Source organism: Stutzerimonas stutzeri (assembly GCF_009789555.1).
GTDB lineage: Bacteria > Pseudomonadota > Gammaproteobacteria > Pseudomonadales > Pseudomonadaceae > Stutzerimonas > Stutzerimonas stutzeri_R.
In genome coordinates, this window is sequence record NZ_CP046902.1 from 4,567,616 (window position 1) to 4,624,364 (window position 56,749).

Below are 56,749 nucleotides of genomic sequence, written 5' to 3' on the forward strand. Positions count from 1 at the left end.
TGCCACAATCCCACCGGCTACGACCTGAGCCAGGACGACTGGCGCGAGGTGCTGGAAATCGTCCGCCAGCGTGAGCTGCTGCCCTTGTTCGACTTTGCGTATCAGGGCTTTGGCGACGGTCTGGAGGAAGACGCCTGGGCCGTACGCCTGTTTGTCGAGGCATTACCCGAGGTGCTGATTACCAGTTCCTGCTCGAAGAACTTCGGCCTTTATCGTGAACGCACCGGCGCGCTGATCGCGGTGACCGCCACTGCTGATTCGCTGGTCGACGTGCGCAGCCAGTTCGCCTCGGTCGCGCGCAATCTCTGGTCGACGCCGCCGTCTCACGGTGCCGCCGTGGTGGCGACGATCCTGGCCAATCCCGAACTGAGCCAGCTCTGGCAACAGGAGGTCGCCGCCAAGCGCGAACGCATCGCCGGGCTGCGTCAGGGGCTGGTCGAGGCCCTTGCGCCCTACGGGCTCGCCGAGCGTTTCGCGCACATCGCGCGGCAGCGCGGGATGTTCTCCTACACAGGTCTCACCGCCGAGCAAGTGCTGCGCCTGCGCGCCGAGGACGCGGTGTACCTGGTAGAAAGCGGGCGGGCCAATATTGCAGGCCTCGATGCCGAGCGCCTGGATCAACTGGCTCAAGCGATCGCACGGGTCACCCAATAACCCGAGCCGCCGCTTGCACGCGGAAGGGCCAACAGGCCGGCCCGCTGCAGCGAGGCTCGGGCCGGGCCTACCGAAGGCTCCGGTGACGGCCGGCCTTCAGCTTCCCCTGGCGAAGCCGTTACCCTTCGGCCATCGGAATCCCAGCGAGCGCGCCCATGACCCCTAGCAATACGGCTGCCAACCCTGCCCCTCATTCATATGCCTGCCATTCGGCCAGCGAACACGGGGCCTGCCCCAGCTGCGCGAGCGGTGAACGGCTGGACTTTGCGTTCAGCTACGCCTACCAGCCCATCGTCGACCTGAGCACACGGGATATCTTTGCCCATGAAGCGCTGGTGCGCGGCGTCAATGGCGAGCCGGCGCCCAGCGTGCTGGCGCAGGTAACCCCGGACAATCGCTTCCGCTTCGACCAGGCCTGCCGGGTCAAGGCGATCAAGAATGCGGCCAGGCTCGGCATGCAAAGCCGGCTGTCGATCAACTTCATGCCCAACGCCATCTACCGGCCGGAACTGTGCATTCGCTCGACGTTGGAAGCGGCCCGTGCGCATGGGTTTCCGGTGGAACGGATCGTATTCGAAACCGTCGAGGGCGAGCGAGTCAGCGATGCCAAGTGGCTGGCAGAAGTGCTGCGCGAGTACCAGCGCATCGGATTTCTCACCGCGATCGATGACTTTGGAGCCGGTTTCGCCGGGCTCAACCTGCTCGCCGATTTCCAGCCGGACATCATCAAGCTGGACATGGACCTGATCCGCGGCATAGACCAGAGCCGTGCCCGCCAGGCCATCGTCAGGGCGACCGTCGCGATGTGCGATGAACTGGACATCCAGGTCATCGGTGAAGGCGTCGAAACCCGTGACGAGTGCAGCGCGCTGCATGACCTGGGCATTACCCTGATGCAGGGTTATCTGTTCAGCAAGCCCTTGTTCGACGCCTGCGCCCAGGCCGACGCCTTGACCTGGGCAGACGGTTTGCCGAGCTGAAACGCCTTACCCGGCTTCAAGCAGCCCGAGCAGTTGACGGGCCGCCTGTTCCGAAGACGCCGGGTTCTGCCCGGTGACCAACAACCCATCGGTCAACACATAGGGAGCCCAGTCGGGCCCCTTGCTGTAGTGGGCCCCCAGCGCCTTGAGCCTGTCTTCCAGCAGAAACGGCACCACCTCGGTGAGCTGCACCGCTTCTTCCTCCGTATTGGTAAACCCGGTCACGCGCTTGCCCTTGACCAGCGGCTCGCCGTCCTCGCCGCGCACCTCGACCAGCGCGGCGGGCGCGTGACAGACCGCCGCCACCGGCTTGCCGGCCTTGATGAACGATTCGATCAGCGCGATCGAGGCCGGGTCACCCGCCAGGTCCCAGAGCGGGCCGTGGCCTCCGGGATAAAACACCGCATCGAAGTCGTCCGCGACCAGCTCGGCGAGCGTGTGGGTATTGGCCAGCAGCGCCTGGGCCTCTTCATCGCCGCCGAAGCGCCGGGTCATCTCCGTCTGAGCATCCGGCGCATCGCTTTTCGGATCGAGCGGCGGCTGCCCGCCCTTGGGCGACGCCAGGACGATGTCGGCACCGGCGTCCTTGAAGACGTAATAAGGCGCCGCGAATTCCTCGAGCCAAAAACCGGTCTGCTTGCCGGTGTCGCCGAGCTGGGCGTGGGACGTGAGCACGATGAGTATCTTCATGGAGCCTCCTGATTTCGCGGCCGATTCGCCAACCAACCCGACGATTCGGGATCAGCCAGCATGAAAAGCTTCGACCACGACCTGCTCGCTCTGCTCACTCAAGTGCCGAACTCGCCGTCGCCGAGTACGCCCTCGCCCGCCTCTGAAGCGCTTTGCGGTTTGACGGCGCATCCGGCTCGCCAGCATCACTTCGACAGGTAAATCCGCATGCGGCGACGAAGGCATCACGCCCTTGCGTCAGATGCGGAAACTGCCCACCAGCTGTTTGAGACGAGTGGCTTGCTGCTCCAGATCGGAGCAGGCACGCAAGGTCGATTGCAGGTTTTCGACACCTTCCTGGTTGAGGGTATTGATCTCGGTGATGTCCATGTTCAGCGACTCGATCACCGAGGTCTGCTCTTCCGTGGCAGTGGCCACCGACTGATTCATCGCGTCGATCTCACCGATGCTGCGGGTTACGCTGCCCAGCCGCTCGCCGGCACGGTTGGCAATGCCGACGCTGGCCTCGCTCTGACGCTGGCTCTCGGTCATGGTGGTGACCGAATCGCGGGCGCCGACCTGCAACTTCTCGATCATGCCGTGGATTTCCTGCGCGGACGTCTGGGTGCGATGGGCCAGGCTGCGGACCTCATCAGCCACGACCGCAAAGCCACGCCCGGCCTCCCCGGCGCGTGCGGCTTCAATCGCGGCGTTGAGTGCAAGCAGGTTGGTCTGTTCAGAGATGCCCTTGATCACGTCGAGAATCTGCCCGATGCCGACCGTCTGACTGTTGAGCGCTTCGATCTGCTCACAGGACGCACTGATGTTGCTCGACAGTTGCTTCATTGCGTCGATGTTCTGCTCGACGACCTTGCGCCCGTCTTCGGCCTGATGGCTGGCGCCGCTGGCCTGCTGCGAAGCGTCGGCGGCGTTGCGGGCGATTTCCTGCGCGGCGGCGCCGAGCTGATTGATCGCGGCTGCGACGCTGTTGGTGCGACTGGCCTGCTCGTCGGAGTTGAGCATCGACGCGTTGGAGGCGGTCAGCACACGCCGGGCCACTTCGTTGACCTGCTCGGTCGCCGATGACACGTCGCGGATCGAGCCGTGAATACGCTCGACGAACCGATTGAATGCGGTGGCCAACGTACCGAACTCATCGTTCGATTCAACGTTCAGGCGCCGCGTGAGATCGCCCTCGCCCGCCGCGATGTTTTCCATGGCCTGCCCCATTTCGGTCAGCGGCCGCATCAGTACGCGAATCAGCATGCCCAACAGCATCAGGATGAACGCCACGGCCAGCACGGTCGCCAGCAACGCGGTGGTACGGAAGCTGGACAGCGCGGCGAAGGCCTTGTCCTTCTCCACGGCAATCCCGACGTACCAGCGCACCGACGGCAGCCCGGCCACCGGGCTGAAGCTGAGAATGCGAGCCTGCCCGTCCAGCTCCGCCTCGCTGTAGCCGCTGGTCAGTGCAGGTGTGTTCCGTGGGTACAGCTCGCGCAGCGACTTCATCACCTTGGTCGTGTCCGGGTGCACCAGCACCGTGCCGTCCTCGCTGACCAGAAAGGCGTAGCCCATGCCGTCGAAGTCCAGCGCGTTGATGATATCGACCAGGACCTTCAGGCTGAGGTCACCGCCCACCACGCCGAGGTGCTGGCCACCGTCACGCGCAGGCGTTGCCGCCGTAATGACGAGTTCCTGGGTCGCGGCGTCCAGATAGGGTTCGGTCAGGGTGGTCCGCCCGGCGGCCTGGGCGTCCTTGTACCAGGGGCGCTGACGGGGATCGTAACCATCCGGCAGCTCGAATCGAGGGTGCACGAGGAACTCGCCATCGGCTCTACCCAGGTAGGTGAAGGCAAAGGTCGAGCTGAGCGAAGGCTGCCTGAGCAGGGCCTCGACGGCGCGACCGGAGCTGTCGCGCGCGATGGTTTGAGCGGTGCCTTCAAGCAGCACCAGACGGCCCGATAGCCAGTTCTGGATGTTGTGCGCGGTGATTTCGCCCATCTCGTCAAGGTAATTTTCGAGGTTGTCACGGATGGCGTTGCGCTGCAGGTAATCGTTGTAAAGCGTGAACAGCGCAAAGGTCGTGATCACGACCAGTGAGGCGGCCAGGAGAATCTTGTGGCTGAACTTAAGACGGCTAGGCATGCATGCAAGTCCGGATCGGGGCTGGGTCGAATCGGCTGTCCCTGGCCTTGATGAGCATCCGCTGCGTTAGGCGATCTTTCGGCCAGGCCGAGCGGTTCTTTAACCCGCTCGTCGCATCGAATTCGCCGCAAGCGCCCGCCCGCTGGGGGCTCGGCCAGGACCGGGCGAACCCGGCAGCGGCCCACGCCTGGCACCAGGCCCTGCGCCACAAATAACAACGGCACGCCGTTTCCGGCGTGCCGTTGTGTCAGTTGAGACCAAGCCTGCGCAGCTCAGCGCCCCGCCAGCGCGGGCATGACCCTCGGACGCAGACCTTCGCCCAGGATGGTCAGCGCGCCGATGGCGCCGGCGATCCAGTACCAGCGCACCAGCGGGTCGAAGCCCAGCCAGCCGAGGGCATGCAGGAACACCATGGTGATCAGCACCGGGCAGACGTAGCGCACCATGAACAGCCACAGCGCATAGCCCAGCGGCGGCAGGTCCAGTTCATCGCGCATGATGTCGCTGCGCAGCACATAGCCGGCGAAGATGACGATGAAGATTCCGCCCAGCGGCATCATCCAGCGCGAGGTCAGGTAGTCCAGCCAGTCGAAGAAGTTCTTGCCCAGCGGCGTCCAGCCAGCCATCAGGTTGAACGAGAGCATCGCCAGCAGGCTGATCACCAGCAGCACCGCACCGGCTCCAACGGCCGCCTTGAGTCGGCTGACACCGTGCTTTTCATTGAGATAGGCGACGGTGGCCTCGATCATCGAGATCGCCGAAGTCAGCGCAGCGATCGATACCATCGCGAAAAACAAAGTGCCGAACAACGTGCCGAACGGCATCTGCTGGAACGCCAGCGGCAGGCTCATGAAGATCAGGCCGGGGCCGGCGGTCGGGTCCATGCCGTTGGCGAAGATGATCGGGAAGATCGCCAGGCCCGCCAGCAGCGCCACGCAGGTATCGGCGATGGCGACCATGAAGGTGGTGCGGGTGATGGACTGGCCATCGGGGATATAGGAGCCATAGGTGAGGATCGCCCCGGAGGCCAGGCTGAGTGTGAAGAACGCATGCCCGAGCGCGGCCAGCAACGCTTCACCGGTGAGCTTGGAAGTGTCGAAGCTGAACAGGAAGGCGAAGCCTTCGTCGAAACCGCCGCTGGTGAAGGCGTAGCCGACCAGTATCAGCAGCATCACCGCCAGCCCCGGCATCATCCAGCGCACCGCGCTTTCGATGCCCTGTTGCACGCCCTTGGCGACGATCCAGAGTGTCAGCAGCGCCACCAGCACGCTCCAGCCGCCCAGTTGCCACGGGTTGGCGTTGTGCGCTTCGAATACCTGGGCCAGGCCTTCGACTGAGCTGGCCGCGAGCGAGCCGTCGAGCATCTTGACGGTGTAGGCGAACGCCCAGCCGGCCACCACCACGTAGAAGCAGAGGATCAGGAAGCCAGCCACCATGGCCATGCCGCCGACGCCTTTCCACAAGGTGCTGCTGCCGTTCTCACGCACGGCCCGGCCGATCGCGTCGATGGGGCTGCCGCGCCCACGGCGTCCGATGGCGATTTCGGTCATCATCACCGGGATGCCAATGGCCAGGATGCACGCCAGGTACATCAGCACGAAAGCGCCACCGCCGTATTCGCCGGTGATATACGGGAATTTCCAGATGTTGCCGAGGCCGACTGCGGAACCGGTCGCGGCGAGGATGAAGCCCCAGCGGGAGAGCCAGAGGTTCTTGGGTTTTTCACGGGTCATGCGTCACCTGTTTGTTGTTATCTGTGACGGAATCGAACCCGCCGCGCTCGTGACGCGACGGAGTGGCAAGGCGGACAAACAGGCCGTTGCAAACACAGGCGAGGCAGACGTGCCAAACAGTCGGAAGGCGCTTCAAGGCAGTAAACGAGCATCCTGGGACTGTCCTGGCGGCGGATTGCCAACGCATGGATTTTCAACGGCCCGATAACTTACTGAGCGTCTGGCTGCACCTCCGGAGCGGCATTGGCGAATGCTTCGAGGGTTTCGCAGTGCTCGGTCAGCCGCAAAATGCGCGGGTAGGCGCTGAGGTCACAGTTAAAACGGCGCGCATTGTATACCTGTGGCACCAGGCATGCCTCCAGATAACCGGGCCGTCTGCCCAGTGACAGGCTGCCTTCGTACGCGGCGAGCCCCTGTTCCACGCCGGCCAGCCCGGTGGCGATCCAGTGCCGGACCCACGCCTGTCTGGCCTCGTCCTCGACGCCCAGCGTGCCGCTGAGGTACTGCAGCACCCGAAGATTGTTCAGCGGATGAAGGTCGCAGGCGATGTGCAACGCCAGCGACCGCACCCGCGCCCGCTCAGCCGGATCATCGGGCAGCAACGCGGGGATCGGGAATATTTCCTCCAGGTACTCGAGGATCGCCAGCGACTGGCTGATGCGCGCGTCGCCATCTACCAGCAAGGGCACCAGGCCCTGCGGATTGAGCGCCCGGTAGTCGGGCGAATGCTGCTGGCCGCCTTCCTTGACCAGATGCACCGGCAGGGTCTCGAAGGCCACGCCCTTGAGGTTGAGCGCAATGCGCACCCGGTAGGCGGCGCTGGAACGCCAGTAGGAATAAAGCTTGAGCATAAGGGTGTCTCTCGTCGGGGTGGAGATCAGGGTGTGCTTCGCGACGGCAGGGCCCGCGAGGCGGTACCACCCGGCGCGCCATCGACCGACGCCGGGTGAAAACCGCGAAGCGCCTTCCCGCGCGGGTTACCCTTCGTCCCTGATCACGCCACGGCGGACCTGATCTTCCTCGATCGACTCGAACAATGCCTTGAAGTTGCCCTCGCCAAAGCCCTGGTTCCCCTTGCGCTGAATGATTTCGAAGAAGATCGGGCCGATCACCGTATGGGTGAAAATCTGCAGCAGGATGCCGTCGTCGCCGGGCGCGCCGTCGATCAACAGACTCAGCTCGCGCAACTGCTCCAGCGGCTCACCGTGGCCTGGCACGCGGCTGTCGACCTTCTCGTAGTAGGTGTCCGGGGTGGCCATGAAGTCCACGCCATTGGCGCGCAACTGACGCACGGTGGCGTAGATGTCGTCGGTTGACAGAGCGATGTGCTGGATGCCCTCGCCGTGGTACTCGCGGATGAATTCCTCGATCTGCGACTTGTCGTCCGCCGACTCGTTGATCGGAATGCGAATCTTGCCGCAGGGCGCGGTCATCGCCCGGGAAAACAGGCCAGTGAGCTTGCCTTCGATGTCGAAGTAGCGAATCTCGCGAAAGTTGGCAATGCGTTCGTAGAACCCGGACCAGACGTCCATCTGCCCGCGCATGACGTTGTGGGTCAGGTGGTCGATGGACACCAGCCCGACCGCATTGTCGTTGGGCGTACGGCCCTCGATGAACTCGAAGTCGACATCATAGATCGACCGGTCACCGTAGCGGTCGACCAGGTACAGCAACGACCCGCCGATGCCTTCGACGCAGGGGATGTTCAGCTCGCCGAAGTTGGCATGGCTGCCCACCAGCGTGGCGCCCTGTGCCTCGACATAGGCAGCGGCCTGGGCGGCATTTCGGACCCGAAACGCCATGGCGCAGGCACTCGGCCCGTGCTGCTCGGCAAACGCATGGACATGGCCGGTGGGGCTGCCGTTGAGGACGATGTTGATGTCGTTCTGCTGGAACAACCAGACATCCTTGGAGCGGTGCCGGGCCGTTTCGGTGAAGCCCATCTGGTTGAACAGCTGACGCAGCTGCTCGATGCCCTCGTCGTTCGGCGCGGTGAACTCGACGAATTCGAAGCCGTCGGTACCGATGGGGTTGTGCTGTTCGATCTTGGTCACGGCGTTCATTTGGCCTCCATTCTTGTTTTAGATGCCACTGCACGGGCTTGGCTGCGCCCATCACAAACCAGCGTGCCGCGCCGCACAAGCCCGCCAGACGCGCCGCCGACGGCGCCATGCCCAGCGAGGTGGCAGCTTTTCTTTACAACGCGCCGAAAGGCCCAGCGCTCGACCCTGGTGAAAGAAAACCGTAACGAAAATCTGACAGCCACCTTCTGTACGACCTTTTGCGTGCCTGTCTGGCCGGGCAACACCGCTGGCGGACAGACGACAGCGGCACAGTGCGACCATTGACGGTCACTAGGCCTGCAGCCGCTGCCCACGCGATTGCGCGGCCGGCTCCGCGCCCAGTCGCTCGAGCGCCAGCCGATCGGCGATGATCGACGTGGGCTCGCCGCTCGCGGCGGCACGGTCGAAGATTTCCCGCAAGGTGTCGGCGATGCCTTTGACGTGCGCGTCGATCTGCGCCGCGCTGCCCCCGATACGCTGGTAGTAGACGTCGATGATGCCGCCGGCATTGATGGCGTAGTCCGGCGCGTAGAGATGGTTGCGGCGCTGCAACTCGACCCCGATTTCCGGGCTCGCCAGCTGATTGTTCGCAGCCCCGGCAATCACCGGCGCGCGCAAGGTCTCAAGCGTATCGGCGTTGAGAATGCCGCCCAGGGCGCAAGGAGCGAACACGTCCACGTCGAGACCGTAGATGTCCTGGGGGCGGACGGCGTTGGCGCTCAGCTCGTCCATCGCCTGTCGCACATTGGCATCGAAAATGTCGCACACCCACAGTTCGGCACCGGCGGCTTTCAGGTGCCGGGCCAGACCGAGGCCGACATGGCCGACGCCCTGGATCGCGACCTTCAGCCCTTTCAGATCGTCCCGACCGAGACGTTGACGCACCGCTTCGCGCAGGCCGACGAACACACCGAGCGCGGTGGACGGCGACGGGTCGCCGCTGGCAATGCTGCCGTCGAGCGTGGCGCGAGGCATGGCACCGATGACGTGGCGGGTCCGCTGTGCGAACGCCTGCATCTCCGGCTCGCCGGTACCCGAATCGGCAGCGGTGATGTAACGCCCGCCGAGGCTATCGACGAAATCGCCCATGGCATGCAGCAACGCCGGGCTCTTGCCGGTGTGTGGATTCCCGATGATGACCGCCTTGCCGCCACCGAGCCTGAGGCCGGCCAGGGAGGATTTGAGCGTCATGCCGCGTGACAGTCGCAACACGTCGCACAAGGCTTCGTCATCGCTGGCATAGGGAAACATCCGGCAACCGCCCAGGGCCGGGCCAAGGGTCGTGTCATGTATCGCGATGATGGCCTTGAGACCCGAGGCCTTGTCATGGCAGAACACCACCTGCTCGTGGTGATCGAAGTCGGGGTGAGTGAAAACGGACATTGCGGGTTCCTCGTTGATTGGGCCGTTTGCGAGGCGCGCCTCGCGGCGAATGGCGGTGGCGCGTGCCTCAAAAAGCTTCGCCCCGGGGCGGGCCTCCTACAAAAAGCAACAGGTGCACCGCCAACCTGCGGTGGGCGCCGTACCTGTGGGAGGCGCGCCCCCGCGGCGAATAGCGGTGTCGCGTGCCTCCAAAAGCTTCGCCCCGGGGCGGGCCTCCTACAAAAGCAACAGGCGCATCGCCAACCTGCGGTGCGCGTCGTATCTGTGGGAGGCGCGCCCCCGCGGCGAATGGCGGTGGCGCGTGCCTCCAAAAGCTTCGCCCCGGGGGCGGGCCTCCTGCAAAGCAACGGGTTTCCGGCCTCACGCGGCGGGTTCGAACAGGCGCACACTTTGCACCTCGTCGCCCCGGTTCATTTGCGCCTTGAGCAGCTTCTCCTGCTGACGTGCCTTGGCAATGGCGCGCTCTTTCACCGGGCCGTAGCCGCGGATCAGCTCCGGCAGCGCGGCGATGGCCACGGCGGTGCGGTAGTTGGTCGGTTTGAGTTGCGTCAACAGGTCCTCGAGGTTGCGTTCGTACTCGCCGATCAACGCGCGCTCGACGCGCCGGTCATGGCCATAGCCAAACACGTCCAGCGGCGTGCCGCGCAGGAAACGCAGCCTGGCCAGCACACCGAAGACATTCAGCACCCAAGGTCCAAGCTCACGCTTGCGCGGCTCGCCGCTGGCCTTGTCGCGCTTGGCGAGCCAGGCCGGCGCCAGATGGAATCGAAGCCTGTAATCCCCTTCGAACTGGGCTTCAAGCTGCCGACGGAACTCAGGCTCGCTGTACAGCCGCGCCACTTCGTACTCATCCTTGTAGGCGAGCAATTTGAAGTAGTACCGGGCCACGGCCTTGGACAGCGCCAGATCGTCGGCGGTATCGACGTCGCGCACACGCTCGACCATCGACCGATAACGCCTGGCGTACGCGGCGTTCTGGTATTGCGTGAGGAAGTCCACACGCCAGTCGACGATTTCTTCCAGGGTCTGGCAGATCGGTTCGGTCCGCTCGGCCGGACGCGCGAGTTGTTCCACTGCCTCGGGCTCGATCACCGCACGACGCCCCCAGCGAAACGCCTGCAGGTTCAGCTCGGTGGATACGCCATTGAGGGTGATGGCCTTCTCGATGGCTTCGGCCGACAGCGGCAACAAGCCCTGCTGATAAGCAAAGCCGAGCAGAAACAGGTTGGTGGCGATGCTATCGCCCATCAGCCGGGTCGCAAGGCGGGTGGCATCGATAAAGTAGGTTTTATCCGCACCCACCGCGTCCATCAGCGCTTCGCGCATGGCCTTGCCGGGCACCTGCGCATCGGGGTTGCGGGTGAATTCGGCGGTTGCCGATTCGTGGCTGTTGATCACCGCATGGCTGATCTGGTCGTTGAGGCGAGTCAGCGAATCGTCGCCAGCGGCGACCACCAGATCGCAGCCCAGCAGCAGATCGGTTTCGCCCGCGGCGATGCGTACGGCGTAGATGTCGTCCTGCCTGGCAGCGATGCGAACATGGGTGACCACGGGCCCGAACTTCTGTGCCAGACCGGCTTGATCGAGGACGGTGCAGCCCTTGCCTTCCAGATGCGCGGCCATGCCCAGCAGCGCACCGAGGGTGGTCACGCCGCTGCCGCCAACGCCGGGTATCAACACGTTCCAGGGGCGTTCGAGGGTCGGATGTCGTGGCTCAGGCAGCTGCGCCGGATCGAGGCTGGCACCCACGGCCTCCGGCTTGCGCAGCCCGCCGCCGTGCACGGTGACGAAGCTCGGGCAGAAGCCTTCGACGCAGGAGAAATCCTTGTTGCAGGCATTCTGGTCGATCTCGCGCTTGCGCCCCAGCTCGGTTTCCATCGGCATGACCGCCAGACAGTTGGATTTCTCACCACAGTCACCGCAGCCTTCGCACACGGCGGGGTTGATGAAGGCTCGCTTGGCCGGGTCTTCCAGCTTGCCGCGCTTGCGCCGGCGGCGCTTCTCGGTGGCGCAGGTCTGATCGTAGATGATCACCGAGACGCCTTTGAACTCACGCAGCTCGCGCTGCACGGCATCCAGGTCTCGGCGGTGATGAAAACTGGTGATGGGTGCGAAGGTGTCGCGCGTCGGATATTTGTCTGGCTCGTCGCTGACCAGGGCAATGCGCTTGACGCCTTCGTCGGCGACCTGGCGGCTGAGCTGGTCGACGCGCAATTCACCGTCGATAGGCTGGCCACCGGTCATGGCGACCGCATCGTTGTAGAGAATCTTGAAGGTGATATTGACGCCTGCGGCCACCGCGGCGCGCACGGCCAGGCTGCCGGAATGAAAGTAGGTGCCGTCGCCGAGGTTCTGGAACATGTGTGGCGTTTCGGTAAACGGCGCCTGGCCGATCCAGTTGACGCCCTCGCCGCCCATCTGGGTGAAGGTCTCGGTGCGCCTGTCCATCCACTGCACCATGTAGTGACAGCCGATCCCGGCGGCGGCACGGCTGCCTTCGGGCACCTTCGTCGAGGTGTTGTGCGGGCAGCCGGAGCAGTAATGCGGGGTGCGCACGGTATCGTAATGGCGGGCGGCCAGGGCCTTTTCCTTGGCGGACAGGAACGCCAGCCGCGCCTGGATGCTGTCGCTGGTATAGATGGGCGCGAGCCGCTTGGCGATCACCCGGGCAATCATCGCGGGCGTCAGCTCGCTGAGGTTCGGCAACAGCGAGGTGCCGTGCTCGTCGAACTCACCCACCACGCGCGGCCGCTTGCTGACTGGCCAGTTGTACAGTTGCCCGGTGAGCTGGTCTTCGAGAACACTGCGTTTCTCCTCGACCACCAGGATCTCGTCCAGCCCTTGGGCGAACTCATGCACTGAAACCGGTTCCAGCGGCCAGCTCATACCGACCTTGAGCACCCGCAGGCCGACCTGCGCGCACAGCGCTTCGTCGAGCCCGAGATCGTCCAGGGCCTGACGCACATCGAGGTAGGACTTGCCGGTGGTGAGGATGCCCAGGCGCGGGTTAGGCGAATCGAGCATCACCCGGTTGAGGTTGTTGGCCCGTGCGAAGGCGCGTGCGGCGTAGATCTTGTAGAGGTTCAGCCGCTTTTCCTGCGCCAGTGGCGGGTCTGGCCAGCGGATATGAACGCCGTCCTCGGGCAGCTCGAAGTCATCGGGAATGCGTGTCTGTATCCGCAGCGGGTCGACCTGCACCACTGCGGACGAATCGACATTTTCGGCGATGGTCTTGAGCGCCACCCAGCAGCCGGAATAGCGCGACAGCTCCCAACCGATGATGCCGTAGTCGAGGATTTCCTGGACGTTGGCCGGATTCAGCACCGGAATCGAAGCGGCGATGAAAGCGTGCTCGCTCTGGTGCGGCAAGGTCGAGGATTTGCAGCCGTGGTCGTCACCGGCCAGCAGCAGTACGCCGCCGTGAGGCGAGACGCCGGCGGCGTTGCCATGCTTGAAGACGTCCCCGGAGCGGTCGACGCCCGGCCCTTTGCCGTACCACATGGCGAACACACCGTCGTATTTGGCGCCGGGGAACAGGTTGGTCTGCTGACTCCCCCATACCGCCGTCGCCGCCAGTTCCTCGTTGAGGCCCGGCTGGAAATGGATGGCGTTCTGCTTGAGGAACTCGCGCGCTTCCCACAGGCTTTTGTCGAGGCCACCCAGCGGCGAGCCGCGATAACCTGAAATGAAGCAGCCCGTGTTGAGTCCCTGCGCCAGGTCGCGCTGATGCTGCAGCATGGGCAGGCGGGTCAGCGCCTGGGTGCCGGTGAGGTACAGATGTCCGGTTGCGAGCCGGTACTTGTCATCCAGGCGGATCTCGGCCAGTGACATGGGGCGCTCCTGTTTGTTCTTATCGGAGTCAGGGCGGCGCGTTACGCCACCCGCCTGACAGGGTCATGGAGGCTGCACGGTTAGCCTTCCCACACCCGGGACCGGCAGGGGATCACCCCGCCGATACGCGTCGAATAGAGTCTGGCCGTGACGAAGAGAGATTTTCTTTCTACTTTTGCGGTGTAAGCGCCCTCGCGTGCATGATCCATTCACTAACAACAACAAAACAGGTACAACCATGCAGACTCCACTGAGCAGCATCGACCGCAAGATCCTGATGCTGCTGCAACACAACGCCGACCTGTCCGCGGCCGAGGTCGCGGAAAAGGTGGAACTGTCGCAATCGCCCTGTTGGCGCCGCATCCACCGCATGCAGGAAGAGGGGTTGATCGAGCGCAAGGTTGCCCTGCTGAACCCCCGGAAGCTCGGGCTGAACATGACCGTGTTCGTCAATATCAAACTGTCCGCCCACGGTCGCAGCAACCTCGACGAATTCGAACGGGCGGTGGTCGGGTATCCCGAAGTACTGGAGTGCCACACCATGGCCGGCGAATCGGACTATCTGCTCAAGGTGGTGGCCAGAGACATCGACAGCTACGAACGCTTCCTGCGCGACCAGTTGCTGCAGCGCCCACATGTGCAGGAAGCGCACTCGCATATCGCCATGAGCGAGGTGAAACGCACCACGGAGCTGCCACTGGACTAGCGCTCGCAGACGGCCTGGCCGTCCATGGCCAGGCCGACGCCGGCCGGTAGCGCGCCAGGGTTTTCCATCAGCCAGGCGTCCAGCTCGTGGCCGATGTGCGTCAGCCATGCGTGGCGCGGTTGCAGATCGGCAATGGTCGCCAATGCATGAGGCAGGTCGTTGTGGTTGTTCGGCACGGCCTGGGGCGGGCTCGAGCAGTCCAGCACCAGCGCATCGAGCGGAGCTTGCCGCAGCACGTCCAGGCTGACTGCGGGTACGCCCAGGGTATCGGTGAGGTAGGCGATGCGCCGCCCATTCCCTTCGAACAGATAGCCCAGGGTCGGCTTCGAATGATTGAGCGGCAGCGCGATAACGCTCAGTTCGCCCAGCATGCGGCGCTCCAGCGCCGCGAACGGCTCGGAGAAATCCAGAATGCCAGGATGCTTGTAGAGGTCGGCCAGGCCTTCGGGGTCCTGTGGGCCATGCACCGGGATGCGCAATCCGGTCCCCCAGCGCAGGTGCAGCAGGCCTTGGGCATGGTCCGCATGATAATGGGTCTGCAGAATCCCACTGAGGCTGCCGGGCGCGAAGCGCTCGGTAAGGTCGGTAAGTCCGCTGTCGATCAGCCAGCGCTGCGCACCGCACTCGACCAGTGCGCAGCAAGGCCCACGACGCCAGGCAGCCTCCACACGCGCTCGCTGGCAGGCCGCGCAGCTGCAGTTGTAAACCGGAACCTGGCGAGCGTTGCCGCTGCCGAGGATGGTCAGGCGCATGCGCGGGACTGGTCGATCAGTTGCAACAGCCGATGCACGGTCTGCTCCAGCGGCCCGGAGTTGTCGAGCGACTGCACCTCGCCCTGCTGATCCGCGAAAAACTGCTGGTTGCGGGCCAGCCGGGCCTCTATGTCCTCTCGCGACTCGCGGCCTCGGGCCAGCAAGCGCTGGCGCAACACCGGCAGCGCCACCGTGAGCAGCACCGCTTGCAGGTGCGGGTATCGCTGACGCGCTTCGGACAGATGGCCTCGTGAGCCGTTGACCAGCACGTCCTGGCCCATCGCCAGCCAATCGTCGATCTCCCGAGGGATGCCGTAGCTCAGGCCATTGGCTCGCCAATGCAGCGCGAAAGCGCCGTCCTGTCGCAACTGCTCGAACGCTGCCGGCGTGACCGCCACGGCATCCTCCCCCGCCGCTTCGGCGGACCGGGTGATGACGCGCCGGGCAATCCGGCACCCGCGCGCGCGCAGCGGTGCACGGGCGGCCATTAGCACGCTGTCCTTGCCTGAGCCCGAAGGGCCCATCAGGTAGATCAATCGTCCCGTCATCAGAAAACCCTTCTGCCTTGGCGCCACACCTGTCGGACCACAGGCTGGCCATGTCGGTCGCTCGCCTGCAACAGATCCGCGCGCAGACCGATGCGGATTTCGCCACGGTCATGCAGTCCCGCCGCCTGAGCCGGTGCGAGGCTGACCGCCGCGATGGCCTTGGGCAAATCGTAGACGTTGCCCAGCGCCGATAGCAGGAACGCCGCCTGCAACAGGCTGGCCGGATAATAATCGCTGGAGAGGATGTCCAGCACGCCTCGGCGCGCCAGATCAGCAGCCGCGATATTGCCCGAATGCGACCCGCCCCGAACGATGTTCGGCGCCCCCATCAGCACTTTCAGCCCCCGCGCGTGGCTGGCCTGCGCCGCCTCGAAGGTGGTGGGAAACTCGGCGATGGCCATGCCGAAACCGGCCGACTCCTCGACGTGTGCAAAGGTCGCGTCGTCGTGACTGGCCAGCGCCAGGCCGCGCGCGTGGCAGAGCTCGACGATGGCGCGTCGCTGGCGGTCGCTGTACTGGCGGGAATTGGCGAGCTGTTGATCGCTGAACGCGTCCATTTCCGTCTCGTTGAGGCTGTACTTGCCCATGTAGTACTCACGGTACTTCTCGATCTGGGCGAACTGTCGCTGGCCCGGCGAATGATCCATCACCGAGACCAGCCGAACCAGCGGATGCTCCACCAGATCACGGAACACCGCCAACGCATCCGGATGGCAGACCTCGCAGCGCAGGTGCAGCCGATGGTCGGCGCGGGTGTCGCCAGCGGCCTCGGCATGGGCAATGGCGTCGAGCATCGCTGGCAACTGCTGCATGCGCTTGCCGCGCGGATTGATGTCGCCAATGGACAACGCATCGAACACCGTGGTGATGCCGGCCGCCACGATCTGCGCGTCATGGGTCAGCACCGCCGACGCCGAGGGCCAGTCGACGCCCGGGCGCGGCGTCATGTGCTTTTCCAGATTGTCGGTGTGCAGTTCGACCAGCCCCGGTATTAGGTAGTCGCCGCCCAGATCGAGGGCCTGCGGCAATTGACTGCGGCCCTCGTCCAGCGCGGCGATCAACCCGTCACGGATGACCAGCGTGCCGTCGATCACCCGATCAGCGGTGACCACACGGGCATTGCTCAGTATCAGTTCAGCAGGCATGGCGATGCTCCTCGGCGGTCATGTCCAGGTAGCGGTCGGCGACCGCCTCGCGTATCGCACGGTCGTGGAAAATGCCGATCACTGCCGCCCCGGCAGCCTTGGCTTCACCGATCAGCGCCAACACGACCTGGCAGTTGGCCTCGTCGAGCGAGGCGGTCGGCTCGTCCAGCAGCAGCACCGGCCACTGCACCATGAAGCCACGGGCCAGATTCACCCGCTGTTGCTCGCCACCGGAGAACGTGCCCGGTGCCAGGTGCCAGAGGCGTTCAGGGATGTTCAAGCGGGCCAGCAGGGCTTGCGCGCGCGCCTGGGCCTGCTCGCGGCTCCAGCCCCTCGCCAGCGCCGGCGCCATCACCACCTCCAGACAGCTCACGCGTGGAATGACCCTGAGAAACTGGCTCACGTAGCCGAGGCTTTCGCGGCGGACCGCCAGCATCTGCCGAGGCTCGGCACCGACCAGTTCCAGTGCGTGGCCGCGATGACGCAGGCGAATGCTGCCGGTGGCCAGGTAATTGCCATACAGGCAGCGCAGCAACGTCGACTTGCCCGCACCGGAGCGCCCGTGCAGCACCAGGCACTCGCCGGGTGCCACGGTAAAGCTGACCTCTCGCAGCACGTCGAGCGTGACGCCGTGCTGCTGGTGAAGGGTGAAGGATTTGCGGAGGTCACGGACCTCGATCGGGCGGTTCATGGGCGATCCCCGAAGATGAATGGAATGATCGGCGGTACGCTGGCGTACGACCGTGTGCGCGGCGTGGACGCCCTCATGGCTGCAACACCGACGACACCAGCAATTGCGAATAAGGATGTTGCGGATCATCCAGAATCTGATCGGTCAGGCCGGTCTCCACTACCCTCGAGCGGCGCATGACCATCAGCCGGTCGGCCAGCAGGCGCGCCACGGCGAGGTCGTGGGTGACGATCACCACGGCCAGGTCCAGTTCGTGCACCAGCCCGCGCAGCAGGTCGAGCAAACGTGCCTGCACCGAGACGTCCAGGCCGCCGGTGGGCTCGTCCATGAACACCAGACGCGGCCCGGAAACGAGGTTGCGGGCGATCTGCAGGCGTTGCTGCATACCGCCAGAAAACGTCCGCGGCAGGTCGTCGATGCGGGCCGGGTCGATCTCCACCTGGCTCAGCCAGTCCAGCCCGGCCTGGCGCAACTGGCCGTAGTGGCGCTGCCCCTGGGCCATCAACCGCTCGCCAATGTTGGCACCGGCCGAAACACCCATGCGCAGACCGTCGCGCGGATTCTGCTCGACGAAGCCCCACTCGGTGCGCAGCAGACTGCGACGCTCGGCCTCGCTGGCCGCATACAGATCGAGCCAGGCGCCATCCCGGCCACGGTAGCTCACCGTTCCCCGGTCGGGCGGGCAGCGTCCGCAGAGCAGGCTGAGCAAGGTCGATTTGCCGGAGCCGGATTCCCCGACGATGCCCAGCACTTCACCGGGGTAGAGGTCGAAATCGACGCCCTGGCAGCCGGTGTCCGGTCCGTACAGGCGGGTCAGCCCGCGCACCGACAACAAGGGTTGATCGAGACGGCTGGCGGGGTCTTGCAGATCGAGCGCGGCGTTCATTCGGCGGCCTCCTGGGCGTCTCGGCGTTGCATGCAGTAGTCGGTGTCGGAGCAGACGAATCGCTTGCTGCCGGCGTCGTCGACGATGAGCTCGTCGAGGTAGGAGCTGTCGCTGCCGCAGAAGGCGCAGCACTGCTCCCATGCCTGAATGGCGAAGGGGTGATCCTCGAAATCCAGGCTGCGCACGCGGGTGTAGGGCGGCAGCGCGTAGAGCCGTTTCTCGCGCCCGGCACCGAACAGCATCAGCGCCGGGCTCATGTCCAGCTTGGGATTGTCGAATTTGGGAATCGGCGAGGGGTCCATCACGTAGCGGCCATCCACCGTCACCGGATAGGCGTAGCTGGTAGCGATATGGCCGAAGGTGGCGATGTCCTCGTAGAGTTTGACGTGCATGACGCCGTAATCGGCCAGCGCGTGCATGGTCCGCGTCTCGCTCTCCGACGGTTCGATGAAGCGCAGCGGCTCGGGGATCGGCACCTGGAAGACCAGGATCTGGTCGTTGCGCAGCGGTGTTTCCGGAATCCGGTGGCGGGTCTGGATCAGCGTCGCGTCAGGCGTCCGGGTGGTGGTGGCGACCCCCGCAGTACGTGCGAAGAAGCGACGGATCGACACCGCGTTGGTGGTGTCGTCGGCGCCTTGGTCGATGACCTTGAGCACATCCTCGGCACCGAGAATGGCGGCGGTGAGCTGCATGCCGCCGGTGCCCCAGCCATAGGGCAGCGGCATTTCCCGACCGCCGAAGGGCACCTGGTAGCCAGGGATCGCGACCGCCTTGAGCAGGCCGCGGCGGATCATGCGCTTGGTCTGTTCGTCGAGGTAGGCGAAGTTGTAGCCCTGCTCCGTCTCAGCGGTCATCGTGTGGTCGCGGGTGGTGGCGGTCATGCGCGGCGCTCCTTGACGCTGGACTCGGCCGCGGCGGTCTCATCGACCGGCGCGCGACGCAGCTTGCGGATCAGTTCCAGTTCGGACTGGAAGTCCACGTAATGGGGCAGCTTGAGGTGCGAGACGAAGCCACCGGCCTCGACGTTGTCGCAATGCATCAGGACGAATTCTTCCTGCTGCGCCGGACCCTGCACCGTCTCGCCGTACTCGGCGCCGCGCAGCGCACGGTCGACCAGCGCCATGCCCATGGCCTTGCGCTCGGCGTAGCCGAAGGCCAGTCCGTAGCCACGGGTGAATTGCGGATCGACGCCCTGGCCGCCAACGAACTGGTTGACCATCTCGCACTCGGTCACTTCGATGTCTCCCAGTGGGACGGCGAAGCCCAGCTCCGGAGGTTCCATCCAGACCTCGACCTGGCCAATGCGGATTTCCCCGGCGAAGGGGTGGTTGCGGCCATAGCCACGCTGGGTCGAATAGCCCAGCGCCAGCAAAAAACCTTCATCGCCCCGGGCCAGGGCTTGCAGGCGTTGAGCGCGGTCGCTGGGAAACTCCAGAGGCTCGCGGGTGATGTCCGGCACCGCCCGGTCATCACCGCGTTCGGGTTTCATCAAGCCTTCTGCGGCCAGCAGATCGAGCACCCGCGGACAGCTGGCCAGCGTGGCGTCCGGGTCGCTATCAGGGCCTGGGTGCTCGCCCTCGGCGAGCAGGCTGAAATCCAGCAGGCGATGGCTGTAGTCGAACGTCGGACCGAGCAGTTGGCCGCCCGGCAGGTCCTTGAAGGTCGCCGAGACCCGCCGGATCGGGCGCATCTGGGCGGTATCCAACGGCACGCTCGCGCCGAAACGCGGCAAGGTGGTGCGGTAGGCCCGCAACAGGAAGATCGCTTCGAGCAGGTCGCCGGCCGCCTGTTTGATTGCCAGCGCAGCCAGTTCCTCGTCGAACAGCGAGCCTTCGGCCATGACCCGCGCCACGGCCAGCGGTAATTGCTGGCGGATCTGGTTGACGCTCAGCTCGGGCAAGGCGGTATCGCCACGGCGCTTCTTCGCCAGCAGCCGATGGGCATTGTCGATGGCGTGCTCGCCACCTTTGACGGCTACGTACATCAGGCGACCTCCTCTATCGACGGCGCGATGCGGGTGCTGCGGGGCAAACCGACCAAGGCCTGGCCAGCAGCGAAAAAAGCGTCCAGACCGCGCGGAAAATCACTGCGCGCGGCTCGCTCTCGCCAGAACGCGGGCGGCACCGGCAGGGCGACCTCGCGCTGACCGAGAATACCGGGGCCGCTCCAGCTCAATGGCGCGCCGCCGTCGAGCTCCTCGAGCTGGACCAGCAACGTGCAGGACTGATCGGGAAACCGTTCGCTGCCGCTATAGAAGCCCGTCATATCGTCCAGCGCGCGGACATCGAGCAGCGCAAAGTCCGCCATTTCTCGCTCGTCGACGATCGGGCAACCACAGTGAAACGCCAGGTTCGCGCGCACCGCCTTGGTATCGAAGGCCGGAGCCAGCCACAACCGCGTATCGCCGTCGAGCAGGCTCAGACACAAGCCATAGGTCGCCGGTGCCAGCGAACCGAGGGCCGGCACCGGTATCAGCGGCTGCGCCAGGCCGGGCTCGGCGAGGGCCTTGAGCGCGCTGCGGAAGACACGCTGGCTGTCCAGCACTTGATCGTCGAATGCGGCTTGCAACAGGTCTGTGCTCATCAGTCCTCTCCTCTGACCAGGGTGAAGAATTCCACTTTGCTGCTGGCCGTCTCGGCATCCTGAGCAGCCCGGCGAGCCGCCTGGGCCGTCGCCAGCGGTTCAATCAATCGCTGCTGCCAGTGCGCCTGATCGCCGCCCTGCAGATGCGCGTCGGCCAACGCGGCCAGTTCGGCGTGATGCTTGTCGCGCCCGGCCACGTAGCTGAAGCCGGTCCGACCGTCGCCAAGGCGCACGACGCATCGGGTCACGGTCATTTCGCCCAGATTGAACGCGGCGCCGGTGCCGCCCATGCGGCCACGCACCAGCGTCATGCCGATCTCAGGCGCACGCACCAGTCGATAGTCGATGTCCTTGAGCTCGGCCTCGTAGCGCGCCAGTTCATCGCCGGCTCGGGCGAGCACGCCCATCCAGCGCTGGCGGGTGGCAGTTTCAGGGGTCATGCGCGTCTCCATCAGGTGGCAACCTGGTACTGGAAGCGGTCGGCACGGCTGGTCGATAACGACAGCTCCACCGGCCGCCCGGCCAGGTCATGGGAAAGGGTCAGTACGGTCAGCAGCGGCGCGTGTCGCGGCATCAGCAACTGGTCGGCCTCATCGGGCGTCGGCAGCCGAGCGCCAATCAGGCTGAAGGCGCGGCGCAGCGGTAACTCGCGCGAGGCGAGATGCTGGCGCAGCGAGCCGCCGTTGTAGTCGGCCAGCAAGGGCTGGCGGCTGGCGCAGAACCGATGACGGATCAGGCTCACCGGCTGTTCGTCGAGCAGGCGCAGGGTGTGCAGTTCGAGCAAGGGCGCCGCCTCGCCCAGCATCAGGTAATTCGCTTCCTCGGCGGTGGCCGAACGCAGCTGGCGTTGCAGCAGACGTGCCTGCACCCCGTGGCCCTGAGCCGACAGCGACTCGCTGTAAGCGCTGCCCGCCGCCAGCGGATAAATCAGCGGCCGCTCCAGCACACGCGTGCTTCTGCCCTGCTGGCGCAGCACCCGCCCTTCGCTGACCAGCTCGTCGATGGCGCGACGCAGCGTGTGGCGATTGACTTCGAATCGGGCCGCCAGTTGGGTCTCACCCGGGAGTTGGTCGCCGGGTTGCAGGTGGCGCAGCTCCTCGCGCAGTTGTGCGGCGAGTTGCAGGTAGCGCGGCTGCGGTTGTCTAGACATGTGCATGGCTAAAAAAAGACGCGCGCGGCGTCCGCTCCGGTCAGATGAACAATTTGCGCAAGCGCTGGGACACGATGTCGATCAGGCTCACCACGGCCACGATGACGATCAGCAAGGCGCAGGTCTGCTCGAACTGGAAGCCGCGTATGGCTTCCCAGAGAATCACGCCGATGCCGCCAGCGCCGACCATGCCCACCACCGTTGCCGAACGCACATTGGATTCGAAGCGATACAGCGCGTAGGAAATCCACAACGGAAGCACCTGCGGGATGACACCGAAAATGACCTCCTGCAAGGCACTGGCTCCGGTGGCGCGCACCCCTTCGACGGGGCCCGGCTCGATGGCTTCCACCGCTTCGGCAAACAGTTTGGCGAGCACCCCGGTGGTGCCGACGAACAACGCCAGCACGCCGGCGAACGGGCCAAGGCCGACCGCGACGACAAACAGCATGGCGAAGACCATTTCGTTGATCGACCGGCAGGCGTCCATCACACGACGGACCGGCTGATAGACCCACCAGGGCACGAGGTTCTCGGCGCAGAGAATGCCCAACGGAATCGCGCAGACAATCGCCAGCGCAGTTCCCCAGAGGGCGATCTGCACGGTGACGATCATTTCCTTGAGGTACAGCTCCCAGTGACTGAAGTCCGGTGGGAAGAAGTCAGCGGCGAAAGTGGCCATGTTGCCACCATCGCGGATCAGCGCCAGCGGGTTCATCTCGGCGCCCTGCCAGGACCAGCCCAGCAAGGCCAGGAACAGGCCCCAGCCGATCAGCGTGAACCACGAGCGCTTCTGCGGTGCGGCAACGGCGGTATGTGCGGTCAGAGAAGTCATGAGTGCTCCGGCAAACGTAAAGCGGACCGCCGTTCGCGCGGCGGTCGGGCGGTCAACCCGCCGTGGCGGAGGCGGTTTTCGGCTGGCGTTCGGCCATGCGTCGTTCGAGCGCAGCGAGCTGCGCATCCAGCTCCTGCAACTGCGCCTGACGGGTGCTTTCGTCGAGCCGGGCGTCATTGGCGACTTCGCTGCGCTGCTTGAACAGTTCGAGCTGGCGAATCGGCAGCAACTGGTCATCATCGGAGGCGCGGAACTTGCCCCACTGCAAGCCTTCCAGCACCTTCAACTCGTCGGGCTGGTCGCCGTAGGTCATGAAGAATTCGCGAATGCTGGACTTGGTCGTTTCCGGCAGGTTCTTGCGCCAGACCATGGGGTCGGCGGGAATCAGCGGCGAGGTCCAGATGACCTTGAGCTGCGCCGCCTTTTCCGGCGCGGTCAGCTCCAGGCGCTCCATGCCCTCGTTGTTGAAGGTGCCGACATCGACCTGCTTGTTGGCGACCGACAGGGCATTCACTTCATGGCTGCCATTGAGCGAGCGCTTGAAAATCTTGTTGGCATCCACCTTGTTCCTGGCGAACACGTAATAGCCCGGCACCAGGTAGCCGGACGTGGAGTTCGGATCACCGTTGGCGAACGTCAGTCCGGCGGCGTTCTCCAGCATCTGCTCGACGGAGTCGATCGGGCTGTCCTTGTGCGCCACCAGCAGGCTGTAATAACCCTGCGCACCATTGGCGGCGACGGTCTGCGCGAAGACCTCGCCACCGGCGCGGTCCACCGCTTCCATGGCCGACTTGTTGCCGTACCAGGCCAGGTCGACCTTGTCGAAGCGCATGCCCTGGATGATCCCGGCGTAATCCGGCGCGAAGAAGGCGTTGATCTTCATCCCGGTGCGCTCGCTCATGGCGGCGAGGAACGGGTCCCAGACCGACCGCAGATTCTGCGAGGACTCGGTGGAAATGATGCCGAAGTTCAGGGCCTTGTCATCGGCATGGGCGCCGCCGAGCAGCGACCCGGTCAGCAAGGCAGAGGCGGCCAGGACGCGGCCGATACGATTGAACATGGAGAAGCTCCTGTCAGCAAATGACGCGTTGGATTGGCATGATTCGGTCGTTCAGGCCTTGGCCAGGCTCAACATCCGCCGTGGCGACGGAACCGTTGCCGCCGGTGAGCGGGCCTGATCGGAAAACAGCAGGCTGGCGTCAAGATCGGCGCCATAGAGGTCGTTGAGCAAACGCGTATCGAGATCGGTGCAGGGGCCGTCGTAGTGAATGTGGCCGTCCTTGAGCGCCACCGCCCGACGGCAGTAGCGCAGGGCATAATCGACTTGATGAAGGGTCACCACCACGGTCTTGCCGTCGCGCTGATTGATGTCCGCAAGGATGTCCATCACCTTGCGCGCCGACTCGGGGTCGAGCGAGGCGATCGGCTCGTCAGCGAGAATCACTTCGGCCTGCTGGGTCAGCGCCCGCGCAATGGCGACCCGCTGCTGCTGGCCACCGGACAGCGTCGAGGCACGCTGGGCGGCACGATTGGCCAGCCCTACGCGCTCCAGCGCCGCCAGCGCCTGCTGTTTCTGCTCGGTGCTGAACATGCCCAGCGAGCCACGCCAGCGCGGCATGCGTCCGAGAAAGCCCAGCAGGACGTTGTCCAGCACACTGAGGCGACCGACCAGATTGAACTGCTGAAAGATGTAGCCGATATCCGCGCGCAGCCGCCGGACGTCTCCGTTCAGGCGGCCGGCCGACTGCACCTCGCGTCCCAGCACCTGGATGTTGCCGCCGGCCTCCCGGTCACAGCAGGCCAGCCCGGCAATGTGTCGCAGCAGCGTGGATTTGCCGGAACCCGAGGCACCGATCAGTGCCACCATCTCGCCCGGCTGCACGCTCAGGGCCAGGTTATGCAGGGCACGCTTGCCCGCAAAGCTCTTGTTCAGACTGTCGACACGGATAACCGCATTCATGGCCCGTCTTCCTCATCGAGAACGACGGCAGCACCTGGCTGCCATCTGATGAGGCATGACCTTAGGCACGCCCAATGTCGCTTCGGTGAAGGCTTGGTGACGGTTTGATGACTTGTCTAAACAGGCGAAACGGGCATCGCGCGTGCGTATCGGCGCGCGCCTTCTATACGCGGAGCGCCGTCTAGTCGTCGTGCTTCGCCCGATCCGGGATACCCGTCAGCCGCTGGCCGATTGCGGCGCCGTGTCGGCGAAACCAGCCCTGATTGACTTCGAGCGCGTACCGCGCCGGCTCGCGTGAACAGCGGATGGTCTTGTCCAGCGGTGTGAGGTCGATGATATCGACGATACGCCCATGTTCGTCGATGAACGCCGCGGACAGCGGCAACGGCGTGTCCTTCATCCACAGGCAATGGCGGCGGACCTCATCGAAGCGAAACAGCATGCCCCGGTTCTCGGGCAGATCGGTGCGCTCCATCAACCCGCGCGCGCGCTCGTTGGGCGAGCGCGCGTACTCTGCCTGCACGCGTGCCTTCCCGACCGCCAGTTCAAGGTGCGGCTCGCTGGCGGCGACAGGGCAAAGACCGGCCAGGCCGAGGATGGACAGCAGCAAAGCAATGCGCATCGAAAGCCTCGATGGGAAGGAATGAGTCGGCGCTCTAGACAGCATAACCGGGGCGGTTGCGTTCAGTCTTCGGTGAGCGGCGCCTCGCTGGCTACCCGCTCACTGTCGCCATAACGCTTCTGGCAACGCTCGCAGTAAAAACTGCGCCGTTTGCTGCGGCCCAGCGACTTGGCCTTGACGAAGGGGATATTGCAGCGGGGACAGGTGTTTTTGGTATGCGCCAGCCAGTGCGCCTTGAGCGTGCCCTCGCGCTTCCACTGGAGGAAATCGAAGCTATAGGTACGAACCTCACGCACCAGCTCGCGCAGCTTTACCGCCGACAGATCACCCATCAGCGACAGCGGATGGATACGCGTGCGAAACAGCACTTCGTTCTTGATGATATTGCCCGAGCCTGAGAACAACGTCTGATCGAGCAGTGCATCGCAGGCCAGCAGGCGTGGCCGTGCGCGCAGTTTTTTCAGCGCCGCACGGGCGTCCCAGGCATCGCTCATGACGTCCGCGCTCCAGTCGTAGGCGTCATCGAGCAGCCCCTCTACAGGCTGTACCGAGCAGCCATAGAAGTTCAGCTCGCCGTTGGCAAAGCCCAGACTCAGGCGCGGCGCGGTCTCCTTGCGTTCATTGATCCGGTAGCTGCCGAACAGCAGGAGATGGATGCGCAGCGATACATCGTCCAGTTCGATCAGGAAGTGCTTGCCCCAGCTTCGAAACGATCGCACCGTCTGGCCGACCAGTCGCGCCTTGTCGAGCTTGGCACTGCCCTCGGCGCGCTCGATGCGCTTGCCGGTAAACCCGGCGACCTGTTCTCGAAGAATGACGATGGACGGACCTTCAGGCATGGCGATATCGCTTCGGCTGGACACTATCGATATCGACTGACGCCACGCGCGAAGGTGCAGCCAGGGCGACCGGGTGCGCGCGAGCCGTTACCAGTCCAGCCGCAGCCGGCTCTCGAAACGACGCCGCTCGCCCGTCAGCGGATCGGCAAACGCCAAGCCGCGCGCCAGCAGCTTGAGCGGCCTGGAATAATCGTCCCGATCCCGACGCGCGCGGTCGAGCAGTTCGGGGTAGAACGGGTCGTTGCAGATACCCGCCCCGAGCGTGGCCATCTGCAGCCGCAACTGGTGCTTGCGCCCGGTGACGGGATAGAGCCCGTAGCGCCAGAGTGCGCCACGACGCTCCAGCACCTCGATGCGCGTTTCGCTGTTGGGCGCCCCATCGCCCTGCTTCATCAGGAAAAAAGGCTCGCCCTCGACCATCCGCATTCGCGCCTGATACGGGAATTCCAGTTCAGGCAGCGCCGGGCAGATCGCCTCGTAATACTTGTCGATCCTGCGCTCGCGAAACAGCGCCTGATAGCACCCACGACTGGCAGGATTGGTGGAAAACAGCACCAGCCCGGCGGTCAGGCGGTCGATGCGATGGATCGGCACCAGATCGGGATTGCCGACGTGCTGGCTCAGGCGCGCCAACAGCGTTTCGTTGACATACCCGCCCGCCGGCATCACCGGCAGGAAGTGCGGCTTGTCGGCGACCAGCAGATGGTCGTCGAGATGCAGCACCTGCGCCTCGAAGGGAATCGGCAGCTCGTTGGGCACTTCGCGGAAATAGTGGATCTTGAGCGCGGCCCGGTAAGGATGCGTCGCCGCCAGCGGCTGCCCATCGGCGTCCAGCACGCGACCCCTGGCGAAGCGATCGAGCCAGGTGGCGCGGTCGATCGTGGGGAAATGCGCGCACAGGCAATCGAGCACCGTAAGCCATTCGCCCTGAGGCAGGTGCAGCGTGCTGCGGGCATTGGAAGCAGTAGCGGACATGGTGAAGCCGTGCGAACGGAGACGGGCCGCCATGATACCCGACCTCGCTGTGACCGCTCGGGTTGAGCCGCCTCGCGGCTGTTCAGATGCCGGCCTGTCGATTTCCGTGAGCGCCGGACGACCACCTTGGAGCGCATCGGATTCGTCGCTGCGCCTGCCCTCGTCTCGCAACCGGAGATCCAAGATGAGTACCCATTCGATCGTTTCGCGTCAGCAGTGGCTGGCAACCCATGCCGAGCATCTGGTCAAGGAAAAGCACGTCACCCGCCAGCGTGAGGCGCTTGCCGCCGCCCGTCGCGAACTGCCCTGGGCGCGCCTGGACAAGGTCTATCGCTTTCAGGATGCGCACGGCCCGGTGGGCCTGGACGACCTGTTCGAAGGGCGCAGCCAACTGATCGTCAAGCACTTCATGTTCGGCCCCGACTGGCAGGAAGGCTGTGTGGGCTGCTCGTTCGAAATGGATCACCTGCAAGGCACCCTGGTGCACCTGGCCAACCACGATGTCAGTGTCGTCGCGGTGTCGCGGGCGCCATTCGCCGCGCTCGACGCCTTCCGCCAACGGATGGGCTGGCAGATCCGCTGGGTGTCGTCTGCCGGGAGCGATTTCAATCGTGACTTCAATGTCTCGTTCGACCCCGAGGACGTGATCGACGGCAAGGTGTTCTACAACTTCACCTGGACCCCATTCGTCTGTGAGGAGCTGTCGGGATTCAGTGTGTTCCATCGCGACGAGACGGGATGCATCTTCCACACCTTCTCCGCTTACGGGCGCGGGGCGGAGGAACTCCTGGGCAGCTATGTGCTGCTGGACATGACGCCCATGGGCCGCAACGAAAACGGGCCGCGACGCGATCTGACCGACTGGGTCCGGCACCATGACCGCTACGGCAGCGGTGACTCCGTCGACGTGACCGGACGAGCCAGGCCCGGCCAGCCCGCGCAGTCTTCCGACTGTTGCCATCAGGCCGCCCCCACACCGGCCAGCTGAAGCCGGCGAACCCTGCCGCAATCGCCCGGTCCAGACAAGAACGAGGGGCACCGGGCTCATACCCGGCTGCCTGATCACTCCGAGTCCAGAGCAGGCGCGATTCCCATGACCACGACAGTCGGCGACTACCTGATCGAACGCCTTTACCAATGGGGCGTCCGGCGCATCTATGGCTATCCGGGCGACGGCATAAACGGGGTATTCGGCGCGCTCAACCGGGCCAATGGCAAGATCAGCTTCATCCAGGCGCGGCACGAGGAAATGGCCGCGTTCATGGCCTCGGCAGATGCCAAGTTCAGTGGCGAGCTGGGGGTCTGCATCGCCACGTCCGGACCGGGCGCGGCGCATCTGTTGACCGGACTGTACGACGCGCGGCTCGATCATATGCCGGTGCTGGCGATCGTCGGCCAACAGGCACGAACGGCCCTCGGCGCGCACTATCAGCAGGAAGTCGACCTGGCATCGATGTTCAAGGATGTCGCCGGTGGCTTCGTGCAGCAAGCCAGCGCACCGGCCCAGGTGCGGCACCTGGTGGATCGCGCGATCCGTACCGCATTGGGCCAGCGCACGGTCACCGCGATCATCCTGCCCAACGATCTGCAGGAACTGGAATACAGCGAGCCCCCGCATGCCCACGGCGCCGTGCATTCGGGGGTCGGCTATACGCCCCCGAAAGTGGTGCCGTACGACATCGACCTGCAACGCGCCGCCGACGTGCTCAACGCCGGCCGGAAGGTCGCCATGCTGGTGGGTGCGGGGGCGCTGGACGCCGCCGACGAACTCGTGGCCGTGGCCGACAGGCTGGGTGCCGGTGTCGCCAAGGCCTTGCTCGGCAAAGCGGCGCTACCGGACGATCTGCCATGGGTCACCGGCTCCATTGGCCTGCTCGGAACCGAGGCGAGCTACAAGCTGATGACCGAATGCGACACCCTGCTGATGGTCGGCTCCGGCTTCCCCTACTCCGAGTTTCTGCCCGAGGAAGGTCAGGCGCGGGGCGTACAGATCGATATCAAGGCGGACATGCTGAGCATCCGCTATCCGATGGAGGTGAACCTGCACGGCGATTCGGCCGAAACGCTGCGGGCGCTGCTGCCGCTGTTGCAGGAAAAGCCCGAACGCAGCTGGCGACAGTCCATCGAGCGATGGCGGACGCACTGGGACCAGACGCTGGAGAAGCGCGCCATGCTCGCCGCCGAGCCGATCAATCCGCAGCGGGTCGCCCTGGAATTGTCGCCTCGCCTGCCCGACCTGGCGATCGTCACCAGCGACTCGGGTTCCTGCGCGAACTGGTATGCCCGCGACATCCAGTTTCGCCGCGGCATGATGGGCTCGCTGTCCGGCGGATTGGCCTCGATGGGCGCTGCCGTGCCGTACGCCATCGCTGCCAAGTTCTGTCACTCGGACCGCCCGGTCGTCGCGATGGTCGGCGATGGCGCGATGCAGATGAACAACATGGCCGAACTGATCACCGTGGCCAAGTACTGGAAGCAGTGGCAGAACAGCCAGTGGATCTGCTGCGTGTTCAACAACGAGGATCTCAATCAGGTCACCTGGGAGCAACGGGTGATGGCCGGCGATCCGAAATTCGAGGCCTCGCAGAACATCCCCAACGTGCCTTACCACCGTTTCGCCGAATCGATCGGCCTGAAGGGCATCTACGTCGATCGCGAAGACCAGGTTGCCGCCGCCTGGGATGAAGCCTTTGGCGCCGACAGACCCGTGCTGATCGAGTTCAAGACGGACCCGAACGTGCCTCCGCTGCCATCGCACATCACGCTGGAACAGGCCAAGACGTATGCGTCGGTGCTGCTGCGCGGCGATGATCCTGACCAACGCGGCATGTTCGTTCAATCGGCCAAGCAGGTGCTGAGCAAAATGATGCCGGGTCGAAACAAGGACAAGGACAAGGACGAACGATGAGCCGGCTGATGGCCTGGCCCCGCTAGAGTCGTACGACGGTAACGGCAAGGCCGGGCTCGGCCGGTCTCAGCGCTTGTCGATGGAGACGATGGACGCCTCGTCGCCTTCGCTTTGAAAACCGATCTGTACCGCGTCGCCGACGGCCAGCCCGTCGAGCTGCTCCCGCCGGGCCTTGAAGTCCATGGTCGCCGCTGGCCATTTCAATGCAGGCACAGGCCCATGGGCAATGGCCACGACCCCTCGCTCGCGATCGATCGCCTCGATGGTGCCAGTGGCCCGCATGACCGGCTCGGAGAGCATTTCAGTCGCCGGGCCGGCGTCGATATCCGGCGCCTGGGCCGGTGTCGTGGGCTTGAGCAGATCCTGCGCCAGCCCGGCTTGGGCGAGCAGCAGCAGGCTGAGCGTGACACAATGAAGCGCTTTCATGACGGACCTCCCGGAACAGGTGGACGTACGCCGTATTGGACAATATCGCCGCGCCGAATGCTGCTTTCAGGCCTTTCCGATGGCGGCTCGTGCGTTCAGCTTCGCGTAAGCCATGGCTCGTAACCTGTGAAGCGTCGAAACCCACACAGGAACACCCAACCATGAAAACCCTGACTACCCTGATCACCGCCGCCACGCTCACCCTGGGCGCCAACCTGGCCATGGCCCGCGACCTCGGTCCGGACGAAGCTTTGCGACTGCGCGACGCCGGCACCATCCAGTCATTCGAAAAGCTAAACGAAGCCGCCCTGGCCAAACATCCAGGCGCCACCATTGGCGATACCGAGCTCGAAGAAGAATACGGTCGTCACATCTATCAACTTGAACTGCGCGACGACAAAGGTGTGGAATGGGATCTGGAACTCGACGCCAAGACCGGCGAAGTGCTCAAGGATCATCGGGACGATTGATGCGGCCTGCCACGCTTCTTTCCGTCGTACTGGTCATGCTGCTCGCCGCCGCCCCGGCGGTGAGCCGCGACCTCGATCAGGACGAAGTGCTGCGGCTGCGCCGCGAAGGGCTGATCCAACCGCTGGAGAGCCTCTTGCAGCGCGCCATGCAGCGCCATCCCGGTGCGCGTCTGCTCGAAGCGGAACTCGAAGAAGATGATGGCCTCTACGTTTACGAGATTGAACTGGTGACCGCCGACGGCATTGCTCGCGAGCTTGAGTTCAATGCCCGCGACGGCCGCCTGCTCAAGGACGAACAAGACTGATGCGCCTGCTCCTGGTCGAAGACAACGTAACGCTGGCCGACGAATTGACCGCGACCCTCACCAGTCACGGCTACGCGCTCGACTGGCTGGCTGACGGCCGCGACGCGGACTATCAGGGCAGCAGCGAACCCTATGACCTCATCGTTCTGGATCTCGGCCTGCCCGGCAAGCCTGGGCTGGATGTGTTGCGCGCCTGGCGCGCACGCGGAATGGCGACGCCGGTGCTGATCCTCACCGCGCGCGATTCATGGGCTGAACGCATCGATGGGCTCAAGGCCGGCGCCGATGACTACCTGACCAAGCCCTTCCACCCCGAAGAGCTGTTGCTGCGCATTCAGGCGCTGCTTCGCCGCGCCCACGGCGTGGTCAATCAACCGCTGCTGGAAGTCGGTGGGCTGGCGCTGGACGAAGCACGCCAGTGCTGCCGCAAGGGCGAGCAGGACATCGAGCTGACCGCTGGGGAGTTTCGCCTGCTGCGCTACTTCATGCTGCATGCCGGGCAGCTGCTGTCCAAGAGCCAGCTGGCCGAGCACCTGTACGATGGCGAAACCGAGCGCGATTCCAATGTCATCGAAGTGCATGTCAACCGGCTGCGCGGCAAGCTCGGTCGCGACATCATCGAAACCCGCCGCGGTCAGGGTTATCGCTTCGGCGGCGCGTCTTGAGATCGATCCAGCGCAACATCGGCCTTGGTCTCGTCGCTGGGCTGCTGCTGGTCGGTCTTCTGTTGGTTCAAACCAGCCTGTGGCTGTTCGAAGCCGGCCTGCGACGCAACCTGGCAATCGACCTGCGAGAAGAAACCGAAGGCCTGCTGATCGCCGTGGTACGGGGCCAGGACGGCTTCAAGCTGGACTCGAACCGGCTCAACCCCCGCTACAAGCGGCCTTTTTCCGGCCACTACTTCCGCATCGACCTGCCAACGCACAGTTGGCGGTCACGCTCGTTGTGGGACACCGAACCGGCCTGGCCCACGACAAACGGGCTGAGCAGCGATCTGATCGAGGGCCCGCAGGGGCAGCGGCTGCTGAGCTATCGCGCCGAATATCGTCGCGACGACCAGACGATCGTCATCACGGTCGCCCGCGACTACACGCCCATCCTCGACAGCTTCGCGCAGGTTCGCCTGGGCGGCGTGGCGCTGGTCGGCCTGACGCTGCTGGTGTTCCTGTTGCTGCAGCGCTACGCCGTGAAACTCGCCATGCGCCCGCTGGAGCGCGCACGGCAGCAAATCGCCCAACTGCAGCAGGGCGAACGCCAGCAGCTGGATTTCCAGGTTCCGATCGAGCTGCAACCCCTGGTGGACCAGATCAACCACCTGCTGGCTCACACCGATGACACCCTCAAGCGTTCGCGTCACGCCCTGGGCAATCTCGGCCACGCGTTGAAAACCCCGCTGGCGGTGCTCGGCAGCCTCATCCAACGCGAGGAGTTGCAGGCCCACCCGCAGTTGCAGGCGAGTTTTCGTGAACAGTGGTCGCAGATCCAGCACCGTATCTCGCGCGAACTGGGTCGCGCCCGACTGTCGGGCGACGTGCTGCCCGGCGCCTATTTCGACTGCGCGGAAGAACTCGCACCGCTGTTCGAGACACTGAACATGATCCACCGCCGCGGCCTTCGGCTGCACTGGCAGGCGCATGAATATTGCCGCCTGCCCTGGGACCGCGAGGACATGCTGGAACTGCTCGGCAACCTGCTGGACAACGCCTGTAAATTCGCGCGTTCGGAGGTTCTGCTGACCATCGAGCGGACGCCTGATGGTTACCTGATCCGGGTGGAAGATGACGGCCCGGGCATTGCCCCGGACCAGCGCGACGCAGTACTGGAGCGCGGCATCCGTCTCGACGAGCGTGCCGAAGGGCATGGGCTGGGGCTTGGTATCGTCAGGGACATCCTGGCCGCCTGGAACGGTCAGCTATCGCTGGAGCAGAGCGCTCTGGGAGGCTTGCAGGTAAGCGTTCGCCTGCCGACACAACTGCGTCACAAGGGCTGACGAGAGCGCGGACATATAGCGAACGATGCGAGGTGTCACTGCGGACGAGCCAGCTCGTTGCGCATGTCTTCCAGGATGGTTTCTACCAACAGACCGTTCTGCACCTGACGACCCGATACCATTCGAATGGCTTCGGTACCATTGATCGGATAGCCGACGCGCACCACCAGATATCCGTCGTCCTGGGGCTCAACGCGCGTCTTGTAGTCAGCGGGAAAATTGTCTGCAAGGTAACGGGAGAGGGTTTTCATGGGGGCCTCGAGCGCTGAGTCTGAAACAAAGACCCGGTAATGCGCTCGGAGATTCCGGACCACTCATCGGATGACTTCGTACCGACACACAGCTGTAACGGTGGTAGCCGCCCGCCTACTTTCTCTCGCTGGTGCCGTAGGCAAGCCAGGCAAGTACACCCATGCCGGCCAAGGCGGTGACGGAAAACAGCAGCGCATTCAGTAACAGGCTCATGGTGAGCGTCCTCGTTCGACTCGCTTGATGTACGCCCTGAATATATGTAGCTTCGCACGACACGTCGAGCTACTCGATAGTCGCATGTAAAGTTTTACGGCGGATGAAGCGAATATGAAGAGGAAGCAATCGATCAGCCAGATCCGCTGGGACCTGGCGTTGCGTTATCGCCTGATCGAGACGGTGGCCTGGTGGGAGGGCCGCCTGACCACGGGGCATCTGATGCAAAGCTTCGGCATCAGCCGGCAGCAGGCCTCGAAGGACATCAACACCTACCTGAACGAACATGCGCCGAAAAACCTTACATATGACCGCCATCTGAAAGGCTACAAGCCGAGCAGGCAGTTTCAGCCATTGTTCATCGACGGCAGCGCCAGCGCGTATCTGCATCTGCTGGACCAGAACCGCGACCGCGCGCCGCACATCGAAGGGCTCGCCCTCGCCTACGCGCATACCGAGGTGCTGCATATGCCGGACCGCAGTATCCGTCCTGACGTGTTGCGTCCGATTCTAAGAGCCTGCCGCGAAGGCCTGCGCCTGGAGGCCGAATACGTGTCGTTGGCCCATCCCGATATCGAGATCAGGGTCATGGCGCCGCACACCCTGGTCTTCACCGGGACCCGCTGGCATGTCCGAGCCTACTGCGAGAAGAACCGTGGGTTCCGCGATTTCGTGCTCAGCCGCTTCCGAGGCGAACCGGACCTGATGGATGAAAGCGACAACACGCAGGACACTGACGAGGCCTGGAACACACCGGTCGAGGTGATCATCGAGCCGGATGCGCGCCTCACGCCGGGGCAGAAATCAATCATCGAGACCGACTACGGCATGCAAGGCGGCGAACTCCGTATCGCGACCCGTGGCGCACTGGTTCAGTACGTGCTCCAGCGCTATCAGATCGATCCCAACACCGTCCAGGCCAACGCGGCAGCGCAGCAGATACACGTGAGGAACCTGCAGGCGCTGAAGACCTGGTTGTACGGATGAGCGGGCCACCGCGCCGCACACCGCCACAGCCAGTCGCGCCCGGCCAAGACCTCAGAAGAGCACACGTATGCGCCTGATCCATACTTCCGACTGGCATCTGGGTCAAACCCTTCACGGCCAGGACCGCGACTACGAGCATGCGCAACTGCTCGCCTGGTTGCTCGAACAGCTGGTCCAGCATCGGCCCGACGCCCTGCTGATCGCCGGGGACATCTTCGACACGGTCAACCCGCCACTCAGGGCCCAGGAGCGGCTCTACGATTTCGTCGTTCGCGCCCATGAACGCCTGCCGCAGTTGGACATCGTGATGATCGCCGGCAATCACGACTCCGGCGGGCGAATCGAACTGCCCGGCCCCCTGATGAAACGCCTCAACACCCACGCCATCGGACGCATCAGCTGGATCGAGGACGGCCAGCTGGATCATCGACGACTGCTGGTACCCCTGCACGAGGCCGATGGGCAGATCGCGGCCTGGTGCCTGACCCTGCCCTTCCTGCGGCCAGCGGAAGTCACCGGCCTGGAAGCGGGCGATGACTACATGCGGGGCATCCGCCATGTTCATCAACAGTTGATCGCCGCCGCCGAAGCGCTGCGCAAACCCGGCCAGGCCCTGATCGCCATGAGCCACGCGCACATGGCTGGCGGTGCCGTGTCCGAGGACTCTGAACGCAACATCGTGATCGGCAACGCAGAGGCCCTGCCGGCCAGCCTGTTTCCCGCCCCCATCGCTTATGTCGCCCTCGGTCATCTGCACAAGCCACAGCGGGTCGCCGGACAGGACCACATCCGCTATTGCGGCTCGCCGTTGCCGCTGTCGTTCGGCGAGATCAACTACCCGCATCAAATGCTGCTGGTGGATTTCGACGGCGACCGTTTGAGCCGGATCGAAACCCTGCCGGTACCGCGCGCCGTGGACATGATCCGCATCGGCCGCGCGCCACTGGCCGAGGTGATCAGCCAGCTCGAAGCACTGCCTCCGGTGGGCCTGTTCGCCGAGAACCTTCCCTGGCTGGAGGTCCGCGTACAGCTCGACGAGCCGCTACCCGACCTGCGCCAGCGCATCGAAACAGCGCTCACGGGCAAAGCCTGTCGCCTGGTGCGCATCGCCAGCGAGTACGCAGGCAAGCGCGGCGAGGCTGATTCGGACGTCTTGCTCGGACTCGACCAGATTTCGCCGCAGGAACTCTTCGCCCGCGCCTGGGAGGAGCAATTCGGCAACCCACCCGACGAGCAGGCACTGGACGATTTCGCCAACCTGCTGCAGCGCGTCGAATTCGCCGGTGAAGGAGATGCGAGTTGAAGATACTGGCCATCCGCCTGAAAAACCTCGCTTCGCTGGCGGGCGAACAGGTGATCGACTTCACCCGTGAACCCCTGGCCAGCGCAGGTCTGTTTGCCATTACCGGGCCGACCGGCGCGGGCAAGAGCACCATCCTCGACGCGTTGTGCCTTGCCCTGTTCGGCAGCACGCCGCGGCTCGACGGGGCGTCTCTGCTGAGCAAGGTGCCGGATGGGAGCGATGAGATCGGCAGTGGTGACGAACGCAACCTGCTACGCCGCGGTTGTGGCAGCGGCTACGCCGAAGTGGATTTCGTCGGCGTCGACGGCCGCCGTTATCGTGCCCGCTGGGAGGTCAAGCGCGCCCGTGAGAAAATCGATGGCCGACTCCAGGCCAGCACCCAGAGCCTGCGCGATCTGGACGGCGATCAGCTGCTGGCCAGTGGCAAAAAGCGGGAGTTCAAGGAACTGCTCGAAACCAGGCTCGGCCTGACCCTGCCGCAGTTCACCCGTGCCGTGCTGCTGGCGCAGAGTGAGTTCTCCGCCTTTCTCAAGGCCGACGACAACGACCGCGGTACGCTGCTTGAAAAACTCACCGACACCGGACTCTACAGCCGTCTCGGCCAAGCGGCCTTCGACGCGGCCAAGCGCGCCCGCGAAACGCTCACGACGCTGCAGCAGCAGGCAGGCGGCGTGCAGCCGCTGGAACCCGAGACGCGTGAAGCGCTGCAAGCGCAACACCTGGAGCAACAAGCCGAACTCAAAGCCCTCCAGCAACAACTCGACGCGCTCAAGCAACAGCGCCAGTGGCTGCAGGATCTTTCGCGGCTACAAGGCGAGCATGACAGCGCCCGGCAGCAGCTCGCCCAGGCCGAAACCGAGCAGCAAGGTCTTGCCGATGCCCGTCGTATTCTCGGGCTGTTCGAACGCCTGGCACCGCAGCGTCATCGCTTCATGCGCGAAAGGGAGCTGGCGCCGCTTCTGGCCAAAATCGACGAAACCCTGGACCGCCATCAGCGCGAGCATGCCGAGGTGCAACAGCGACTCGACGGACTCGAACAGACCTGCCGTGCCGCCAGCGAGACCCTGGAAGAGGCCGAACTGAAACGTAAGGCAGCCGAACCGGCGCTGGCCCAGGCACGTCGCGAAGAAGACCGCCTGAGCCAGCTCGACCAGGATCGGCGCGAGGCCGGCGAACACGCCGCACAGGCCGAAATGGCTTGTGAGGCAGGCGAAGTAAGGCTCGCACACCTGCGCCAGGAACAGGAACGGACCACCGCGCAGCTCGGCACCTTGAACGAACAGCTCGCCGTCAGCGCCCAACTCCAGCCCCTGTGTGAAGCCTGGAGCGGCTATCGACCCCGCTTGCAACAGGCCGTGCAGATAGCGGCCCGCCTGAAGCAGGGCCGGCAGGAGTTGCTGGCCCTTGAAGCCGCCGCTACCGCCGCCGAAACAGCGCAGAGCGCGGCGCGCCAGGCGCTCGATGAGCTACACAGGCAGATTGGCAGCGACGCAGGCGTAGGCGATCAACTGGCGCAACTCGCCACGCAACTGGACGCGTGGCGCGAGGCCGAAGGCGAATGGGCAAGCCTGCATCACCTGTGGCTGCGGCAGCAGCAGTTGTCGTCTCAACACCGTGCCTTGCAGGAAGAACAGCGCCGCCAGCAGCGCGAACTCGACGCACTGACCCAGGCCGGCAAGCTCGCGCGTACCGAGCGCGACGACGCGCAGAAAGCGTTTGACGTGGTGCAGGCACTGCTGGAGCGCCAACGCCTGGCCCGCAGCGCAGACGTCGCGGCCTTGCGCGCGGCGCTGGTGCCGGGCGAACCGTGCAGCGTCTGCGGCAGCGCCGAACACCCCTGGCACGACGGCAAGTTGCTGGCGACCCTTGAGCAACATGACGAGCAGGAATCCGAGCAGGCGCGGCTGACACTCCGGGCGCACGACGAGCGGCTCCAGGCCCTGCGCGACCAGCACATCGCGCTGGCCACGAGCATCAAGCAGGGGACGCAGCGGCACGCGGAAATCACCGAGGAACTGGACAGGCTGGCCCCGCAGCTGATGGCGCTATCCGCCTACACCGAGCTGCTGCAGCAATCGGAAACGGACCGCCAACCGTGGCTCGACAGTCGGATCGTCACGATCAGGGCGGACATCGCCACCGCCAAAGCCCGTCAACAAGAGCTGCTCGCCCTGCAGCAGCGCGGCGAGGCACTGCACACGGCCTGGCAACGCGCGCGGGAGATGTGCAGCGAGGCCAACCAGGCACTGGTCGCCCACGTTGGCGCTATCACACGCGACGAGGCGCATCTGGACGATGAGCTGGCCGAGTTTTCCCGTTTGCTGCCACCCTCGCTCCTTACCCGTTGGCGCGAGGCGCCTGCCGAGACCTTCATGCAGCTGGACGGCCAGATCGAGACGCGGCGCCAGCAGATCGACCAGCGAACGGCCCTGGCCGAAGAACAGCAGCGGCGCCAGGCAGCACAGGAACGCGAGCAGTTGCAGCAGCAGCATCGCCTCGAGCAGCGCAAGGCCTGCGCCGTCCGCCTCACCGAACTGCAAACCCGTGAACAGGCTTGTCGCCAGAGCCTGCGGGCAAGCCTGGGTGTGCAGCCCAGTGCTCAGGCCTGGCAACGGCAGCTCGACAGTGCGATTGAAGCGGCGCGCCAGCAGCAGGCCGATGTCGACCGGCAGTTGAATGAGGCCCGGGTTGCGCTGACCCACCTTGCCAGCGAATACGCGAACTGCCGCCAGCGTCGTGACGAGTGGCGGGCCGAGCGCGAATCGCTGAGCAGCGAGCTTGCGAGATGGCGCGATGAACACCCGGACCTTGACGACGCGACACTCGCTCAGCTGTTGCAGCTCGACGACAGCCTGTTGGCCGAGGCGCGCCAACGTCTGCAGGATAACGCCGAAGATCTGGCCCGCAGCCGCGAGCGTCTGGAAGGTTGTCAGCAGCGCCTCGCGGCCCACCAGGCGCAGTACGCCGAAACGATGGACGCCGAAGGGCTCGAGCACCGCTATAACGAGCAACTGTCCGTTTGTAGCCTGGTCGAGCAGCGCTGCGCCGAGACCCGCGCCGCATTGCTCGACGATGATCGCCGCCGCCATCAGAGCCAGGCACTGCTACAGCAGATCGCGGCGGCATCGGCCGAGAGCCAGCGTTGGGGCCGCATCGCCGCACTGATCGGCTCCAGCGATGGAGGTGCTTTCCGCAAGATCGCGCAAGCCTACAACCTGGATTTGCTGGTGCAACATGCCAATGTGCAACTGCGCCAACTGGCCAGACGATACCGGCTCAGGCGCGGCGGCAGCGCGCTGGGGCTGTTGGTGATGGACACCGAGATGGGTGACGAGCTGCGCTCCGTGCACTCGTTGTCCGGCGGCGAAACATTCCTCGTGTCCCTGGCGCTGGCGCTGGGCCTGGCCTCGATGGCGTCGAGCAAGCTGAAGATCGAATCGCTGTTCATCGACGAAGGGTTTGGCAGTCTCGACCCCGAATCGCTGCAGATCGCCATGGATGCGCTGGACTCACTGCAAGCCCAGGGGCGCAAGGTCGCTGTCATTTCGCACGTCGCGGAAATGCACGAGCGGATTCCCGTGCAGATTCAGGTGCAGCGGCAGGGCAACGGCCAGAGCGGCGTGCGGATAACCGGGGGTAGCTGAGCGGCCCGCCGTAGGCGAAGCCGCTCATTGAGAGGCGTGCAGTCGCCCCTGCGCTTAACGCGCCAGCGGCAACATGCCCTTGAGCACGTCATCGCGGCGTACGTAATGATGCCAGAGCGCGATGGCGGTATGGCCGAGGATCATCGTGAAGAGTACGTACTGACCGACGATGTGTACGTCTTTTGCCACACCCCGGATACCGGACGACAACGGCAGCGGCCCGATCTCCACCAGCCAGAACAGGTTGAACGGCTTGCTGCCGAACAGCAGGCCGGAGATCGGCATGACCAGCAGCAACAGGTACAACAGCCCGTGCCCGGCAGCGGCGGCGAGCTGCTGCGAGCGAGATTGCTGAGCGCCGAGTTGGCGCGTGGGCACCTTGCGGCCGCGATAGGCCAGGCGCAGCACGGTCAACAACAACACGACGATGCCAAGCGACTTGTGCAGGGTAAACACATTGCCCTTGCCGCCAAGCAGCGACGCAAAGAAATCACTGCCATAGGGCAGCACAACGATTGTCAGCACCAGCAGCGCGGTGAGCCAGTGGAATGCGATTTGTGCGGGAGCGAAACGTGCAGTTGTCATCCAGACCTCGTCTTATCAGGCGCATCATGGCGCGACCGGCAACATAAACGATTTCGCCAGGATCGCGCAAAGGCCCGTGCCAGAGCGGTTTGTCCGATGTGAAGCGCACCTCACGCCGCGCAGATAGAAGCGAAACCGGCGAACGCCGCTCGTGACGCCGCCGCCAGGTTCCGCGCGAGGTAGGATGTAGCGGGCCCAACGCTTGTGGCGGTGTGCCTGCTGCGACAACAAGTCATCGCCAGCCCTGCCAGCATACGAACCCAAGCTTTCAGCAAACTGTCGATAGCCTATATCCCGCCGGGCCTGTCGCATGCCACGCACCCATACCGAGACCGACGCGCTGCGCCTCATGCATGAGCAAGGCTACGTGCTGCTACGCAATATCCTGCAGCCGAAGCGGATCGATGAGCTGCGCTTGGCCATCGACCAGCTCGAGCCGATCCATTGGGATTACCAGGGCCTGGTGGACGACCATTACAAGTGTGTGTTCAATCGCGACCCGTTCTGGTTGCCGTTCCTCGACCTGCCGGGCGTCATCGAACTGGCCGAAGCCTGCCTCGGTGCGGACTGCCACGTGATCGGCCAGACCGCTTGGCGCAGCCACCCTGGCTTTGTCGGCGGCGACCTGCATCTGGATTACCTGGCGATGGAACTGCCGGAGGCGCTGCTGGCCGACCCAGCCTTCATACTGCCCATGCAGGTCTGCACGGCGCATATTCATCTCGACCGTATCGATGCCGACCTCTGCCCTACGCAGGTCCTTGCCGGCAGCCACCGCGCCGGACGGCCGCCGCGTCCGGGTGAAACCCAGTGGCATGGCCGCGCGCCGGAGCCGGTGCTCTGCGACGCCGGCGACGTCCTGATGTTTCGTAGCGATCTCTGGCACGCGGGCAGTCGTAATCGCACCACCGACCGCAGCCGATATCTCCTGCAGGTGCACTACGGCAGGCGCATGGTGGCCCAGAAGTTTTCGCCCTACCTGCGGTGGCATTTCAATCCCGAGGTGATAACGGCGGCCACGCCGAGGCAACGACGACTGCTGGGTGACCATGAGGCGTCGGAATACGACTGACACTCTCGAACTCCGCTGGCACAGCTTCTGCAAGAACGGGCAAACCGACCGCCACGCGCGATCTGCCAGCCCGCCTCGAGAGGTAACGCCCATGATTTCCTGCCGCAGCCAAGTCACCCAGATGATCGTGTCCGCCAAGGTCAGCAAAAAACTCAGCTGGGGCGATATTGCGGGGTCCATCGGCATGTCGAAGGAGTGGACGACGGCCGGCTGCCTGGGTCAGATGGCATTCGACAAAACGCAGGCGGAAACACTCGGCAAGCTGTTCGAGCTACCGGATGAGGCTGTCGCGTGGTTGCAGATCGTGCCCTATAAAGGGTCACTGCCCACCACTGTGCCCACCGATCCGCTGATCTACCGGTGGTATGAGCTGGTCAATGTGTATGGCAGCACGATCAAGGAGCTGATCCACGAGGAGTTTGGTGACGGCATCATGAGCGCCATCGACTTCTCCATGAGTATCCAGCGTCAAGCGGACCCCAAGGGTGACCGCGTCAACGTGGTGCTCTCCGGCAAGTTTCTGCCCTATAAAAGCTACTGAAGCGCTCAGCGCGAGCGGATTTCGCCGCGCGCCAGATTCTCGACCTTGTTGCCCAGCGGGTCGCTCGCGTCAAGATCGGCACCGCGTTCACGAAGTGCTTCGAGCAAGGCTTCGCGCTGGAACAGCGCGGCATACATCGCCGGCGTCTGGCCAGCATTGTTGCGCTGGTCAGGATCGCATTCAGTGGCCAACAGGCGTTTGGCGATGCGCAGCTCACCCTTGAAGATGGCGCCCATCAGGGCCGTGTTGCCCCGTTTGTCCTCGGCACATGCATCCGCGCCGCCCACGATCAGCTGTTCGACCGTCTCGGCATGACCGTTGTAGGCCGCCAGGATCAGGGCCGTATAGCCCTTTTCATCGGCGGTATTCAGGTCGTAACCGGCCTGAATGAATTCAGCGAGCATCTCGTTATCGCCGCGACGGGCAGCCTGGAAGAAATAGTCACGCAGTTGGCTCTGAACCTGCTCACCATCACCGGCCTGAGCCGGCGCTTGCGAAGCCGCGAAGGCGTGGCCGCTACCCAGCAGCATCGCAGCCATGAGGAAAAGGCGTTTCATGTTCTGCTCCTGAAAGGTAATGACCCGAGCGATACTCGGGTCGCTGGGCCGCCGGGGACAGCAGCGGCCCGCTGTTATCAGTCCTGCAGGTCGGCGGCCAGCGCCTTGACCCGCTTGAGATCGGACTTCGCGACCTTGGTTAGGCCCTCGCCATACTCGGCATCGGCCTTGTAGAAGAACGACAGCAAGTGATAACGCGCCTCTTCATCGGTCTTTGCCAGCTCGCCACCCAAGGTATTGATCAGGTCCATCTGCTCTTTCTTGGTGAAGGAACGATACAGCTCACCGGTCTGCTTGAAGTTCTGCTCACGGTGGATCGGTGCCTGCTGGGTCGTCCCGGAAAGTGGCAACTGGCTGTATAGGCCACGCTCATTTTCCTCACGGTTCATGCGACGGCTTGGCTGGTAGTTGACGCTTGTAGTGGTGTGACCGGCGTTCAACTGACCATTCTGGTTACCGTTGCTTACCTCGACGTGCGGCTTGTTGATCGGCAGGCTCAGGGCGTTGGCTCCGATTCGATACATCTGCGTATCGGCATAGGAGAACAAGCGACCTTGCAGCAGACGGTCCTCGGACGGCTCGATGCCGGGCACCAGGTTCGACGGCGCCATGGCGACCTGCTCGGTTTCCTCGAAGACGTTATCCGGATTCTTGTTCAGCACCATGGTGCCGATCTTCTTCGAGGGAACCAGCTCTTCCGGCCAGATCTTGGTGGCATCCAGCGGATCGAACTCGAACGTTGCCAGCGCTTCAGGCTCCAGGACTTGCAGGTAGAGGTCCCACTTCGGATAGTCGCCCTTGTCGATGGCGCTGATCAGGTCGCGCGTCATGTGGCTGTAGTCACGCCCCTGGGTTTCCTGAACCTGCTTGGGATCGAGGTTCTTCACGCCCTGCTGGCTCTTCCAGGCAAACTTCACGTAGCGGTATTCGCCTTCATCGTTGACGAACTTGTAAGCATGTACGCTGCTGCCATCCATGTAACGGTAGCCGACCGGCGTGCCGTAGTTGGAATAGAGCATGGTCAGAGTACGCGTGGACTCAGGATGGTGAGAGAGGAAATCCATCCGCCGCGTGTCGTCATCGAGGTTGGTACGCGGGTCGGTCTTGAAGGCGTGCACCATGTCAGGGAACTTGATGGCGTCACGAATGAAGAACGTCGGGAAGTTGTTGCCGACCAGATCCCAGTTGCCTTCTTGAGTGTAGAACTTGGTGGCGAAGCCGCGCGGATCACGCAGTGTTTCCGGCGAGTGGCTATTGTTGGTCACGGAGGAGAAACGCACGAACACCGGCGTGGTGGTGCCTTTCTCGAAGACCTTGGCCATGGTCAGATCGGAAATGTCGGCGCTGGCCGTGAACTCGCCATGAGCACCTGTGCCGCGAGCATGAACGACACGCTCCGGTACGCGCTCACGGTCGAAACGCTGCAGCTTCTGCAGCAATTGCACGTCTTGCAGTACGACCGGGCCATTGGCACCTGCCGTTTGAGCGTTCTGGTTGTTGCCGACCGGTGCGCCATTGTCGCGGGTCAGCGGAGCGGCATGGGCGGAAAGCGACACCAGGCTTGCGCAAAACACGCTCAGCAAGGTGCGCGCAGGCAGAGCGCCTGACAGGTAACGATTCATCTAGTCGTCCTCTTTTCGTTTTTAATTGCGTCTGGAACGCGAGGAGCAGACTAGAGCGTGGCGTCAGGCTATCGAAATTGAATAAGCGAAGCGGCGCGATAGAGAGATTCTGGTTGCCAACGTTCCACTCTGGAGGTGCCGGCACTTGAGCATCGTCAACTTATGCGATAAACGCCGCGCGGCATCACGGCAACTGGGTGCCGAGCAGTTGCATGCTGGCCTGCTGCTCTTGCTGCTCGGTCAGCTGCAATTGCGTCAGATAAGCCGCCAACGACTCTATTTCCGCCTCGGACAGTTTGTCGGCGATGCCCATCATCACCGAACCGGCTCGGCTCGGATCATGGTTGCGGAAACGGTTCAACGCCTTGCTGATGTACTCAGCGGGTTGGCCTGCCAGCCGAGGCATGGTTTCCCGGCCTTGCGCATGGTTGCCATGACAGCCGGTACAGGTACGTCGGTACAGCGCTGCTCCGCGCTGGATTTCCAGCGTATCGCCTGCGGCGGTAGCCGGTTTGACCTTCTGCTGGCTGAAATAGACTGCGATATTGACGCGGTCTTCCAGGGTCAGATTCTCCGCCAACTTCGACATCACGAAGTCGATGCGCTCACCATTGGCGAACTTTTCGAACGAATCGAACAGGTACATCGGGTTCTGCGCCGCCAGGTTGGGAATGTGCGGACGCTTGCTGTTGCCGTCTTCCCCGTGGCAATACCCACAGAACAACATTCGCTCCTGGCCTGCCGCGTAAGCCTGCTGACGCCTCGAGTCATCCCCCATCAGGTAATGGAACTGCTCGAGCGTATCCTTGTTGGCGTGGGCGAAAGGAGCAAGGCAACTGAGCAGGAGAAGGGTGAATAAGCGCATGGGGACTCCGGCACTGGTGATATTGAGCGCGTGGCAGCCCCGGACTATAGGGATAAAAACAGCCGCGATACTGGCGCAAGTCAATAAAGCCTCACACCGCGGCGCCATGGCGCTCAGGAGCGGGAATTGCTCCGCATTGTTTTGATCATGCGCGCCGATGCCGTGGATCGGCACGTTCGGGGTCGCCTGCAACCAGGGCCCGGCGCCCCGTGGCGCCGGCCCGCCGGACACACTGCGCGCTATTGCCACATTGACCCGCTAAAAAAAAACTGAAGGCAAATGCCATGACAGGCCACACAGCCGTCTCGTATTCGACTAAAGTAGCGCCCCTTTTCGCCAGCACGAGCCGCGCAATATGCTAGATGGACATGCCGAACTGACCATGACCGTATTGATGACCCCGGACAAGGCCAACTTTTCCGGCAACGTACATGGCGGCACGCTGCTCAAGTACCTCGACGAAGTTGCCTACGCCTGCGCAAGCCGTTACGCCGGGCAATACGTGGTGACCTTGTCGGTTGACCAGGTCAACTTCCGTCAGCCCATCCATGTGGGCGAACTGGTGACCTTCCTCGCCTCGGTCAACTACACAGGCAACACCTCGATGGAAATCGGCATCAAGGTCGTGACCGAAGATATCCGCCAGAAGACCGTGCGCCATACCAATAGCTGTTTCTTCACCATGGTTGCGGTCGGTGAGGACGGTCGTCCGGCCAGCGTGCCGACCTTGCAGCCCAAAACACCCGATCAGAAAAGACGCTTCGCCCAGGCGCAACATCGTCGGCAGATTCGCCGCGAACTGGAGGAACGCTACCGCGCCATAAAGGACGATTACTGAGTCCCTATGCGCGCTGTCCGGGCGCGCCATCGAGGCGGGCGCACGCATCGGCGGTGCCCGGCCGCATCGCCGACGCCGCTGTTTGATACGAAGCGCAACCGCAAGCGCGGCAAAACCTTATACAATCCATGGTTTTTCCCTACCTACCGAGGAACCGCCGTGACCGCTTTGCCGCCGTGCCCCCAATGCAACTCCGAATACACCTACGAAGACGGCCAGATGCTGGTCTGTCCCGAGTGCGCGCACGAGTGGTCCGCCACGGCGCCACAAGCGGTCGCCGAAGATGAAAAGGTGATCAAGGATTCGGTGGGCAACACCTTGCAGGACGGTGACACCATCACCGTGATCAAGGACCTGAAGGTCAAGGGCTCCTCGCTGGTGGTGAAAGTCGGCACAAAGGTCAAGAACATCCGCCTGGTCGAGGGCGACCACGACATCGATTGCAAGATCGATGGCATCGGTGCGATGAAGCTGAAGTCCGAGTTCGTCCGCAAGGTGTAACCCGCTCCGTGATCGCTCGCTCCCGCATCGCGCGCAAGCGAGCGACACGCATCAGGGCGTCAGATAGGACGAGCGCGTCAGCCCCAGACGCAGCGCGTCGATGTACTGGGTGCGCTCCTTGGCGCTGAGCCGGGCACTGGAGACCTTGTCGCGGTAGTAGGTCATCAGCTCTTCAGGCGACAGGTGCACATAACGCAGCATGTCCTCGATGGTGTCGTGGGTCTCGATGCCGGCGTGGTAGAAACTGCCGTCCTCGCGCTGATAGACGTTCACCGAATCGGTGTCCCCGAACAGGTTGTGCATGTCACCCAGGATCTCCTGGTAGGCACCGACCAGGAAAACGCCCAGGCAGTACTCCTCCCCCGGCTGGATTTCATGCACCGGCATGCTGTTCTCGATGCTCTGCTCGTCGACGTAGTGCTTGATCTTGCCGTCGGAGTCACAGGTCAGGTCCTGCAGCACGGCTCGGCGCACCGGTTCCTCGGTCAGACGCTGCAACGGCACGATGGGCAGAATCTGGTCGATCGCCCAGGTGTCCGGCAAGCTCTGAAACACCGAGAAGTTGCAGATGTACTTGTCCGCGAGCTTGTCGTTGAGTTCATCGAGCACCGCCCGATGCGAGCGCTGGCGTGCCTTGAGCTGGTTATACAGGCGGCGACATATTGCAAAGTAGCTCTGCTCGGCCAGCGCCTTCTGCGCCAGGCTCAGCTTGCCCGACGCATACTGGGCCGCCGACTCACTCATGTAATGCGTAGCGCGCCAGTAGGTTTCGGTCACCATTTCCGGGTCGGTGGGCCCGAGCAGATCGGCCAGGGACTGGACGATGTCCGGCAATTCGTCGTAATTCTCGATCACCGGCGCCTCATCATTGTGGCGCTCGAAGTCGGTGACCTGCATCACCAGCACCGCGTGATGGGCCGTCATGGCCCGGCCACTCTCGGAGAAAATGTGCGGGTGCGGCAGCTCCTGGCGATCGCAGAATTCCTTGAGCATGCCGACCACGGTACCGGCGTACTCGTCGATGTCGTAGTTGATCGAGCTGGCATTACGCGAATGCGTGCCGTCGTAGTCGACCCCCAGCCCGCCCCCCACATCGATATGATCGACCGGCAGCCCCAGCGCGCGCAGCTCCGCGTAGTAACGAATGGCTTCACGGAAGCCTTCACGGTAATCGGCAAGGTTGGCGATCTGCGACCCCATATGAAAATGCAGCAGCCGCACGCCCTGCTCTACCCCGGCGGCACGGAAACGCTCGATAACCGTGAGCAGCTGGGCGGCAGACAGGCCGAACTTGGACTTCTCCCCCCCCGTGTCGGCCCACTTGCTCGAAGCCAGCGATGACAGACGAACGCGCAGACCGACCTGCGGCAGTATCTTCAGCTCGGCCGCCTCCTCGATCACCATGCCCACCTCGGACATTTTCTCGATGACGATGAAGACGTTGTGACCGAGCTTCTGGCCCATGAGCGCCAGCCGGATGAATTCGCGATCCTTGTAGCCATTGCAGACGATGGTGCCACCCTTTGGCGCCAGCGCCAGCACGGCCATCAGCTCCGGCTTGGAGCCGGCTTCCAGTCCGATGGCGACGTTCTGCGTGGCGATGATGTTTTCCACCACCGCCTCCTGCTGGTTGACCTTGATCGGATACAGCGCCGTGTATTTGCTCTGGTACTCGAGACGTTCGATATTGGCATCGAACGCCCCGGTCAGCCGGCGCACACGGTCCTGAAGGATGTCCGGGAAGCGCACCAGCAGCGGCAGCGTCAGTCCTGCGTCACGCAACTGCTCGATCAGCCCTGTGAACTCGATGGCCTCGCCATTCGGGCCCTGCGGGCGCACTTCGACATGGCCATCGTCACTGATCGAAAAGTACCCGGCGCCCCAGTGGCGAATGCCATAGACACTCCGGCTATCCGCTGCGGTCCACTGGCTGCCGTCGTCTTTACGTGTGCGTCGTGCAGGCATCTAAGCCTCCTGAAAAAATGGAATGAATCTCTCGAGCGTAGCGCGAGAGCAAGGCGATCCAGCTTGGACAGCCCGCACGCCGGGAAATAAGCGCGCATGTTCGATGAGCCGGCAACACGTTTCAGCCACCCGACTTCTTGGCCTTGAAACCGCGTTTGAGCAACTCATCGATAAGCAATTGAACATGATCGCCCTGAATCTCGATGACGCCGTCCTTGAGCGCACCTCCAGTACCGCAGCGACGCTTGAGCGCACTGGCGAGCTCCTTGAGCTCCGCTTCGGCAAGCGGCACGCCAGCGATGGTCGTCACCGTCTTGCCACCACGCCCCTTGCTTTCTCGGCGAACCCGAGCGATGCCGTCGCCGTCCGGAATCGTCGTTTGCTTGCAGGTACAGGCGTCGAGCGGCTGGCTGCAATCGGGGCAGTGCCGCCCCGCATCGGTGGAGAACACCAGCCCGCCAAGGCCTGAGAAGGAAGTGGTTTTCTTGGCCACACGAACCTCTTGAGCGAAGAAATGGCCGGCGCTGCACCCAGCGCCGCAAAGCCGAGCAATTTAACAGCAAAACCGGCCTACCCGAAGGGCCGCTCACCGCATTGCCGCGATCCGCCCGCGCCGCACCCGAAGCGCGGACGGCCCCGCGACTCATGCTCGATTAACAGGCGATCAGAGGCGACCGGCCGGCGCATAGGGTGCGGGATCGACGCAAGGCACCTGCCCCGTCATCAGATCGGCAAGCAACTGGCACGAAGCGGGTGCCAGCACCAGACCATTCCGGAAATGCCCGCAGTTGAGCCAGAGCCCCTCGTGCGCCGGCACCGGCCCTATATAAGGAATGCCCTCCGGCGACGCCGGCCGCAAGCCCGCCCAGTGCTTGACGACCTCGGCCTCAGCCAGCCCGGGCAGCAGACCGACCGCCGTCTGCCTGAGGCTTTCCAGGGCTTGTACGGTAGGCGTCTTGTCGAAGCCGACGTCTTCCAACGTGCTGCCCACCAGAATATGACCATCGCGTCGCGGGATCGCGTAACGCCGGTTGGCCAACACCATACTCGGCAGGAAATCCGGTTCACGCTTGAAGAGAATCATCTGCCCTTTCATGGGCTTGACCGGCAGTGCGAGCCCCAGCGTCGCCAGCAACTTTCCGCTCCAGGCGCCCGCCGCGACCACCACCCGCTCGGCATGCATCGCGCCTTGGTCTGTCTGCACACCCAGAATCCTTTCCCGCTCGCAAACGAACCCGGTCACCTGGCAGTGCTCGATGATCCGCACAGCGGGCAGCTTCAGCGCGGCACGCAACGCCCGGAGCAACCTCGGATTGCGCACGTTGGCGACACCCGACATGAACACTGCGCGCGAATAGCCTTTACCGAGGGCGGGTATGGCAGCATGCACTTCGTCCATCCCGACGCGGTGCAACGGTCGAGCCTCGCGCCCGGCCCACGCCAGCGCCTCGTCTTCATCATCCAGATCCAGCCAGTAGAGCCCGGTCTGATGAACCTCTGGGTCGATACCCGCCTGCTCGAACAGGCGCTCCCCCAACTGCGGATAGAAATCCTGCGACCAATGCGCCAGCGCCGTTATCGCCGGACTGTAACGCCATGGGTACAGCGGCGAGACGATCCCGCCCCCGGCCCATGACGCTTCGGTGCCAACCGACCCGGACTCCAGCAACAACACCGACTGACCGGCCTTCGCCAGGCGATAGGCGGACAGCAATCCGATTACCCCCCCGCCGACGATGATCACTTCTTGGTTCACGCTCTCCTCCGGCATTCTGGTTCACATTTCGGGCCTTTCGCCCTTGGACTGGCAACGTCGCTGGTCTAAAAGAACCTCTTCACCGGCTGACAAAACGGATGAACCCAGACGGCGCCGCCAGGAAGGCGGCACATGATACGTGCAAAGGAACCGCACCATGCCGAACCGGAATCAAGGTTTTACGCTTGTCGAATTGCTCATCACGCTTACGCTACTGATCCTCACTGCCAACATAGCCTTACCTGCCTTCAAGGGCTTTATCTATCACAATCGCCAACAAGCACTTATGGAGCAGGTCGATTTCGTGCTGAATAGCGCCCGAGCCGAGGCCGTCATGCGGCGCCGGGCAATCGAGGTTTGCGGTAGCAGCGATGGGCAAATTTGCTCAAGCAACTGGGCTGACGGCTGGCTCGTTCGAACATCTGATGGCCAGATACTGCAAACCGCGCGGCTGCCCAGCCATGACAAGTTGCGATGGAGCGGCTTTCAGAACAGCATCCGCTTTCGAGATAACGGGTCCAGCCCTACCGGCAACGGGCGCTTCTACCAATGCCTGGACGAACAGATCGCGTGGCAGTTAATTCTGAACCGCCAGGGCCGCCTGCGCCGCAGCACGCAGGCAGAAAATACCAGCAGCACCGAGCGATGCAGCTCTTGAAGTTCAAGCGGCAACTACTCGGCGACGCGAATCTTGGCCCGGATCACATCGCTCGTTATCCACAACACGGATAATTCGACCGTCCGTCCGCGCAAATACGCCAGCCATCATCCCTGTCGGGACAACGCAGCGCCGCATTTGCATCATCCGCTCACGATTTACCTGGAGCACATCATGTCACGTCGAACCGACATGCACGGATTCACTCTGGTCGAGCTTATGATCATCGTAGCGGTGCTAAGCATATGCGCGGCCATCGCCCTGCCAAGTTTCGGCACTTTGATACGTAATAACCAACTAGAGAGCAAGGCAGATGAGCTCTCAGCTTTCCTGCAATTTGCGCGCGGACGAGCGGTGATTAACCGTGCCCACTACGAGATACGAATCGATAGCGATGTACCGTGGGAAATCCGAAAAGCCAGTAGCGCCGACGTTGAGCGCATCCTGGAGCACAACCCTGAGCAGGTACGGATTCTCAGCACGCCCCTAGCCGACGATACGCTGATCTACCGCCCCAACGGCACCGCCACCGCCACAACGTTTGCCCTCTGCCACGATGCCGATCCCAGTACAGGCTACCTGCTCGAAGTCCAGCCCAGCGGAGGAATCGTCCTGCACCCACGCGGTAAAAAAACCGACGGCACCGATCTGGAGAGCTGTACCCCATGAGAACCCCTATGACGACTGATAAAGGCTTCAGCCTGATCGAGGTGCTCGTGGCATTGCTCTTAACCACCATAGGCGTACTCGGCATGGTGGCCTTGCAAGGGCGCAGCATTCAATACACCCAGGATTCAGTACAGCGTAACACCGCCGTTGTATTGACTGGCGACTTGATCGAAATCATGCGAGCTCATCCGAAGGAGCTCTTCGACATGGCTCCGCCTCAGTTCCCCATGAACAGTGGTTTGAAGAACAACTCCTTGTTTTATAAAGAAGCAGGCGATGACTTAGCCAATCGCGCTACCTGTGTGGCTGATCCGGCCCGCATCGCCAAAACCGCCAAGGAGTTTCGCGACTGCTGGGCGGACAGGGTCGAGGCGTTGCTGCCAGGTGGAGAGGACCTATTCAAGGATCACGGATACATCTGCCGCAGCTCCTCTCCCGGCAACTGTGACAGCAAGGGTTCGATGGTCGAGATTCGCCTAGCCTGGCATGTTCGCGAAGGAGCTTGTCTTGATGCCGGCGACCCCAACGCCACCGTATGCACCTACACCGTTCGGGTAGAACCATGAACAATACGAAAAACCAATTCGGCCTTTCGATGGTAGAGCTGCTAATCGCGCTCGCTATCAGCAGCTTTCTGATCCTCGGCATCACACAAGTCTACATAGACAACAAACGCAATTACGTCTTTCAGCGGAACCAGGCAGGCAATTTGGAGAACGGTCGTTTCGCTGCATTGACGATCAGCGATTACCTGGGCAAGGCCGGATATCGCCGAACGCCTTCGTCACTGTTGGAGACAGTCTTCCCCTCCCGCCCGGCGTCCGACGGATGCCTTATCTTCAACGCTGGGCACGCCGTGACTGGCCTCGACCCCAGCGAGGGCATCGGCTTCTGTATTCGCTACCAACCACAGGCCAGCGGAGAATTGGACTGTCAGGGCGCAGCCAGCCCCGTTGTTTATGACGAAGCCTTTCCCGCTGGCCCACCCAACGAGCACGATCTTACCGTCCTGGCATTTAAGTACGAACCAAGCACTGGCAGCGAGCTGCAAGAAGGCCGCCTAATGTGCAAAAGCCTTAATGCAACCAGCCCGCAATACGGCGAATTGCTACGCGGTATCGCCGACATGCGCCTAGATTTCGGTGTAGGCGATACTGATGTGATGGAAAAGGAGGTCACCACTTTCATTTCGCAAGCGGAATGGACCCCATCTAATGGGGCGATCCGCAGCGTGCATTATTCTTTGCTGCTTGCCAGTCGCCCAGCACAGCGCGATGGCGAAGATTCGAAGATTCTCTCCGACTGGCTGATCGAGGCGCCGACAGACTCCCAAGCGCGGCTGCAGGAGTCAGACAACAAGCGCATCTACCAAGTTGCGGGCGGCACCCAGACCATCAGGAACCTAATGCCATGACGCTCCTATCTCGCAGATCCCAAAGCGGCGCGGTATTGCTCGTTTCGCTCGTGATGCTTCTGATACTGACCCTGTTAGCCGTTAACAGCATGCGTGGCGTCGCTCTCGAAACACGTATTACGGCCAACCGCGCGCATGATATGAAAACGCAGAATATAGCCGACGCGGCCCTACGTGAAGCTGAGTTTCGTTTCTACGGCCCAGGAAATCTGTCAGACAAACTAGAAGCCAAAGCCGAGAATTGCTCCTCGTCGAACACACTAAAGATCAGTGGCCTCAATAAACCATGTCTGCTTGAGGTACAGACCGAACGCCTGTTGGCCTTCGTAGATCGACCTAAAGAGATTAACGAAAGCTTTCTCGAACAGTCGTCAAATATCTGGATGCCCTACCGCGGAACAGATCCCGCAGCCGAAACGGAAGCCGATGCCTACTACAACACCATCCTAGCCGCCGAAACGGGTAATGCCGCCGTGAATGCTGAATATGGCGGGCGCGGTGAGGGTAGTGGCACTTATTTCTACTTCAACAACGGCAAGACCGGTGACGCCCTTTTTCTGCAATCGACGCACGCCAACATCTATCTTGGCCTTAACAATTGAGAGCCGACATCATGCTCCGTTTTCGAATCCAGCCCCACGCAAGGACGCTGACATACGCAATGCTCGGTGTGATCCTACTCAGCGCTGCGGATGCTTCTGCGACCGTATCGCAGAGCCCGTTGAGCTTGACCGTGGGCGTTCCCCCAAACATGCTGCTGACCCTGGACGACTCTGGCAGTATGCGCTGGGCCTTTGCTCCCGATAACAAGAATAGCTACTCCGCTACACGTCGTGCCAAGTCTAGTACCTTCAACCCCATTTATTACAATCCCGAAGCGAGCTATCAAGCACCGATCGTTTTCGATACCTCAGGAAACGAGCATCAGCTTGCCACCAGCTTTACTTCCGCACGAGTTAACGGCTACAACAGCGCTCGCGGAAATCTGAATCTATCAAACAACTACAAGGTATCTTGGACTTATGTCTTGGAAGAAGGGTTACCCACCACCTATGGTTATAGCAGCACAAGCAACCGACTAGCGGAAAATCCGATCAACGACTTTTCTTGCTACGTGGAGTCGCTGAGCAGCAACGGCTCATCGAAAACTTGCAGTACCAGCGCAGGAACAACGGTGAGAATCACACGTGGCTCTGCTAGGACTTGCACGGCCACCATCGACAACTGGCCGGCCGGAGACTGCACGTATAACAGCAGCAGCGGGCGCTATACGGGAAGCTGGGCGCGTGAAGGCGTTCCTGCGTACTACTACATTTATGACTCAACAAAGGCTGCAAACTGCACAACCGATAACGACAATTGCTACACTCTCAAGCTGGTCGACAGCGACGAACAGCAGAACTTTGCTAACTGGTATTCCTTCTACCGCAACCGCGGCCTAGCCACAATCTCCGCCGCGGCGCTGGCCTTTTATGATCTTTCTCCAGCCGTACGGCTTAGCTGGCAAGGGCTAGGGCGCTGCACCTCTTTCAATGGCAATGACAGCAACTGTCGGGACAATGCATTCAAGGCCTATTCCCCCGAGCACAAAGGCCAATTGTACGCTTGGTTACAGAATATCAACTTTAACCAAAGCACCTACCTGCCGGCGGCGATGAAGCGGGCAGGCGAGTTTTACAGAACCTCAACGCCTTGGCAGAAAAACCCAAATGGTACCGGCAATACAACCCAAAACACCTATGCCTGCCGCGCCAGTTACCACATTATGATGACAGACGGCTTATGGAACGAATCGGTAAGCGCTCCCAGTAGCTTTCGGCACGACGCCGCGTCCTTCAATCTGCCCGATGGCGTACATAGGTACAGCGAACGCGCCCCATACTATGATCGTCAGAGCAATACACTCGCCGACTTAGCCATGCACTACTGGGCGACTGACCTGAACCCAGTTCTGCCAAACGAGCTACCCCCCTACCTTCCATTCAAGAGCGGCGATTCCACCACCGACTACTGGGATCCGCGCAACGATCCAGCCACATGGCAACATATGACTAACTTTATGATGGGGCTGGGCTTGACCGAGGCCATGGATCGTTCGGATATCCCTTGGGACGGTGGTACGCATAAAGGAACGGGCTACGATGCGCTGCTGACGGGACGTGCAGACTGGCCTCCTGCCAGCGACTCAGGAAACAATAATAACGTCTACGATCTCTGGCACGCTGCAATCAACTCACGAGGCGATTTCTTCAGCGTCGACAGCCCAGAAACCATGGTCCAGGCATTCGACGATATTCTGTCACGCATTGCTGATCGCAAATCCACTGCTGCCCGGCCGGCCATCAATTCTGGCCAGATCAGTACCGACGAAAACGACAATGGTACGGTCAAGACGGTTTCCTATCAGACCTCTTACGCCAGCGATGATAATTGGTCAGGAGACGTCAAACGCTTTGAAAAGGCATGGAATTCCCAAAGCAACACCTTCGAAACCACCGAAATCTGGAGCGCCAAGACCGAGGTACCGAGCTGGCAAAGCCGCACGATAAAAATCGCTGGCGAAACCAACAGTGGCCTGATGGACCTCTCTTGGGCTAACGCTGGCTCTATCGATACCACCGGCAGCCTAGCCCAAAGGCTCAGCCGCGACCCTGAAAACGGCAACGTACCCGATATGCTGGGCGAACAACGCCTTGAGTATCTGCGTGGCAACCGTAGTGGTGAAGGCACAACATTCCGCCAGCGAAGCAGCGTGCTAGGAGATTTCTATTCGTCCAGCCCAGCCGTAGTGTCCGGCCCACGCTATCTGGTCAACTTCAGCAACAAGCTCGAAGGCAACACTGCCTACTCTACATTTGCTACCACAATCGCTGGGCGATCCCCACGCCTCTATGTAGGTGGCAACGACGGTATGCTTCATGGATTCAACGCTCAGACAGGTGTTGAAGAATTTGCCTTCATTCCCAGCGCGGTATTCCAAAAACTGAACAAGCTCACAGGCGCTAATTACAGCCATGAATTTTACGTTGATGGCAGTCCTGTCGTGGCCGATGTCTTCAATGGCACTGAATGGCGCACTATCTTGGTTGGAACACTTAAAGCCGGCGGGAAATCGGTATTCGCATTGGACATAACCAATCCAGGCAACGAGAAGCTGCTGTGGGAATTTGATGACAGCAGCTTACCTGATGACGCGACCGTGAAAATGGGTTACAGCTTTTCCCAACCGACCATTGCGCGCTTGCATACCGGCACATGGACTGTTGTGTTCGGCAACGGCTACGAGAGTGCTAATAGCACTAATGGCAAGGCAGCTCTGTTCATTGTTGATGCAATGGACGGTACGCTGCTCAACAATTTAGAAGTCGAAGGAACTGACGGTGTCGCTAATGGCCTTTCCACTCCCAAGCTTGCCGACTACAACGCTGACGGCGTGGCGGACTATGCGTATGCGGGGGACCTACAGGGAAACGTCTGGCGTTTTGATCTGCTACGTAACGGCCGCAACGACACCGCGCCCTTCACCACCGAAGACGATAGTGAGAACGCTGTAGCTGACTTTGAAGTAGCTTTTGGCGGTCGGCCGCTATTCAGCGCTGTAGCAAATACGGGCAGCGGCAGTCGTCAGCCAATCACCGCCGCCCCTAGCTTAGTCCGCCACCCCTCTGGATTTGGTTATTTAGTTGTATTTGGAACAGGAAAGTTCTTCGAAACCGGCGATAAGGAAGGCGACAAGAGCTTTGCCCAAACGGTCTACGGCGTTTGGGATAAACAAACTTTGGGTGAAGAAGCCAGCGATCCGAATATTACCCGTAGCAGCCTGCAAGAGCAGACAATCACCAACCAAATAAGCGTGGAGGCTAACGGCACGACACGCCAGGGCCTAGTCATCAGTGACAACAACGTTAATTGGCAGGAAAGCCAAGACCAGTCGGCACAAAATGGATGGTACCTTAACCTTCGGCAGAGCGAAGGCGAGATGGTCGTAGAAAACATGTCGCAGCTAGGCCGTACCGTGTTCTTTCAGTCACTGATCCCCAACGATGACCCTTGCG

At 62.9% G+C, this 56,749-nt stretch carries 54 protein-coding genes (2 of these 54 cut by a window edge); 22 read left to right on the forward strand and 32 right to left on the reverse strand.

The window, feature by feature from the left end; genetic code table 11:
- On the forward strand, window positions 1–654 hold the 3' portion of the coding sequence (locus GQA94_RS21270) for an amino acid aminotransferase (RefSeq protein ID WP_158189881.1). 543 nt of this gene lie to the left of the window's left edge; the window shows 654 of its 1,197 coding nt (coding positions 544–1,197); its start codon lies off the left edge, out of view; the stop codon is at window positions 652–654.
- Between the two features lie 155 nt (window positions 655–809).
- Complete coding sequence (locus GQA94_RS21275) at window positions 810–1,634, forward strand: EAL domain-containing protein (RefSeq protein ID WP_158189882.1); 825 nt, start codon at window positions 810–812, stop codon at window positions 1,632–1,634.
- Window positions 1,635–1,640: 6 nt separating this feature from the next.
- Here GQA94_RS21275 and GQA94_RS21280 read toward each other — a convergent pair whose 3' ends face one another.
- From GQA94_RS21280 to GQA94_RS21310, 7 genes are all read right to left on the reverse strand, one after another.
- Entirely contained in the window at window positions 1,641–2,324 is a 684-nt protein-coding gene (locus tag GQA94_RS21280; protein ID WP_158189883.1) for a type 1 glutamine amidotransferase domain-containing protein, read from the reverse strand.
- A 237-nt stretch (window positions 2,325–2,561) separates the two neighbouring features.
- Complete coding sequence (locus GQA94_RS21285; RefSeq protein ID WP_158189884.1) at window positions 2,562–4,451, reverse strand: methyl-accepting chemotaxis protein; 1,890 nt, start codon at window positions 4,449–4,451, stop codon at window positions 2,562–2,564.
- 272 nt (window positions 4,452–4,723) lie between these two features.
- Window positions 4,724–6,184: a sodium-dependent transporter gene (locus GQA94_RS21290; protein ID WP_158189885.1), complete on the reverse strand. Its 1,461-nt coding sequence runs from the start codon at window positions 6,182–6,184 to the stop codon at window positions 4,724–4,726.
- A 209-nt stretch (window positions 6,185–6,393) separates the two neighbouring features.
- Entirely contained in the window at window positions 6,394–7,035 is a 642-nt protein-coding gene (gene maiA / locus GQA94_RS21295; RefSeq protein ID WP_158189886.1) for a maleylacetoacetate isomerase, read from the reverse strand.
- 126 nt (window positions 7,036–7,161) lie between these two features.
- Window positions 7,162–8,247 (reverse strand): 4-hydroxyphenylpyruvate dioxygenase, encoded by a 1,086-nt coding sequence (gene hppD, locus GQA94_RS21300; protein ID WP_158189887.1) that lies wholly within the window; start codon window positions 8,245–8,247, stop codon window positions 7,162–7,164.
- Window positions 8,248–8,538: 291 nt separating this feature from the next.
- On the reverse strand, window positions 8,539–9,630 hold the full coding sequence (locus GQA94_RS21305) for a Glu/Leu/Phe/Val dehydrogenase dimerization domain-containing protein (protein WP_158189888.1): 1,092 nt from the start codon (window positions 9,628–9,630) through the stop codon (window positions 8,539–8,541).
- Window positions 9,631–9,990: 360 nt separating this feature from the next.
- Window positions 9,991–13,461 carry an indolepyruvate ferredoxin oxidoreductase family protein gene (locus GQA94_RS21310; RefSeq protein ID WP_158189889.1) on the reverse strand — a complete coding sequence of 1,157 codons (3,471 nt, stop codon included), beginning with the start codon at window positions 13,459–13,461 and terminating at the stop codon, window positions 9,991–9,993.
- A 238-nt stretch (window positions 13,462–13,699) separates the two neighbouring features.
- Here GQA94_RS21310 and GQA94_RS21315 point away from each other — a divergent pair, with 238 nt between their 5' ends.
- Entirely contained in the window at window positions 13,700–14,167 is a 468-nt protein-coding gene (locus GQA94_RS21315; protein ID WP_158189890.1) for an Lrp/AsnC family transcriptional regulator, read from the forward strand.
- Here GQA94_RS21315 and phnP read toward each other — a convergent pair.
- From phnP to GQA94_RS21395, 16 genes are all read right to left on the reverse strand, one after another.
- Window positions 14,164–14,919 carry a phosphonate metabolism protein PhnP gene (phnP, locus tag GQA94_RS21320; protein ID WP_158189891.1) on the reverse strand — a complete coding sequence of 252 codons (756 nt, stop codon included), beginning with the start codon at window positions 14,917–14,919 and terminating at the stop codon, window positions 14,164–14,166. The genes GQA94_RS21315 and phnP overlap by 4 nt on opposite strands.
- Entirely contained in the window at window positions 14,910–15,467 is a 558-nt protein-coding gene (gene phnN / locus GQA94_RS21325; protein ID WP_158189892.1) for a phosphonate metabolism protein/1,5-bisphosphokinase (PRPP-forming) PhnN, read from the reverse strand. The genes phnP and phnN overlap by 10 nt, the downstream gene beginning before the upstream one ends.
- A complete protein-coding gene (locus GQA94_RS21330; protein ID WP_158189893.1) occupies window positions 15,467–16,612 on the reverse strand; it encodes an alpha-D-ribose 1-methylphosphonate 5-triphosphate diphosphatase in 1,146 nt (381 codons plus the stop codon). Before GQA94_RS21330 ends, phnN begins: the two co-directional genes overlap by 1 nt.
- Complete coding sequence (gene phnL / locus GQA94_RS21335) at window positions 16,602–17,303, reverse strand: phosphonate C-P lyase system protein PhnL (protein ID WP_158189894.1); 702 nt, start codon at window positions 17,301–17,303, stop codon at window positions 16,602–16,604. Before phnL ends, GQA94_RS21330 begins: the two co-directional genes overlap by 11 nt.
- Window positions 17,304–17,376: 73 nt before the next feature.
- Window positions 17,377–18,189, reverse strand: a complete 813-nt coding sequence (phnK, locus tag GQA94_RS21340) for a phosphonate C-P lyase system protein PhnK (protein WP_158189895.1) — start codon at window positions 18,187–18,189, stop codon at window positions 17,377–17,379.
- Window positions 18,186–19,043, reverse strand: a complete 858-nt coding sequence (locus tag GQA94_RS21345) for an alpha-D-ribose 1-methylphosphonate 5-phosphate C-P-lyase PhnJ (RefSeq protein WP_158190193.1) — start codon at window positions 19,041–19,043, stop codon at window positions 18,186–18,188. The genes phnK and GQA94_RS21345 overlap by 4 nt, the downstream gene beginning before the upstream one ends.
- Before the next feature lie 23 nt (window positions 19,044–19,066).
- Window positions 19,067–20,173 carry a carbon-phosphorus lyase complex subunit PhnI gene (locus GQA94_RS21350; protein WP_158189896.1) on the reverse strand — a complete coding sequence of 369 codons (1,107 nt, stop codon included), beginning with the start codon at window positions 20,171–20,173 and terminating at the stop codon, window positions 19,067–19,069.
- Complete coding sequence (phnH, locus tag GQA94_RS21355) at window positions 20,173–20,772, reverse strand: phosphonate C-P lyase system protein PhnH (protein WP_158189897.1); 600 nt, start codon at window positions 20,770–20,772, stop codon at window positions 20,173–20,175. The genes GQA94_RS21350 and phnH overlap by 1 nt, the downstream gene beginning before the upstream one ends.
- Window positions 20,772–21,224, reverse strand: a complete 453-nt coding sequence (gene phnG / locus GQA94_RS21360) for a phosphonate C-P lyase system protein PhnG (protein WP_158189898.1) — start codon at window positions 21,222–21,224, stop codon at window positions 20,772–20,774. The genes phnH and phnG overlap by 1 nt, the downstream gene beginning before the upstream one ends.
- Window positions 21,224–21,928, reverse strand: a complete 705-nt coding sequence (gene phnF / locus GQA94_RS21365) for a phosphonate metabolism transcriptional regulator PhnF (protein ID WP_158189899.1) — start codon at window positions 21,926–21,928, stop codon at window positions 21,224–21,226. Before phnF ends, phnG begins: the two co-directional genes overlap by 1 nt.
- Window positions 21,929–21,962: 34 nt before the next feature.
- Window positions 21,963–22,757, reverse strand: a complete 795-nt coding sequence (gene phnE, locus GQA94_RS21370; RefSeq protein WP_158189900.1) for a phosphonate ABC transporter, permease protein PhnE — start codon at window positions 22,755–22,757, stop codon at window positions 21,963–21,965.
- Between the two features lie 52 nt (window positions 22,758–22,809).
- Complete coding sequence (gene phnD / locus GQA94_RS21375; RefSeq protein WP_158189901.1) at window positions 22,810–23,817, reverse strand: phosphonate ABC transporter substrate-binding protein; 1,008 nt, start codon at window positions 23,815–23,817, stop codon at window positions 22,810–22,812.
- A 51-nt stretch (window positions 23,818–23,868) separates the two neighbouring features.
- Window positions 23,869–24,717, reverse strand: a complete 849-nt coding sequence (gene phnC, locus GQA94_RS21380; protein ID WP_158189902.1) for a phosphonate ABC transporter ATP-binding protein — start codon at window positions 24,715–24,717, stop codon at window positions 23,869–23,871.
- Between the two features lie 181 nt (window positions 24,718–24,898).
- The gene (locus GQA94_RS21385) at window positions 24,899–25,339 is read right to left on the reverse strand and encodes a DUF192 domain-containing protein (RefSeq protein ID WP_158189903.1); all 441 of its coding nucleotides are present in this window, start codon (window positions 25,337–25,339) and stop codon (window positions 24,899–24,901) included.
- Between the two features lie 62 nt (window positions 25,340–25,401).
- Window positions 25,402–26,178, reverse strand: a complete 777-nt coding sequence (locus tag GQA94_RS21390; RefSeq protein ID WP_158189904.1) for a DNA-formamidopyrimidine glycosylase family protein — start codon at window positions 26,176–26,178, stop codon at window positions 25,402–25,404.
- 87 nt (window positions 26,179–26,265) lie between these two features.
- The gene (locus tag GQA94_RS21395) at window positions 26,266–27,186 is read right to left on the reverse strand and encodes a pseudouridine synthase (protein ID WP_233270199.1); all 921 of its coding nucleotides are present in this window, start codon (window positions 27,184–27,186) and stop codon (window positions 26,266–26,268) included.
- 151 nt (window positions 27,187–27,337) lie between these two features.
- Here GQA94_RS21395 and GQA94_RS21400 point away from each other — a divergent pair, with 151 nt between their 5' ends.
- Both GQA94_RS21400 and GQA94_RS21405 read left to right on the forward strand, forming a co-directional pair.
- Entirely contained in the window at window positions 27,338–28,141 is an 804-nt protein-coding gene (locus tag GQA94_RS21400) for a DUF899 domain-containing protein (protein WP_158189905.1), read from the forward strand.
- 105 nt (window positions 28,142–28,246) lie between these two features.
- Window positions 28,247–30,061 (forward strand): thiamine pyrophosphate-requiring protein, encoded by a 1,815-nt coding sequence (locus GQA94_RS21405; protein ID WP_158189906.1) that lies wholly within the window; start codon window positions 28,247–28,249, stop codon window positions 30,059–30,061.
- Window positions 30,062–30,127: 66 nt separating this feature from the next.
- Here the strand turns inward: GQA94_RS21405 and GQA94_RS21410 are convergent, their stop codons facing one another.
- The gene (locus GQA94_RS21410) at window positions 30,128–30,487 is read right to left on the reverse strand and encodes a copper-binding protein (RefSeq protein WP_158189907.1); all 360 of its coding nucleotides are present in this window, start codon (window positions 30,485–30,487) and stop codon (window positions 30,128–30,130) included.
- A 161-nt stretch (window positions 30,488–30,648) separates the two neighbouring features.
- On the opposite strand from GQA94_RS21410, the gene GQA94_RS21415 reads away from it, so the two are divergent.
- Genes GQA94_RS21415 through GQA94_RS21430 form a run of 4 tightly spaced genes read left to right on the forward strand, consistent with a single transcriptional unit; the run spans window position 30,649 to window position 33,252 of the window.
- A complete protein-coding gene (locus tag GQA94_RS21415) occupies window positions 30,649–30,957 on the forward strand; it encodes a PepSY domain-containing protein (RefSeq protein WP_158189908.1) in 309 nt (102 codons plus the stop codon).
- The gene (locus GQA94_RS21420) at window positions 30,957–31,262 is read left to right on the forward strand and encodes a PepSY domain-containing protein (RefSeq protein WP_158189909.1); all 306 of its coding nucleotides are present in this window, start codon (window positions 30,957–30,959) and stop codon (window positions 31,260–31,262) included. The genes GQA94_RS21415 and GQA94_RS21420 overlap by 1 nt, the downstream gene beginning before the upstream one ends.
- Window positions 31,262–31,927: a response regulator transcription factor gene (locus tag GQA94_RS21425; RefSeq protein ID WP_158189910.1), complete on the forward strand. Its 666-nt coding sequence runs from the start codon at window positions 31,262–31,264 to the stop codon at window positions 31,925–31,927. The genes GQA94_RS21420 and GQA94_RS21425 overlap by 1 nt, the downstream gene beginning before the upstream one ends.
- Window positions 31,924–33,252, forward strand: coding sequence for a sensor histidine kinase (locus GQA94_RS21430; protein ID WP_158189911.1), 1,329 nt, complete (start codon window positions 31,924–31,926; stop codon window positions 33,250–33,252). The genes GQA94_RS21425 and GQA94_RS21430 overlap by 4 nt, the downstream gene beginning before the upstream one ends.
- A 35-nt stretch (window positions 33,253–33,287) precedes the next feature.
- On the opposite strand, the gene GQA94_RS21435 is transcribed toward GQA94_RS21430, so the two are convergent.
- The gene (locus GQA94_RS21435; RefSeq protein ID WP_158189912.1) at window positions 33,288–33,503 is read right to left on the reverse strand and encodes a hypothetical protein; all 216 of its coding nucleotides are present in this window, start codon (window positions 33,501–33,503) and stop codon (window positions 33,288–33,290) included.
- 328 nt (window positions 33,504–33,831) lie between these two features.
- Here GQA94_RS21435 and GQA94_RS21440 point away from each other — a divergent pair, with 328 nt between their 5' ends.
- The 3 genes from GQA94_RS21440 (at window position 33,832) to GQA94_RS21450 (ending at window position 39,651) form a co-directional block, all read left to right on the forward strand.
- Window positions 33,832–34,704: a helix-turn-helix transcriptional regulator gene (locus GQA94_RS21440; protein WP_158189913.1), complete on the forward strand. Its 873-nt coding sequence runs from the start codon at window positions 33,832–33,834 to the stop codon at window positions 34,702–34,704.
- Between the two features lie 67 nt (window positions 34,705–34,771).
- Window positions 34,772–36,007, forward strand: a complete 1,236-nt coding sequence (locus GQA94_RS21445) for an exonuclease SbcCD subunit D C-terminal domain-containing protein (protein WP_158189914.1) — start codon at window positions 34,772–34,774, stop codon at window positions 36,005–36,007.
- On the forward strand, window positions 36,004–39,651 hold the full coding sequence (locus GQA94_RS21450) for an AAA family ATPase (protein ID WP_158189915.1): 3,648 nt from the start codon (window positions 36,004–36,006) through the stop codon (window positions 39,649–39,651). The genes GQA94_RS21445 and GQA94_RS21450 overlap by 4 nt, the downstream gene beginning before the upstream one ends.
- Before the next feature lie 54 nt (window positions 39,652–39,705).
- On the opposite strand, the gene GQA94_RS21455 is transcribed toward GQA94_RS21450, so the two are convergent.
- Window positions 39,706–40,236 (reverse strand): cytochrome b, encoded by a 531-nt coding sequence (locus tag GQA94_RS21455; RefSeq protein WP_158189916.1) that lies wholly within the window; start codon window positions 40,234–40,236, stop codon window positions 39,706–39,708.
- 310 nt (window positions 40,237–40,546) lie between these two features.
- Here GQA94_RS21455 and GQA94_RS21460 point away from each other — a divergent pair, with 310 nt between their 5' ends.
- A complete protein-coding gene (locus tag GQA94_RS21460; RefSeq protein WP_158189917.1) occupies window positions 40,547–41,308 on the forward strand; it encodes a phytanoyl-CoA dioxygenase family protein in 762 nt (253 codons plus the stop codon).
- A gap of 91 nt (window positions 41,309–41,399) precedes the next feature.
- Window positions 41,400–41,849, forward strand: coding sequence for a cyanase (gene cynS / locus GQA94_RS21465; protein ID WP_158189918.1), 450 nt, complete (start codon window positions 41,400–41,402; stop codon window positions 41,847–41,849).
- A 5-nt stretch (window positions 41,850–41,854) separates the two neighbouring features.
- Here the strand turns inward: cynS and GQA94_RS21470 are convergent, their stop codons facing one another.
- The 3 genes from GQA94_RS21470 to GQA94_RS21480 all read right to left on the reverse strand — a co-directional run bounded on the left by GQA94_RS21470 (window position 41,855) and on the right by GQA94_RS21480 (window position 44,893).
- Complete coding sequence (locus tag GQA94_RS21470; protein WP_158189919.1) at window positions 41,855–42,406, reverse strand: ankyrin repeat domain-containing protein; 552 nt, start codon at window positions 42,404–42,406, stop codon at window positions 41,855–41,857.
- A gap of 77 nt (window positions 42,407–42,483) precedes the next feature.
- Window positions 42,484–44,028, reverse strand: coding sequence for a catalase (locus GQA94_RS21475; RefSeq protein ID WP_158189920.1), 1,545 nt, complete (start codon window positions 44,026–44,028; stop codon window positions 42,484–42,486).
- A 184-nt stretch (window positions 44,029–44,212) separates the two neighbouring features.
- Window positions 44,213–44,893 (reverse strand): c-type cytochrome, encoded by a 681-nt coding sequence (locus GQA94_RS21480; RefSeq protein ID WP_158189921.1) that lies wholly within the window; start codon window positions 44,891–44,893, stop codon window positions 44,213–44,215.
- A gap of 355 nt (window positions 44,894–45,248) precedes the next feature.
- Between GQA94_RS21480 and GQA94_RS21485 the strand changes: the two genes are divergently transcribed.
- Both GQA94_RS21485 and GQA94_RS21490 read left to right on the forward strand, forming a co-directional pair.
- Window positions 45,249–45,731 (forward strand): acyl-CoA thioesterase, encoded by a 483-nt coding sequence (locus tag GQA94_RS21485; protein ID WP_158189922.1) that lies wholly within the window; start codon window positions 45,249–45,251, stop codon window positions 45,729–45,731.
- A 159-nt stretch (window positions 45,732–45,890) separates the two neighbouring features.
- Window positions 45,891–46,232, forward strand: a complete 342-nt coding sequence (locus tag GQA94_RS21490; RefSeq protein WP_158189923.1) for a zinc ribbon domain-containing protein YjdM — start codon at window positions 45,891–45,893, stop codon at window positions 46,230–46,232.
- A gap of 51 nt (window positions 46,233–46,283) precedes the next feature.
- Here GQA94_RS21490 and speA read toward each other — a convergent pair whose 3' ends face one another.
- The 3 genes from speA to thiO all read right to left on the reverse strand — a co-directional run bounded on the left by speA (window position 46,284) and on the right by thiO (window position 49,953).
- Window positions 46,284–48,197, reverse strand: a complete 1,914-nt coding sequence (gene speA / locus GQA94_RS21495) for an arginine decarboxylase (protein ID WP_158189924.1) — start codon at window positions 48,195–48,197, stop codon at window positions 46,284–46,286.
- 121 nt (window positions 48,198–48,318) lie between these two features.
- The gene (locus GQA94_RS21500; RefSeq protein WP_158189925.1) at window positions 48,319–48,690 is read right to left on the reverse strand and encodes a translation initiation factor Sui1; all 372 of its coding nucleotides are present in this window, start codon (window positions 48,688–48,690) and stop codon (window positions 48,319–48,321) included.
- Between the two features lie 171 nt (window positions 48,691–48,861).
- Window positions 48,862–49,953: a glycine oxidase ThiO gene (gene thiO / locus GQA94_RS21505; protein ID WP_158189926.1), complete on the reverse strand. Its 1,092-nt coding sequence runs from the start codon at window positions 49,951–49,953 to the stop codon at window positions 48,862–48,864.
- 157 nt (window positions 49,954–50,110) lie between these two features.
- Between thiO and GQA94_RS21510 the strand changes: the two genes are divergently transcribed.
- The 6 genes from GQA94_RS21510 to GQA94_RS21535 form a co-directional block, all read left to right on the forward strand.
- On the forward strand, window positions 50,111–50,611 hold the full coding sequence (locus GQA94_RS21510) for a GspH/FimT family protein (RefSeq protein ID WP_158189927.1): 501 nt from the start codon (window positions 50,111–50,113) through the stop codon (window positions 50,609–50,611).
- 174 nt (window positions 50,612–50,785) lie between these two features.
- Entirely contained in the window at window positions 50,786–51,280 is a 495-nt protein-coding gene (locus GQA94_RS21515) for a GspH/FimT family pseudopilin (protein WP_158189928.1), read from the forward strand.
- A gap of 8 nt (window positions 51,281–51,288) precedes the next feature.
- Complete coding sequence (pilV, locus tag GQA94_RS21520; protein ID WP_158189929.1) at window positions 51,289–51,846, forward strand: type IV pilus modification protein PilV; 558 nt, start codon at window positions 51,289–51,291, stop codon at window positions 51,844–51,846.
- A complete protein-coding gene (locus GQA94_RS21525; protein ID WP_158189930.1) occupies window positions 51,843–52,694 on the forward strand; it encodes a PilW family protein in 852 nt (283 codons plus the stop codon). Before pilV ends, GQA94_RS21525 begins: the two co-directional genes overlap by 4 nt.
- On the forward strand, window positions 52,691–53,296 hold the full coding sequence (locus GQA94_RS21530; protein WP_158189931.1) for a PilX N-terminal domain-containing pilus assembly protein: 606 nt from the start codon (window positions 52,691–52,693) through the stop codon (window positions 53,294–53,296). The genes GQA94_RS21525 and GQA94_RS21530 overlap by 4 nt, the downstream gene beginning before the upstream one ends.
- Before the next feature lie 149 nt (window positions 53,297–53,445).
- A protein-coding gene (locus GQA94_RS21535) for a pilus assembly protein (RefSeq protein ID WP_233270200.1) crosses the window boundary here: on the forward strand, window positions 53,446–56,749 show its 5' portion. The gene runs 263 nt beyond the window's last position; only the first 3,304 of its 3,567 coding nucleotides appear in the window; its start codon is at window positions 53,446–53,448; its stop codon lies beyond the right edge, outside the window.

Coding starts and splice junctions, on each gene's coding strand:
- GQA94_RS21415 (WP_158189908.1), top strand. CDS start 30,649: ATGAAAACCCTGACTACCCTGATCACCGCCGCCACGCTCACCCTGGGC.
- GQA94_RS21330 (WP_158189893.1), bottom strand. CDS start 16,612: ATGCCTGCTGAACTGATACTGAGCAATGCCCGTGTGGTCACCGCTGAT.
- phnG (WP_158189898.1), bottom strand. CDS start 21,224: ATGGAGACGCGCATGACCCCTGAAACTGCCACCCGCCAGCGCTGGATG.
- GQA94_RS21400 (WP_158189905.1), top strand. CDS start 27,338: ATGAGTACCCATTCGATCGTTTCGCGTCAGCAGTGGCTGGCAACCCAT.
- GQA94_RS21280 (WP_158189883.1), bottom strand. CDS start 2,324: ATGAAGATACTCATCGTGCTCACGTCCCACGCCCAGCTCGGCGACACC.
- GQA94_RS21480 (WP_158189921.1), bottom strand. CDS start 44,893: ATGCGCTTATTCACCCTTCTCCTGCTCAGTTGCCTTGCTCCTTTCGCC.
- GQA94_RS21410 (WP_158189907.1), bottom strand. CDS start 30,487: ATGAAAGCGCTTCATTGTGTCACGCTCAGCCTGCTGCTGCTCGCCCAA.
- GQA94_RS21455 (WP_158189916.1), bottom strand. CDS start 40,236: ATGACAACTGCACGTTTCGCTCCCGCACAAATCGCATTCCACTGGCTC.
- GQA94_RS21470 (WP_158189919.1), bottom strand. CDS start 42,406: ATGAAACGCCTTTTCCTCATGGCTGCGATGCTGCTGGGTAGCGGCCAC.
- phnF (WP_158189899.1), bottom strand. CDS start 21,928: ATGCACATGTCTAGACAACCGCAGCCGCGCTACCTGCAACTCGCCGCA.
- phnL (WP_158189894.1), bottom strand. CDS start 17,303: ATGAACCGCCCGATCGAGGTCCGTGACCTCCGCAAATCCTTCACCCTT.
- GQA94_RS21390 (WP_158189904.1), bottom strand. CDS start 26,178: ATGCCTGAAGGTCCGTCCATCGTCATTCTTCGAGAACAGGTCGCCGGG.
- GQA94_RS21305 (WP_158189888.1), bottom strand. CDS start 9,630: ATGTCCGTTTTCACTCACCCCGACTTCGATCACCACGAGCAGGTGGTG.
- phnC (WP_158189902.1), bottom strand. CDS start 24,717: ATGAATGCGGTTATCCGTGTCGACAGTCTGAACAAGAGCTTTGCGGGC.
- GQA94_RS21275 (WP_158189882.1), top strand. CDS start 810: ATGACCCCTAGCAATACGGCTGCCAACCCTGCCCCTCATTCATATGCC.
- GQA94_RS21420 (WP_158189909.1), top strand. CDS start 30,957: ATGCGGCCTGCCACGCTTCTTTCCGTCGTACTGGTCATGCTGCTCGCC.
- GQA94_RS21530 (WP_158189931.1), top strand. CDS start 52,691: ATGACGCTCCTATCTCGCAGATCCCAAAGCGGCGCGGTATTGCTCGTT.
- GQA94_RS21395 (WP_233270199.1), bottom strand. CDS start 27,186: ATGGCGGCCCGTCTCCGTTCGCACGGCTTCACCATGTCCGCTACTGCT.
- phnP (WP_158189891.1), bottom strand. CDS start 14,919: ATGCGCCTGACCATCCTCGGCAGCGGCAACGCTCGCCAGGTTCCGGTT.
- hppD (WP_158189887.1), bottom strand. CDS start 8,247: ATGAACGCCGTGACCAAGATCGAACAGCACAACCCCATCGGTACCGAC.
- phnN (WP_158189892.1), bottom strand. CDS start 15,467: ATGACGGGACGATTGATCTACCTGATGGGCCCTTCGGGCTCAGGCAAG.
- GQA94_RS21405 (WP_158189906.1), top strand. CDS start 28,247: ATGACCACGACAGTCGGCGACTACCTGATCGAACGCCTTTACCAATGG.
- GQA94_RS21510 (WP_158189927.1), top strand. CDS start 50,111: ATGCCGAACCGGAATCAAGGTTTTACGCTTGTCGAATTGCTCATCACG.
- phnK (WP_158189895.1), bottom strand. CDS start 18,189: ATGAACGCCGCGCTCGATCTGCAAGACCCCGCCAGCCGTCTCGATCAA.
- GQA94_RS21460 (WP_158189917.1), top strand. CDS start 40,547: ATGCCACGCACCCATACCGAGACCGACGCGCTGCGCCTCATGCATGAG.
- pilV (WP_158189929.1), top strand. CDS start 51,289: ATGACGACTGATAAAGGCTTCAGCCTGATCGAGGTGCTCGTGGCATTG.
- GQA94_RS21350 (WP_158189896.1), bottom strand. CDS start 20,173: ATGTACGTAGCCGTCAAAGGTGGCGAGCACGCCATCGACAATGCCCAT.
- GQA94_RS21475 (WP_158189920.1), bottom strand. CDS start 44,028: ATGAATCGTTACCTGTCAGGCGCTCTGCCTGCGCGCACCTTGCTGAGC.
- GQA94_RS21515 (WP_158189928.1), top strand. CDS start 50,786: ATGTCACGTCGAACCGACATGCACGGATTCACTCTGGTCGAGCTTATG.
- GQA94_RS21425 (WP_158189910.1), top strand. CDS start 31,262: ATGCGCCTGCTCCTGGTCGAAGACAACGTAACGCTGGCCGACGAATTG.
- GQA94_RS21285 (WP_158189884.1), bottom strand. CDS start 4,451: ATGCCTAGCCGTCTTAAGTTCAGCCACAAGATTCTCCTGGCCGCCTCA.
- GQA94_RS21525 (WP_158189930.1), top strand. CDS start 51,843: ATGAACAATACGAAAAACCAATTCGGCCTTTCGATGGTAGAGCTGCTA.
- phnE (WP_158189900.1), bottom strand. CDS start 22,757: ATGACTTCTCTGACCGCACATACCGCCGTTGCCGCACCGCAGAAGCGC.
- GQA94_RS21440 (WP_158189913.1), top strand. CDS start 33,832: ATGAAGAGGAAGCAATCGATCAGCCAGATCCGCTGGGACCTGGCGTTG.
- maiA (WP_158189886.1), bottom strand. CDS start 7,035: ATGCTCAAGCTTTATTCCTACTGGCGTTCCAGCGCCGCCTACCGGGTG.
- GQA94_RS21310 (WP_158189889.1), bottom strand. CDS start 13,461: ATGTCACTGGCCGAGATCCGCCTGGATGACAAGTACCGGCTCGCAACC.
- GQA94_RS21290 (WP_158189885.1), bottom strand. CDS start 6,184: ATGACCCGTGAAAAACCCAAGAACCTCTGGCTCTCCCGCTGGGGCTTC.
- GQA94_RS21435 (WP_158189912.1), bottom strand. CDS start 33,503: ATGAAAACCCTCTCCCGTTACCTTGCAGACAATTTTCCCGCTGACTAC.
- GQA94_RS21315 (WP_158189890.1), top strand. CDS start 13,700: ATGCAGACTCCACTGAGCAGCATCGACCGCAAGATCCTGATGCTGCTG.
- phnH (WP_158189897.1), bottom strand. CDS start 20,772: ATGAGCACAGACCTGTTGCAAGCCGCATTCGACGATCAAGTGCTGGAC.
- GQA94_RS21345 (WP_158190193.1), bottom strand. CDS start 19,043: ATGACCGCTGAGACGGAGCAGGGCTACAACTTCGCCTACCTCGACGAA.
- GQA94_RS21385 (WP_158189903.1), bottom strand. CDS start 25,339: ATGCGCATTGCTTTGCTGCTGTCCATCCTCGGCCTGGCCGGTCTTTGC.
- GQA94_RS21445 (WP_158189914.1), top strand. CDS start 34,772: ATGCGCCTGATCCATACTTCCGACTGGCATCTGGGTCAAACCCTTCAC.
- GQA94_RS21485 (WP_158189922.1), top strand. CDS start 45,249: ATGCTAGATGGACATGCCGAACTGACCATGACCGTATTGATGACCCCG.
- speA (WP_158189924.1), bottom strand. CDS start 48,197: ATGCCTGCACGACGCACACGTAAAGACGACGGCAGCCAGTGGACCGCA.
- cynS (WP_158189918.1), top strand. CDS start 41,400: ATGATTTCCTGCCGCAGCCAAGTCACCCAGATGATCGTGTCCGCCAAG.
- phnD (WP_158189901.1), bottom strand. CDS start 23,817: ATGTTCAATCGTATCGGCCGCGTCCTGGCCGCCTCTGCCTTGCTGACC.